Below are 55,266 nucleotides of genomic sequence, written 5' to 3' on the forward strand. Positions count from 1 at the left end.
CCCCTTTAAATGATATACTGCCTGTCGTTCGTTCAAAAATAGTTGATAATTACAACATTCCCTTGAATTGAAACGCTTTCCTTCGATATTCGCAACTGGAACACGCACGCTATGAGTAAACCCATTGTGATGGAACGCGGTGTTAAATACCGCGATGCCGATAAAATGGCCCTTATCCCGGTTAAAAACGTGGCTACAGAGCGCGAGGCGCTGTTAAGAAAACCGGAATGGATGAAAATTAAACTTCCGGCTGACTCTTCGCGTATTCAGGGGATCAAAGCGGCGATGCGCAAAAATGGCCTCCACTCTGTCTGTGAAGAGGCCTCCTGCCCTAACCTTGCTGAATGTTTCAATCACGGTACCGCGACGTTTATGATTCTGGGTGCCATCTGCACCCGCCGCTGTCCGTTCTGTGACGTTGCTCATGGCCGTCCTGTTGCGCCTGACGCTAACGAACCGCAAAAACTGGCGCAGACCATTGCCGATATGGCGCTGCGTTATGTTGTTATCACCTCCGTTGACCGTGACGATCTGCGCGATGGCGGTGCTCAGCATTTCGCTGACTGCATTACCGCCATCCGCGAAAAAAGCCCGAACATTAAGATTGAGACGCTGGTGCCGGACTTCCGTGGCCGTATGGACCGCGCGCTCGATATCCTGACCGCGACGCCACCAGACGTGTTCAACCACAACCTGGAGAACGTACCGCGTATCTACCGTCAGGTGCGTCCAGGTGCAGATTACAACTGGTCGCTGAAGCTGCTGGAGCGCTTTAAAGAAGCCCATCCGCATATTCCTACCAAGTCTGGCCTGATGGTGGGACTGGGTGAAACCAACGCTGAGATCATTGAAGTGATGCGCGATCTGCGCCGCCACGGCGTCACCATGCTGACGCTGGGGCAGTATCTACAGCCAAGCCGTCACCACCTGCCTGTACAGCGTTACGTGAGTCCGGATGAGTTCGATGAAATGAAAGCCGAAGCGATGGCGATGGGCTTTACCCACGCTGCGTGCGGTCCGTTTGTTCGCTCCTCTTATCACGCCGATATGCAGGCGAAGGGCGAAGAAGTGAAATAAAGCTGTAAAACTTATTTACAGTAAAACAAAAAACCGGCCTCGTGAGCCGGTTTTTTTATGCAAGCCTTGCAGCATTGCCATTACTCTTTGTGTGAAAGCTTCTGTGCTGCGATGTCATCTTCGGCACTTTTCTTCGCTGCCGCGTCGTCATCGTTCATTGCTTTCTTAAAGCCCTTAATGGCAGCACCCAGGTCTCCACCCAGCGTGCGTAACTTCTTGGTACCGAACAGCAGGACGACCAGTGCGGCAACCACCAGCAGTTTGGTAATACTAATCTCACCCATAAATACCTTCTTTACATGAAACAGGCTGCATTCAGCGCCAAAGAAACCTGAACGTATTAACGGTCATCAGGCGCGCGCACACAATAGCAATCTGTAACAAGGTGAATCAAGCATTGTTGAAAAAAACATCATATTAATTGCGGTGGCGCAAACCTGCGGTTGCGCAGAACAGGTAATTGCTGACGCGCAAGCGTTATTCGTGCTGACGTTATCTCTGTCAGCAGTAAAGCAGGCGCTTCCGCCGCCGCGGCTACGGTCACTCCCAGCGGATCGACAACCCTGCTCTGCCCGATATTTTTATTGCCACATTCACCCGCAGCCACTACATAGCAGGTGGTGTCCAGCGCGCGTGCGGCCAGTAGCGTTACCCAGTGATGCTCCTTAAGCGGTCCTCTGACCCACGCGGCGGGCAGAACCAGCACCTCGGCCCCCTGTAGTGCCAGGTTCAGCGCCAGCTCCGGAAAACGGATATCGTAGCAGGTCATCAGGCCAACCTTAAAACCCTCCACCTCAATCAGCGGCGGAATTACACTCCCCGGATCGACCAGTCGCGACTCCTGGACGCTGAACGCATCATACAGATGAAGTTTGGCGTAGCTTGCGACAATAGCGCCTTCACGTATCGCCACCAGCGTGTTCACCGCCCGCCCCGGCGTGGAGGGAACATGGATAGTCAAAATGGTGGTGAGCGCGTTACCGACGCTTTCGGCCAGCAGTCGTTTCAGAAACGCCCCTTCCAGCATTTGCGCAGACTTTACCGACAGGTCCGGATCGCCATCATCGCGCGCCAGTAACGCTTCAGGAAGCACCAGCAGCGCCGCCCCTTTTTGCTTCGCCTGGTTCATCAGGGAGATGCACTTGTCCGCGTTTTCATTCCAGTCCGGCGTCACCGCAAACTGCCCTACTGCAACATACATAATTGTCTCCCGGTTAAAAACAGCGTTACACTCGACGCACTTACACAGCAAATAGCAGGTATTGACAGTGTTACAACTACTTATAGCCGTTTTTATTGGTGGGGGCACGGGTAGCGTTGCGCGCTGGCTCTTAAGCATGCGGTTTAACCCGCTGCATCAGGCCATTCCGATGGGGACACTGGCGGCAAACCTGATCGGGGCATTTATCATCGGGATGGGGCTGGCGTGGTTTAATCGCATGACCAACATCGACCCTATGTGGAAGGTATTGATTACGACCGGTTTCTGCGGCGGTTTAACGACGTTTTCTACCTTCTCTGCGGAGGTGGTGTTTCTGTTTCAGGAAGGCCGGATGGGCTGGGCGCTGACGAACATTGCCGTTAACATGCTTGGCTCGTTTGCGATGACTGCGATCGCATTCTGGTTATTTTCCTCCGCCAGCGGACATTAAGCGCGACAACCTTAATGTTGGCTTAATTTTTCTCTGTCATTCTTGGCTCAATATTGAACGAGGGTGATAGCATGAGAGAGAATCTGTCAGGCGTGGGTATGGTATTGCTAAGCGTCGCGATCGTCGCCAGCTTTCTGAAGATCTATCTTTTTGGTTGATTCATAACGAAAAAAACCCGCTCATTGAGCGGGTTTTGAAATTCTTGCTGACGCGTCTGAATTACAGAGCGATTACGTTAGCAGCAGAAGGGCCTTTGGCACCGTTAGTGATTTCGAACTCTACGCGCTGACCTTCAGCCAGAGTTTTGAAACCATTAGACTGGATTGCAGAGAAGTGTACGAACACGTCTTTGCTGCCATCTTCAGGAGTAATGAAACCGAATCCTTTGGACTCATTAAACCACTTAACGTTACCTTTAATCTTAGACATCAAAATTACCTTTACATTAAAAAACGACACAAATGCTGTGTCGGGTATCAGTACAACAATTGTGAGGCGTTTTGTCCAGCGGATCTTTGATAAAAAGTGACAAAAGTCGCGTTAATTTTCGCTGTCCGATTTTTATCCTTTACATTTCAATGTCTGTGCGTTTTTTGGCCGATTTACCAGACAAATTCAGTTAAAACTGAAACCGCATCCAGGCAAAGTAAACGTTACCGTTGTTATACGTACCCGGTATGTAGGTCATCTGAAACGTTGCCGGACCATAGCCGATGGAGGCAAGCGGCAACAGTACCGGAACAGGAATGTATTTCCAGTTATCACGCGCCGTGAACCCTGCCGTATAGCCCAGCCCAAGACGGAAGTTGTCGTCTGATAACGGACGCCAGGTTTTTTCCCAGCCGTAGCCACCAATAGGCTCCCATTTATTGTAGGAGTCCTTAAACGCCATCAGGTACAGGCCATGCCAGTTACCTTTTTCATCCCAGCGAGACTGACCGAAACCAGCCCCCCACGGACGCTCGTTATAACGGTCTGTTTTTTCTTTATCGTAGGCAAAACGTGCATGCCACGTAATGGCCGGAATATAGAGATCGTAATGTTCAGGTTCGTTCCATGTTTGCGCAACGTTATCCGTGAAGGTGGTGAACCAGCTTTTATCCGCTGTATTGCTCTGTGCATTAACAGCAGACGCAAATGATAACTGCGCAATAATAAACAATAAAATCAGGGGGAATTTAATTCGTACAATCACAATGCCATTACCATATTTAGTATTCGGTGCAGACCTTAGCACAGATTACTTGAATGAACGCTTAACAGCATGGGTGTTATTCCTAATTACCATCCCGTTCCTGAGAATAGTCTGACGATACATAAACTGCATGCCTGAATAAGCACATGCAGTTGACATTTTTAACGTTGATGTAACAATTTGTAGAGTGCGGGAATAACTAACATCGACAATAACGGTGCAGTAACCATGCCACCAATCATCGGTGCAGCAATACGTTGCATCACCTCCGAGCCACTCCCATTGCCCCACATGATTGGCAGCAGTCCCGCCATAATCGTGGCGACCGTCATCACCTTCGGACGCACGCGCAGCACGGCACCTTCGTGAATCGCCCGCAATAGCACCGTATTTCCCCCTTCTGGCTCAAGCCTGTGATATTTATCAAGCGCATGATTCAAATATAGAACCATAATTACGCCGAATTCTGCTGCCACCCCGGAAAGGGCGATAAAGCCAACGGCCCCCGCCACAGACAAATTATATTCAAGCAGCCATAATAACCACACCCCACCAATAAGCGCGAAAGGCAATGTCCCCATTATTATCAGGACATTTGATATCCGCCTGAAGGTTAACCATAAAAGGACGAATATAATCATCAGCGTGACAGGTAAGACTATTTTAAGCGTCGCGGTCGCCCGTTCCAGATATTCAAACTGCCCGGACCAGGAGAGAGATACGCCCTGCGGCAATAGCACCTTCTCCTCCACCCGTTTTTGCATTTCATCTACGGCGGACTTCAGATCGCGCCCGCGTAAGTCCACGTAGATCCAGCTGGAAAGGCGCGCGTTTTCACTTTTTAGCATCGGTGGGCCTTCCGTCACGACGATATCGGCCAGTTCCCCCAGCGCCACCTGGCTACCGCTGGCGGTTACTACCGGCAACACCCGCAACGTGTCGACGTTATCACGCAAATCGCGGGGATAACGCAGGTTGATGGGGTACCGCTCGCGTCCCTGGATCACCTCACCAATGTTATCGCCCCCGACCAGCGTGGAGACCAGGCTTTGCAGTTCATCGACGGAAACGCCGTAGCGCGCGGCTTTTTGCCGGTCGATACGAATATCCACGTAGCGCCCGCCCTCCAGTCGCTCCGCCAGCGCCGAGGAGACGCCAGGAACGTCCTTCACCACCTGCTCAATCTGCCGGGCCACGCGCTCAATGTCGGCAATATTATTGCCGTTCACCTTAATGCCGACCGGGCTTTTGATCCCGGTTGCCAGCATGTCCAGACGGTTACGGACAGGGGGCACCCACACATTGGCAATGCCCGGCAGCGACACGGTTTTATCGAGCTCCTCCACCAGCTTTTGCGGCGTCATTCCAGGCCGCCACTGCTCGCGGGGCTTAAAGTGGATAGTTGTTTCCAGCATGGTTAATGGCGCGGGATCGGTTGCCGACTCCGCCCGACCAGCTTTGCCAAACACGCTCGCCACCTCCGGTACGCTTTTGATCAAGCGGTCCGTCTGCTGAAGCAGCCGCGATGCCTCGCGAGCAGAGATCCCCGGCAGCGTGGAGGGCATATAGAGTAAATCCCCTTCATCCAGCGGCGGCATAAACTCACTCCCCAGGCGGCTCAGCGGCCAGAGCGTGGCGATCAGCAGCAGACATGCCAGTGCCAGGGTCGTTTTCGGGAAGGTCAGTACCTTATCAAGCAGCGGCTCATACAGGCGGATCAGGAGGCGGTTTATCGGGTTTGCCTTCTCATCCGGGATTTTCCCGCGAATAAAGAAGCCCATTAGCACCGGCACCAGAGTGATCCCAAGCCCGGCGGCCACGGCCATCGACCAGGTTTTGGTGAACGCCAGCGGCGAGAACATTCGCCCCTCCTGCGCTTCCAGCGAAAATACCGGTATAAATGACAGCGTGATGATTAACAGGCTGCAAAACAGCGCCGGTCCCACTTCAACCGCCGCCTTTTCCGCCAGACGCCAGTACTCTCCCGACGCAGGCTCCTTGCCCGGATTATCATGCCGCCACTGCTCCAGCACCTTGTGCATGTTTTCAATCATGACAATTGCCGCATCCACCATCGCTCCGATGGCAATGGCGATCCCGCCGAGCGACATCATATTCGCGTTAATGCCCTGATAGTGCATCACCACAAAAGCCCCGAGGATCCCCAGCGGCAGAGAAACCATCGCCACCAGCGCGGAACGCAGGTGGAACAGGAACAGCGCGCACACCAGTACCACCACGGCAAACTCTTCGAGCAGCTTGTGCGTCAGCGTTTTGACCGACTCCTCAATCAGCGTGGAGCGATCGTAGACCGGAACAATCTCGACGCCCTGCGGCAGCGTTTTTTGCAGCTCGCTCAGTTTCGCTTTTACCGCGCGAAGGGTTTCCAGCGCGTTCTGCCCGTAGCGCATCACGATTACGCCGCCAGCAACCTCCCCTTCACCGTTAAGCTCCGCCACGCCCCGGCGGATCTCCGGGCCAATGCCAATGGTGGCGACATCTTTCAGCAGGACAGGTACGCCATCGCGGGTGGCGATCACCACATTGCGAAAATCCTCCAGCGAGCGCAAATAGCCCGTTGTCCGCACCATATACTCCGCTTCGCCCATCTCCAGCAGGGCGCCGCCGCTCTCTTTATTGGCGGCCTGCACCGCGCCGGATAGCTGGCTGTGGGTAATATTCAGCGCGCGCATTTTCGCCGGGTCCGCCACGATCTGATACTGACGCACCATTCCGCCAATGCTTGCCACTTCAGATACATTCGGTACCGTCTTAAGCTCGAACTTAAGCGTCCAGTCCTGAAGGGCCCGCAGATCTGCCAGGCTGTGTTTTCCACTACGGTCGATCAGCGCATATTCGTAGATCCAGCCCACGCCCGTCGCATCCGGCCCCAGCGACACCTTCACGCCCGGCGGAAACTGCGCCTGTACCTGGCTTAAATATTCCAGCACCCGGGATCGCGCCCAGTAGAGATCGGTGCCATCCTCAAACAGCACATACACATAAGCGTCACCAAACATTGAAAAACCGCGCACGGTTTTGGCGCCCGGCACAGACAACATGGAAGTTGTCAGCGGCCAGGTCACCTGATCTTCAATCACCTGCGGCGCTTTCCCGGGGTAACTCGCTTTGATAATGACCTGCACATCAGACAGATCGGGCAACGCGTCCAGCGGCGCGCGCTGCACCGCCCACCAGCCCCAGCTGGCCATCATCAGCGCGGCCAGGATCACCAGCAGGCGGTTACGCAACGAGGCGCGAATCACAGCGGCAATCATGGCGTCACCTCCGGCATCACGCTACGCAGGCTGGCTTCGGAATCAATCAGGAATTGCCCGGACGTCACCACCTTATCACCCTCTTTGACCCCGGACAGGATCGCCGTCCAGCCCTGCGCCGTCAGGCCGGTTTTCACCGTCACAGGCTGAAAATAACCGTCCCCGGTAGCCAGCAGCAGACGCGCAGACTCTCCGCTGTTAATCACCGCTTCTTCCGGCACCGCCAGCACCTGCGGGCCTTTCAGCTCTTCCGCACGGCTGACGGAGAGGTACATGCCCGGCTTCAGCTTATGTGCGGAATTTTCCAGCACGATACGGGCTTTCAGGGTTCGCGTGGCCGCCTCCATCTGCGGCAGCAATTCGCTGACCGTGCCGTGGAACTGCTCCCCCGGCCAGCTTTCTGAGGTTGCTACCACCTTGCTGCCCACCGCCAGAGACTGCGCCTGCGTTTGCGGGTAGTCGACCACCAGCCAGACCGGATCGAGGCTGGCGATCTCAAACAGCGGCGCCGTTGCGGTGATTTGCGCCCCTTCCCGCACGTCCAGCTTCACCACATAGCCCGCCCGGTCGGTGCGCAGAATGAGCGTGGTCTGCGGCTTACCGCTACGCTCCAGCAAACGAATGACCTCTTCTGGCATAAACTGCAACGCCAGCCGCTCGCGAGCGGCGCGGGTCAATGCGGCATCGCCAAGCTGACGAACCGCGAGATACTCCTGCTGGGCGGCGGTCCACTGCGGGATCCACAGTTGCGCCAGCGCCTCTCCGGCTTTTACCTGCTGCTGCGGCGCATTAACAAACAATTTTGACACCACGCCATTGGCCGGGGCTGACAACACCGAGACGTTACGTTCATCCGTTGCAACCGTGGCAAAGGCCGAGAACGGCGAAACCAGCTGGCGCATCTCAACGTTGGCGGTTTTCATCCCCAGGTTTTGCTGCTGTTGAGTGCTGATGGCCACGCCTGACGCCGCCTGCGCTTCATCGGCGTAGCGTGGGACCAGATCCATATCCATAAAGGGGGATTTACCCGGCTTATCGAAGCGCTGACCGGGCACCATGGGGTCGTACCAGTAAAGCACCTTGCGTTCTGATGGTTGTGAAGCCGCATCCGGCTGATGCGTCTGCTTCTGTCCGACAAAATAGCCGCCAACGGCAGCTATCGCGATGGCAATCGCCATTAACGTTGTTTTTTTCATTGCGCCAGCTCCTGCGGGATCAGCCAGTTCACGGCAGCCCAGGTTCGCGCCATTTCGCGCTCCGCCTGGTTCACCGCCAGTTCCGTATCCAGTACGCCACGACGCGCCTCCAGCAGGGCCGGAAGCGCCGACTGTCCAGAACGATATTGCGCCGTCAGCACCGCCAGCCGTTGTCGCTGCAACGGTAGTACCTCATCCCGCTGACGCTGCCACACCGTTTGCGCAGCCTGATACTGCGCCACCAGCGTTTGCACCTGGGCAATGTGTTCGCGTTTGAGCAGCGTCAGTTGATCCACCGCCTGCATTGAGCGGGAAACATCGGCGGCGTAATCCTTGTCCTGACGTTTTGACTGGAACAAAGGCAGATCCACGCTGAACATCACGCCAGCCATATCGTCATAGCCTTCGGCGCGGTGGGCGTAATAGACCTCCACATCCACATCGGGTAGCGCTGCCACGGCAGATTGCGCTGAACGCGCTTTCGCGGTCTCTGCTTCACGTCGCGCGGCCTCCACTTCCGGGTGTCTGGCAATCCCCTCCTGCAACGTTTTTTCATCGGCAAGAAGGCGCTGATAGCGCGGCAGCGGACCGCGAACCGCCGTAATAGCGTGCCCTGTTAGCTCCAGCAGACGGCTTTGCGCCAGCTGCACATCCCGCTGCGCCAGCGTCTCTTTGTCGCGCATGGCGCTGAGGATCATTTGCAGGGCCAGTACGCTGTCCGGCGTTGCGCCTCCCGCCCCGACGCTCGCCTTCTGCACGCCCCGCTGGCGTTCCGTTTCACGGACCAGCGTTCTGGCCGTTTTCAGCGCCTGCTGTGCCAGCGCCAGATCCAGCCAGGCCTGGGCGGTATCACGCTGAAGCGCGGCACGTACGGCCTCGGATTTTGCCAGCACGCTTCGCGCCTGCGCCTGAAAAGTCTGTGCTTTACGTTCCCGCTTCTCTGAGCTGACGTAGCTTTGCATGATGCCAACCTTCTGCATGGTCATCCCTTCGCGCGTAAGCCGCCGATCGTTGCTGCCCTGTACCGGCACGTTTTCAATACCGAATTTCAGTTTTGGATCAGGTAATTGCGTGGCGGAATCCGCCATCGCATCCAGCGCCTGCGCTTCGTTACGGCTGGCGGAGAGTTCTGCCGAGTAGCGCTGGGCTTCGGTCAGGGTGTGTTCGAGCGTCCACGGCTCCGCCTGCGCGGCGGAGGTTAACAGGCCGAACAACACCCCACCGAGCCACAGGCTCAGTGTGTGTTGTTTCATGGTGACCTCGCTTAGCGCGCTGGCGTCAGCGAGATAATCTGGAAACCGTCACCCGCACGCTCAAGCGTGAAGGTCACCTCATCCCCCGGTTTGGCGCCATTCAGCGTGGCGCCGGCAGATAAAGTAAACGGCATGGTCATCGCTGGCCATTTTAGTTCCGGTATGGCCTCGTGACGGAGCATGACGGCATTGTCAGAGATCGACTGAACCACGCCGCGGCCCTGCCAGGTCTGGTTTGCCTGAACGGTATAAGAAGCGAAAGAGATGGACGCGCCAACCAGCGCGGAAAGGAATAGGGTACGCATGATAAAACTCCTGTTAAACGTTAAGTAAATAAAATCAACGAATTAACAGGTTTTTACTCCCGAAACCGGCAATAGCGGATCGTTGCCGGCGGCCCCACAGCAGGAGGGGTAACAGACCACGCAGAATGGCTTGCAGATGAACACTCTGGCGTCGTTAAGGTCAGCGTCATGGCGGCAGGCAGCGCCACCAGATGCGGCTGGGCAGGTTCTTTTTGTACCTGATCCGGCACACAATGTTTTTCACACAGCGGTGAAGCACCGGCAGCATAATGCGGCCCCGGTCCCGCCATCATATCCATATGCTGGATGGTGGCCACCTCACCGCGCAAATCCATTGAACATTGATGGGAGGCGACGGCCACCTGACTCTGGATTAACAGCCAGCCAAACGCCAGCAAAAACATCAGCAGATGTTTTTTGATAAAGCGCAGGCGATACGTCCAGCTGGCGTGCATATTCAGATCGTCGGATAGGGTAAAAGTGAACCGAGTATAAGCAGGCAAAAGAATGAAAGAGAAGTAGTTTTAAAGAGATTTACGTTTTTAAATCGATTGTCGGCAAGTAATACTCAAAACCTTAACACTTCACCATCAATTTAATGACATATAATATCTATTCATCAGGTCAATAACGTCTTAATATAAATGACGCAGGGTTAGCAAAAATATCGTCATCATTGCCTTTAGTAGTCTCTTTCTTGATTTTAATCAGCAAGGACTGGCCATTTATTCGGCACATTTCAGGCTTCTTTTTTATTGATTATTTGTCTCTCGGGCAGCAAGGATACAGGGGAAATCATGCTTACTTTTCTCGAACTCCTCATTGGAGTCGTGGTCATTGTCGGTGTAGCACGCTACATCATTAAAGGTTACTCAGCCACCGGTGTGCTATTTGTCGGCGGCCTGACGCTGCTGATCATTAGCGCGCTAATGGGTCATCAGGTTTTACCCGCCAGCGAAGCCAGCACCGGATATACCGCTACCGATATTGTGGAATATATAAAAATTCTGCTGATGAGCCGCGGCGGCGACCTGGGCATGATGATCATGATGCTCTGCGGATTTGCTGCCTATATGACCCATATCGGTGCGAATGATATGGTGGTGAAGCTGGCTTCTAAGCCGCTGCAATATATTAACTCCCCCTATCTGCTGATGGTCGCGGCTTATTTCCTGGCCTGTCTGATGTCATTAGCCGTTTCCTCAGCAACAGGCCTTGGCGTGCTGTTAATGGCGACGTTATTCCCGGTAATGGTTAACGTCGGGATCAGCCGTGGCGCAGCGGCGGCTATTTGCGCCTCTCCGGCGGCGATTATTCTCTCCCCTACTTCCGGTGACGTGGTGCTGGCAGCGAAAGCCGCGGAAATGTCGCTGATTGACTTCGCCTTCAAAACCACACTGCCAATCTCCATCACCGCTATTCTCGGCATGGGCGTGGCGCATTTCTTCTGGCAACGCTACCTCGATAAGAAAGAGAACGTCAGCCATGAGATGATGGACGTCAGTGAAATCACCACTACCGCCCCGGCGTTTTATTCCATCCTGCCCTTCACGCCGATTATTGGCGTGCTTATTTTTGACGGCAAATGGGGCCCTCAGCTGCACATCATCACTATCCTGGTGATCTGTATGCTGCTGGCGGCCACCCTGGAATTTGTTCGAGGCTTTAATACCCAGAAGGTGTTCACGGGTCTTGAAGTCGCCTTCCGCGGCATGGCGGATGCCTTCGCGGGCGTGGTGATGCTGCTGGTTGCCGCAGGGGTGTTTGCTCAGGGGCTGAGCACAATCGGCTTTATCCAGAGCCTGATCTCTATCGCCACCTCGTTCGGCTCGGCCAGCATTATCCTGATGCTGGTGCTGGTGGTACTGACCATGCTGGCGGCGATGACTACCGGCTCCGGTAACGCGCCGTTCTATGCGTTTGTTGAGATGATCCCTAAGCTGGCACACTCCTCCGGCATCAACCCGGCTTACCTGTCCATTCCGATGCTCCAGGCCTCCAACCTGGGTCGTACCATTTCTCCGGTATCGGGCGTGGTGGTTGCGGTTGCAGGGATGGCAAAAATCTCTCCGTTTGAAGTGGTAAAACGCACGTCAGTGCCGGTGCTAGTTGGCCTGATTATCGTTATTATCGCCACCGAAGTGCTGGTTCCCGGCGCTGCCTAAGCGAAATTCCTGCTTTCCAAAAAGCGCCTGCGGGCGCTTTTTGTGCTTTAATAACCTCCAGAAATTAATCGCGCCCAACCAATCAGGAAAGCAAATGTTCAGGAAGGATATCGTTATCCCGTCTGGCGCAGTAGCGCTTGCACTCTGTGTCTTCTCAATTCAGGCAGATCCGCTTAAGCCAACCCAGTACGGCGATTTCGATCGCTACGTTCTGGCTCTTTCCTGGCAAACGGGATTTTGCCAGAGTATGGTCGAACGCAACCGTGACGAACCGGAAGAGTGTCGCCTGCAAAAAGAGAGCAGCAACAAAACCGATTTTCTGACCGTCCACGGCTTATGGCCAGCACTGCCGAAATCTATTGCCGCTCGCGGAGTGGATGAACGCCGCTGGATGCGCTTCGGCTGTGCCACTCGTCCGGTTCCGAATATGCCAGAAGCAAAAGCCAGCCGCAAATGTGACGCCGCAGAGACCGGACTATCGCTAACGGGCGCGGCGAAGCTTAACAGCGTGATGCCCGGCGCGGGCGGCAACTCCTGCCTTGAACGTTATGAATACGCGAAACACGGCGTCTGCTTTGGTTTTGATCCCGACGCTTACTTCGGCACCATGGTGCGCATGAACCAGGAAGTGAAAAATAGTGCGGTTGGGGAATTTCTGGCGGAAAACTATGGCAAGACCGTCCGCCGTAGCGATTTTGATGCAGCCGTGGCCAAAAGCTGGGGGAAACAGAACGTAAAAGCGTTCAAGCTTACCTGCCATGGCAATCCGGCTTATCTGACCGAGATGCAGATCTCGCTAAAATCCAGCACCATTAACAACTCGCTCTCAGCCAGCACCTTTGCGCCACAGCCGCATCCGGGCAACTGCGGCAAACAGTTTGTTATCGATAAAGCCGGTTACTGATTGTTCCTGCGCGCATCCGGGCGTACCAGATCGAAGCGATGGCTGTCGCTGATGCCGTAGTAGGCTGACGGTCCACCCGCACGCAGAATGGGCTGCGCTTTCGCGGTCTGGTAAATCCCCTCTTCCAGCAAACTCTCAGCGATATGGACGCCCACCACTTCGCCGAGCACCAGCCAGGTATCAATCGGTGTCCCATCCGCGCCGGTCAACTGAATGCACTGTGACAATCGACACTCGAAATTCACCGGGCTTTCCGCCACGCGCGGCGAGCGCACAAGCTGGCTGGCTACGGGCGTCAGGCCGGCAAAGGTAAATTCATCCTCGCCATGAGGGAGTGTGGCGGAGGTTTCATTCATCGCCTCAGCCAGATCGCGCGTTGCGAGGTTCCAGACAAACTCTCCCGTTTCGGTAATATTCCGTACGCTATCCTTCCAGCCGTTGCTGGAAAAACCAATGATCGGTGGGCGATAGTTAAAGCAGTTAAAGAAGCTGTACGGGGCAAGGTTCAGTTGACCGGCCTTATCACAGGATGAAATCCAGCCAATCGGACGCGGACCGATAATGGCGTTCAGCGGGTCGTGGGGCAGACCGTGCCCCTGAGACGGTTGGTAAAAGTACATATCGCTCTCTCTACGCTGGGGCTGCAACGCGCATTGCCCGGTTTAAGTTTTACCAGCGTAACGAAATTTCCGTTCAGCGTGAATCGGGATGCCGGGTTTATTGCCAAAAATTCATATGGCGCACGAATGTGACCTTCATCACTTCAAACTTAGGGTTTCAGACAGTATCATCAGATAAGTTAAACCCTCGCTGCCAGACGGCGAGGGTTTTCTTTTGGATTGGTTTCTGCGTTACACGCAGCATTAACGACATGGAGTAAAAATGTCCAGACCTACGATTATCATCAATGAACTCGACGCAGAACGTATTGACCGACTGTTGGAGAAACCAGAATTCGCCTCGCTGCCGGTTGCCGATGCGCTGAACGAAGAGCTAGACCGGGCGCAGATGTGTACGCCTGAGACCATGCCGCATGATGTGGTCACCATGAACAGCCAGGTGAAGTTCCGCAACCTGACCACCGGGGAGGAACTCACCCGTACGCTGGTCTATCCGGCGCAGATGACCGACAGCAGCATGCAGCTTTCGGTGCTGGCACCCGTGGGCGCGGCGCTGCTTGGACTGCGCACGGGCGATACTATCCACTGGGAACTCCCGGGCGGCGCCTCAGCCCATCTGGAAGTGCTTGAGCTGCTCTACCAGCCCGAAGCCGCTGGCGATTACCTGCGTTAATCCCTTCTGAACAAGCGACCCCGCTTTGCACAGAGGATGCACCTGCATCCTCTTTCCGCAAATTCACCCGATTGTGTTATATCGGACAAAAACCGCTTAATCCATGTTTACTCTGTCGTAGTGCCGTGGGGACGAAACCTCACACAACGCCGCCGGGGAAGGCATTCACCAGTCCCTTCACTTTCTGCTGCGCTGCCTCCGGGGTGTCTGCGCCAGGCACCAGGATCACCTTGCGGCACTCCTCCTCCCGTTTTTCGAAGATCTTATAGGCGCGCTCCGCATCAGCCAGCGGAAGATAGTGGGTCACAATATCTTCCGGTGTAAGCAACCCTTTTTCGATAAGCGGCAGCAGCTCTCCCAGCCAGGCGTGGACGTGCGTCTGCCCCATCTTAAAGCTCAGCCCTTTATCGAAGGCATCGCCAAACAGGAAGCCATGGATGAAACCGGCGTACACGCCCGGCACGCTGACCACGCCGCCGCGTCGCACCGCAGCAATGCACTGGCGCAGGGCTTTGCCGCTGCTGCCTTCAATTTTCAGGTTACTGAGGATCGTTTCCGTCGTGCTGCCTTTGGCCTCAAACCCGACGGCATCAATCACCGCATCCACCCCGCGCTGCCCGGCCGTTTGCTCAATGATTTTCTCCGCCGCGTCGTTATCATCATCAAAGTTAATCGGGATCGCGCCGTAGCGCTCCTGGGCAAACCGCAGTCGATAGGGATGATGGTCAACCACAAAAATCTGCTCTGCGCCGAGAAGCCGCGCGCAGGCAATGGTCAGTAACCCCACCGGCCCGGCCCCGAATACGGCGACGCTGGAGCCTTTCTGGATCTGCGCATTTTTCGCCGCCTGCCAGGCGGTAGGCAGAATATCTGACAGGAAAAGCGCTTTGTCGTCTGACAGCAGCTGCGGCACTTTAAACGGCCCCACGTTGCCTTTCGGCACGCGCACAAACTCCGCCTGTCCGCCCGGCACGCCGCCGTAAAGATGGCTGTAGCCAAACAGCGCGGCAGGGGCGGGAATTTGCTTTTTGTTCAGCGCCGCGCCCTGCCCGCGGTTCGTGTTTTCGCAGGCCGCGTACTGTTGCATCTGGCAAAAGAAACAGTCACCGCAGGCAATCACAAACGGGATCACCACCCGGTCACCTTTCTGCACGTTCTTCACTTCGCTCCCGCACTCCACCACCTCGCCCATAAATTCATGACCAAAGATATCGCCGTGCTGGACCTTGGGAATTTTTCCGCGATAAAGATGCAAATCGGAACCACAGATCGCCGTGGCTGTTACGCGCAGGATGATATCGTCAGGCTGTTCGATGCCCGGATCGGGGACATTATCGACCCGAACATGATGTGGACCGTGATAGGTGAGAGCTTTCATGCAACCTCCGAAAGGGTGTGGGTAAGCTTATAAAAGGGTAGCTACCTCTCGGGATCTGCCCCGGAATCCGGCTGTTTTGAGATTTATCCTGGCGAGATAAAAGTGCTGTCGGGATTACAGAAACCATTTATATTTTGTGGTTGAATGATTGCAGCGTTTATAAACAAGGAGAAACGGGTATGTATCAAACAATCATTATGCCGGTTGATGTTTTCGAAATGGAACTGAGTGATAAGGCTGTACGTCATGCGGAATTTCTCGCGCAGCAGGACGGAGTTATTCATCTTCTGCATGTTTTACCGGGCTCTGCCAGCCTGAGCCTGCATCGTTTCGCTGCTGATGTGCGTCGTTTTGAAGAGCATTTACAGCATGAAGCCGAGACGCGCCTGCAAACCATGGTCGGGCACTTCAGCATCGATCCTTCCCGCATAAAAACCCACGTCCGGTTCGGTAGCGTGCGTGACGCCGTTAATGAACTGGCCGCGGAGCTGAACGCAGACGTGGTGGTGATTGGTTCGCGCAACCCGTCTATTACCACGCACCTGCTGGGGTCGAACGCCTCCAGCGTGATCCGCCACACCCACATTCCGGTGATGGTCGTCAGATAAAAAAAGAGGCCACCTTTTGGTGGCCTCTTGTATTGCAGGTGTCGTCTTGCTTTCTTTTATTATGCAGTTTTGGTGCGGATCAGGTAATCAAACGAGCTCAGCGACGCTTTCGCCCCTTCGCCAGTGGCGATGATGATCTGTTTGTACGGCACGGTGGTGCAGTCGCCCGCCGCAAATACGCCCTTCACGCTGGTTTCGCATTTCGCATCGATGATGATCTCGCCCATGCGGTTGCGCTCAATTGCGCCTTCCAGCCAGGTGGTGTTTGGCAGCAGGCCAATCTGAACGAAGATCCCCGCCAGCGCTACGCTGTGGATATCGCCACTCACGCGGTCACGGTATTCCAGACCGGTCACTTTGCTGCCGTCGCCTTTCACTTCTGTCGTCTGGGCATTGAGCACAATGTCGACGTTATTCAGGCTACGTACTTTATCCTGTAACACCTGGTCCGCTTTCATCTCAGGGGCGAACTCCAGCAGGGTAACGTGTTCAACAATCCCCGCCAGGTCGATAGCCGCTTCCACGCCGGAGTTACCGCCGCCGATCACCGCTACGCGTTTACCTTTGAACAGCGGGCCGTCACAGTGCGGGCAATAGGTCACGCCTTTGGTGCGATACTGATCTTCGCCCGGCACGTTCATGTTGCGCCATTTCGCGCCAGTGGCAATGATCACGCTGCGCGCCTTCAGCACCGCGCCGGACGCCGTTTCAATCTGGTGCAAACCACCCTCGACCGCTGCCGGAACCAGTTTGCTGGCGCTCTGGCTGTCAATGACATCCACGTCGTAGTCGCTGACGTGCGCTTTCAACGCCCCGGCCAGCTTCTGGCCTTCGGTTTTCGGCACGGAAATGTAGTTTTCAATGTCTACGGTATCCAGAACCTGACCACCGAAACGCTCGCCCATCAGACCGGTACGGATCCCTTTACGTGCGGAGTAAACCGCTGCCGCCGCGCCCGCCGGGCCGGAGCCAACAATCAGCACGTCGTACGCATCACGTTGGTTCAACTCTTCCGCCGCACGTTTTTCTGCGCCGGTATCCACTTTGGCGACGATTTCGGTCAGCGTCATACGCCCTTGGCCGAACTCCTGACCATTCAGGTAAACCGCCGGAACGCCCATCACGTTGCGCTCGGTGATTTCGTTCTGGAACGTACCGCCGTCAATCGCCGTGTGCTTAATGCGTGGGTTGAGCACTGACATCAGGTTCAGCGCCTGCACCACGTCCGGGCAGTTGTGGCAGGAGAGCGAGTAATAGGTTTCAAACTCAAAATCACCGTCGATATCGCGGATCTGCTCCAGCAGCGCCTGCGCTTCTTTTGACGGATGACCACCGGTCCACAGCAGCGCCAGCACCAGGGACGTAAATTCGTGCCCCAACGGAGAACCCGCGAAACGCGGCCCCTGGTCAGACCCTGGGTTGGCGATCAGGAAAGAAGGCTTACGGACTGCCAGCGCGTTGTCTTCTTTGAAGGTCACTTTCGGCGACAGCTCAGCAATCTCTGTCAGCAGCGCTTTGATTTCTGCCGATTTCGCGCTGTCGTCCAGCGTGGCAATCAGCTCAACAGGTTTGGTCAGTTTCTCAAGGTAGGCCTTGAGCTGGGTTTTCATGTTAGTGTCGAGCATTATTCTTCCCTCTCTTAAAACGTCATCATGCAAGCCGCCTTATACGGGCTGCCTGAATGCAACTTGCATCATGGTGCTGGAATGAAATGGGCGCGGGGAGCGCCCATTGATTGCCGGGTGGCACTTCGTTTACCCGGCCTACGGTACTGTAGGCCTGTGCAAGCGTAGCGCCGCCAGGCTTTACAGACTTAGATCTTGCCGACCAGGTCCAGAGATGGCGCCAGCGTCGCTTCGCCTTCTTTCCATTTCGCCGGGCACACTTCGCCTGGGTGAGAAGCAACGTACTGAGCCGCCTTCACTTTGCGCAGCAGGTCAGATGCATCACGGCCGATACCTTCAGCGGTAACTTCGATAGCCTGGATAATGCCCTGCGGGTCAACAACGAAGGTCGCACGGTCAGCCAGGCCTTCATCTTCACGCATGTTGTCGAAGTTACGGGTCAGGGCGCCAGTCGGGTCGCCGATCATCGCGTATTTGATTTTCGCGATAGTTTCAGAGCTGCTGTGCCACGCTTTGTGGGTGAAGTGGGTATCGGTAGAAACAGAGTAAACGTCTACGCCCAGCTTTTGCAGTTCTTCGTAGTGGTCTGCAACGTCGCCCAGTTCGGTCGGGCAAACGAAGGTGAAGTCAGCCGGATAGAAGAAGAACACGCTCCAGCGGCCTTCGGTATCTTTCTCAGTAACTTCGATGAACTCACCGTTTTTGAACGCCTGGTTTTTGAAAGGTTTAATTTTGGTGTTAATCAAGGACATCTGTACTTCCTCCGTGTTTTCGTTGAGGTGTAAGGTAACCAACTTTGTTCATCGGGGCTAATGCGTATGCTTTATCAAATCAATCAGCCAAACCTTACAACAGCAACAAGACAGCAAGGTGAACCTTTTACAGGAAAGCCTGAAAGTAAAAAGGCCGCCTCAACGGGCGGCCCTGATACCTGAATTCCCCGCAGGTACATTCAGTGCCAGCCGAAGCTGGCGTTGCGTTGCGCTCTACATACCTTGTATCAAGGCCGTAACAGCGGTTTGATTACAGCACCCCTGCGCGCAATGAGCAATGCATAAGAGGGATAGTCCTGCCTATGGCTGTGATAGGCAGATTCGAACAGGTCATTGAAACATTATAAATTTAATTTCATTATGGGTTTCACGCTATATATAAACGCCATTTGTCATTCAAATAATTCAATCACACTTTAAAGATAAAATTATCTTAATAACTCTTGAAGATATGTTTCAATAATCCAAAGCCGTGATATATTAAGATCACTTAAATTTTAAATTAAGCGAGTTATTCACACGGATTGTAAAGGGTAACTACACTCTGTCGTACTCCATGGTGTGATAACGACAGCAAACTCAACTCACTCAGGACGAAACATGGCAAACCTCTACGACCTAAAAAAATTCGATCTCAATCTGTTAGTTATCTTCGAATGCATTTACCAACATCTCAGTATCAGTAGGGCTGCCGAGACGCTTTATATCACACCATCCGCCGTCAGCCAGTCGCTGCAACGCCTGCGCGGTCAGCTTGATGACCCCCTGTTTATCCGTTCAGGGAAGGGAATTACGCCCACCACGGTAGGTACTAACTTGCATCATCATCTGGAAAAAAATCTCAATCAGCTTGAGCAGACGATCAACATGATGCATCACTCGGACATCAAGAAAAAGTTCGTTATCTATTGCACTCAAATGGTGTCTCCTGGTTCGATGCTGGAACCGTTGAAGCTTTTAATATCTGAGGAGAATTATGAGATAGAACAAAGAGATATGCTTATTTCCTCCGAATCAGCGGAAGATTTGTTGGCCTATCGTAAAGCCGATCTCATCTTCTCTATCGCACCTATCCACAATCGCTCTGTGGTCTGCACCCACTTCACTACGGTGCCGATAGCCTTAATCTGTAGAGCAGACCACCCAAGGCTCGCTGACACAGCTACGGTGGACGCGCTATACCAGGAGAAATTCACTTTTTACCAGAGTGCTCATCCGGGTGTAAAAGAGTTCCAGAGTCGGGCCAATGACGCTTTTCCGGAAAGAAATATTGCTTTTCGCACCGACTCCCTTAGCTCTCTCATCTCTATGGTCAGTTCATCTGATTTGTTAGGCTATATCCCCGTGTCGATCTATGAAACATTTAAAGAATCTTTGAAATTAAAAAGGCTTGAGCCACCGTTTGCGCTGCCTGAATTAAAGATCTATATGCTCTACGGCCGTTCATCACTGAATAGCTCTGTTTTTTCAACATTCATTGAAAAAATGCATAAGCTCTGCGTTTCTCCGCCGTCTGCGTAAAATACATTTGCATGGTGAATATAATTAAAGCGAACCGAAAAAAATGACTCCGTGAAATTAAGGATAAATAATTCCATAATATCGTTTTGATTTTCCCCAGACATTTAACACGCAGGACGCGATTAATCATGTCGAACTATAAAATCCCTTTACAGGAAAATGTTTTAGACGCTTCTGCGGAACGCATACACTGGACGCTTAACAATTTCCCCAGGGTATGCGTTTCCTTTTCCGGTGGAAAAGATTCTACCGTGATGCTGCATCTTGTTGCCCAGAAAGCACGGCAATTAAAGCGAAAAATAGACGTCATCTTTCTGGACTGGGAAGCGCAATTCTCGTCGACCATTCAGCATGTTGACGCTATGAAAACGCTCTATCGGGATGTTATCCACCAGTTCTGGTGGGTAGCGCTTCCGCTCACGACCCAGAACGCCCTGTCACAGTTTCAACCTGAATGGCAGTGCTGGGAACCCGGAACAAACTGGGTTCGCCAGCCACCAGAAGATGCCATTACCGATTATCACTATTTCGATTTTTATCAGCAGGGAATGACGTTTGAAGCCTTCGTGCGCGAGTTTGCCGAATGGTATGCGCAAAGACGTCCTTCCGCAGTCATGGTGGGGATCCGCGCCGATGAATCTTACAACCGCTTTCTGGCTATCGCGTCGGCGCGTAAGCAGCGCTTTTCTGACGATAAACCCTGGACGACCGTCGCCCCGGGTGGGCACGCCTGGTATATCTACCCACTGTACGACTGGAAAACCGCCGACATCTGGACGTGGTTCGCGAAATCAAAATGTTGCTATAACCCGTTATACGACCTGATGTACAAGGCGGGGGTGCCGCCGCGTTATATGCGCATCTGCGAACCGTTTGGTCCGGAACAGCGTCAGGGCTTATGGCTCTATCATGTCATTGAACCCGAACGCTGGGCGGCTATGTGTGAACGCGCCTGCGGCGTGCGAAGTGGAGGTATTTATGCCGGGCACGATAACCATTTTTATGGCCACCGGAAGATCCTGAAACCTGACCATCTCGGCTGGCGCGAATACGCCATGCTGCTACTCGACAGCATGCCGCAAAATACGGCGGAACATTACCGAAATAAAATTGCAATTTATCTCCACTGGTATCAAAAGCGAGGCCTGGAGGATATTCCCGATACGCAGGAGGGTGACATTGGCGCAAAAGATATCCCTTCCTGGCGACGCATTTGCAAGGTTTTACTCAACAATGACTACTGGTGCCGGGCTCTCTCATTTAGTCCAAACAAACTCAAACACTATCAACGCTACAGCGAAAGAGTGAAAGCCAAACGCAAGGAATGGGGGATTTTATGCAGCAGCAAATAATCAGAGAAATGCAGACGTACCTGCAGGCCCTTTCTGAAGAAGAGAAAATCGGCGCTATTAATGCCTTTCGCCAGGCATTACACGAAATCAGCCCTTTTAATAATCAACCCGTCGACTGCGTATTGTGGATAAAACAGACTGACATCACCGCCAATGACTACAACCCAAATAATGTCGCTCCGGCGGAGAAGCGGTTGCTCAGCAAATCACTGGAGCTGGATGGATTCACACAACCTATCGTTGTGACGGAAAATGCGCCTGAGAGCTATGAAATTGTCGATGGATTCCATCGCCATGAGCTTGGCAGTCATCGGGCTATTCTGAAGCGTCAACTTAAAGGTTACCTCCCTGTTACCTGCCTGCGTAAAGCACGTCAGGAAAAGTTCGATCGCATGGCTGCAACCATTCGTCACAACCGCGCGCGTGGACGCCACCAGATCAATGCCATGTCAGAAATCGTGCGAGAACTGGTGCTTATGGGCTGGAGTGAGCAGAAAATTGGCCTGGAGTTGGGTATGGACAGCGATGAAGTGCTGCGACTGAAGCAAATCAACGGTCTGCTGGAACTCTTCGCGGACCGTCGTTTTTCAGAAGCCTGGACGGTTGAATAGTCAGAGCGAATTTAAGCGCGCAGCCGCTGCCAGCAGCGTCGACTCCTGCTTCGCAAAGCAAAGACGAATCAGTTTATGCGGGAAGGGATCGGCGCAGAACACCGACAGCGGAATGGCCGCCACGCCCACCTCTTTCGTCAGCCACTGGCAAAAACTGACATCATCCAGATCGGAAATCGCGCTGTAGTCCGCCAGCAGGAAGTAGGTGCCTTCGCATGGCAGGATCTCCAGCCGACTCTCGCTCAAGGCAGTCACAAACCGATCCCGCCGCGCACAGTAAAAAGCTGGCAGGTCCCGGTAATGTTCAGGTTCAGCGCGCAGCATATCCGCCAGCGCCAGCTGGGCGGGTGTGTTTACGGCAAACGTCAAATACTGGTGCACTTTACGCAGCTCAGCGCTGATGGCGGCGGGCGCCACGCAGTACCCTACCTTCCAGCCGGTCATATGGTAGGTTTTCCCAAATGATGATACCGCGATTGCGCGCTCGCGAAGCTGCGGATGCGCCAGCACGCTGGCATGACCCTCCTCGGCAAAGCAGATGTGCTCATACACCTCGTCGCTCAGAACATAGATTTCACGTTCGGCGATGGCCTGCCACAGGGCGGCAAAATCGCTTTTCTGCCACACCGTCGCCGATGGGTTGTGTGGCGTATTCAGGATCACCAGCCGGGTTTTATCGCTCAGCAGCGCGGCAAACGCCTGCCAGTCCGGACGAAAATGCGGCGGCTGGAGCGCCACGCGTTTCACCACGCCACCGGCCAGTTCAATCGCCGGGGCGTAGCTATCGTAGCTTGGGTCAAAACAAATCACCTCATCGCCCGTACGCACCAGGGCGGTTATCGCCGCATACAGCGCTTCGGTCGCCCCTGCGGTTACCGTGATATCGCTGTTCGTGTCAGGCTTATGGCCGTATAACTCCGCCGTTTTATCCGCAATGGCTTCACGCAACGCCTGCACGCCGGTCATCGGCGCATACTGGTTGGCTCCCTGCGCAACGTGGTACGCCAGACGCTCCTGCAAATATTTCGGCCCGTCAAAATCCGGGAAACCTTGTGAGAGGTTAATGGCGTTGTGCTGCTGCGCCAGGGCGCTCATCTGCGTAAAAATCGTCGTGCCGAGATTCGGAAGTTTACTCTGCGGGATCAACGGGTTATTGCTCATTGTAGTGTGACTGCCTGTAATACTTATGTTGCTGACACTATAACACGATGTTAGTCTTTGGCAATCAAGACGCTTAGACGTCTAAATGATATAAATATTCCTGACCGAGAGGGTAAAAGGAAATGACAGACAACCTGCAACTCACACACCTGGTCGAGGCCTGCCGCTGGATTGGCGCTAAAGGCTGGGCGCCCGCTACCGGCGGCAATATGTCCGTGCGTCAGGATGAACATCTGTGCTGGCTGAGCGAATCCGGAAAAGACAAAGGCAGCCTGACCACCGCCGATTTTCTACAGGTTGAAATCGCCACCAACCGTGCGCCTTCTGGCCGTAAACCGTCGGCAGAGACCGGGCTGCATACCCTCATCTATCGCCTGTTCCCGGAGGCTAACGCCGTCCTGCACGTTCACACCGTCAATGCCACGGTGCTGTCGCGGCTGGTCAACGAGACCGAGCTGAAGATCTCCGGCTTCGAGATGCAAAAATCCCTTACCGGACAGACCACGCATCGGGATACGGTGGCCATCCCGGTGTTTGATAATGACCAGGACATCGACGCCCTCGCCTCTCGAATCGCCCATTACGCGCATGAACGCCCGCTTAATTATGGTTTTCTTCTGCGCGGTCATGGCTTAACCTGCTGGGGACGCGACGTGGCCGAAGCCCGCCGTCATCTGGAAGGTTTAGAATTCTTATTTGAATGCGAAATGCGTTTACGACAATGGGAGAGAGTATGATTCGCGCGATTGTGACGGATATTGAAGGGACCACCAGCGATATCCGTTTTGTCCATGATGTTTTGTTCCCCTACGCGCGTGAGCGGCTGGCGGCCTTTGTGACCGCGCAGCAGTACGCCGAGCCGGTCAAATCGATTCTGGACAACCTGCGCGATGAAATCAGCACTCCGCATGCCAGCGTCAGCGATCTCATCAACGTGCTGTTTACCTTTATGGATGAAGACCGCAAATCGACGGCGCTCAAAGCCCTGCAAGGCATCATCTGGCAGGACGGTTACATCAACGGTGACTTTACCGGCCATCTCTACCCTGATGTACTGCCCGCGCTGGAAAAATGGAAGGCACAAGGGATTGATCTCTATGTTTATTCCTCTGGCTCCGTCGCCGCGCAGAAACTGTTATTTGGCTACAGCGACGAAGGTGATATTACTCATCTGTTCAGCGGCTATTTTGATACCCGCATCGGCGCCAAGCGTGAGGTGCAGTCTTATCAAAATATTGCGGCGCAAACGGGCATCGCCCCGTCGCAGATCCTGTTCCTGTCAGATATTCATCAGGAGCTGGACGCGGCTGAACAGGCGGGTTTTCGCACCCTGCAACTGATACGCGGTGAAGATGACGGCGCAAGCCATCACCATCAGATCCACCAGTTTGACGAGATTAACCCGGAGCAGATCCCTTCATGAGCGCATTGACCATTTATTCCGATAAAGACGCCAGTCATCACCTGTGGCACAGCACTGACGCCGTCGAGATCGCCCGACAGCTCAACGCCAAAGGCGTGCGGTTTGAACGCTGGGCGGCAGACCGTGATTTAGGGCAGGATCCCGCGCCTGAAGCCGTGATTGAGGCGTATCAGCATGCAATCGACAAGCTGGTGGCAGAGAAAGGTTATCAGAGCTGGGACGTGATTAGCCTTCGCGCCGACAATCCGCAGAAAGAGGCGCTGCGCGCGAAGTTTCTCAACGAGCATATCCACGGCGAAGACGAAGTGCGCTTTTTCGTGGAAGGGGCGGGACTATTCTGCCTGCACATCGGCGATGAGGTGTATCAGGTGCTGTGCGAGAAAAACGACCTGATTTCCGTACCCGCAGGCACGCCGCACTGGTTTGACATGGGTTCAGAGCCGAACTTTACCGCCATTCGTATTTTCGACAATCCGGAAGGCTGGGTTGCCCAGTTTACGGGCGATGCAATCGCGGATACGTATCCACGCCTGGCCTGATCTTTTCTCCCTACCCCGCAAATTAATGCGAGCACCGTGCTATCCCCTCGCCCCTCTGGGGAGAGGGTTAGGGTGAGGGGAACATACGGCTCAGGGGGTCAGTTCCATACTCAGGCATTAATTAAATACTGGCGATAATCCTCTGCACATCTGTGCCAACCAGCCTCGCCAGATGCACAAACTCCACCACGTCCAACCTACGCTCACCGTTTCCCACTTTAGCAATAAACGATTGTGGTTTTCCCAGTGCCTCCGCAAGCTGCGCCTGAGTCATCCCCTTCTCTTTACGCGCTTTCTTCAACGCATTGATAACACGCTGGTATTCATCCGAGTAACCTGAAGCCATTGTTCCGATTCCATACAAATATCCTGAAATCGAATATCCTCCCGTCGCCTTCTTATCCCAAAATAGGATAATTGAGCACGTAACGAACACATGTAAGGAGGACACAATGCAACATCAGAACTGGCACCCGGCCGATATTATCGCTGCACTAAAGAAACATGGAACAAGCCTGGCTGCGTTGTCCAGAAAGGCTGGCCTTTCCTCATCCACGCTGGCAAATGCGCTTACCCGACCATGGCCCAAAGGTGAACTGCTTACCGCTCAGGCGCCAGACATTCCACCCGATGTGATATGGCCGGAAAGATACTTTGATGAAAAGGGAGAGCGAGTATTTCGTCAGATGAGGAATACCAAAAAGAGAAATCTGTCTTCAACATAATCAATGAATTCTCCCCCCTCACCCCAGCCCTCTCCCTCAAGGGAGAGGGGGTCTAAGAGCACTACCGTTTTAGCCCTTTCACATACCCCACCAGTTGATCCAACACCACGCCCCACCCTTCGTGGAAGCCCATCTGTTCATGCTGCTCGCGGATTTCCTTCGTTGGGTGACGCGCTATCGCCGTGTAGCGGGTCTTGCCCTCACCCACATCTTCCAGCAGCAGGATCGCCGTCATAAACGGCTTTTCAGCCGGCTTCCAGCCCTCAGTATAGCCATCGGTAAAGACCAGCTTGTTCCCCGGATCGATTTCAAGAAATACGCCCCGGTTATCCATCCGCTGCCCGTCCACCTCAAACACGGTATTGAACCGCCCACCCACGCGCAGATCGAGGTCGCATTCAGTCACCTTATGGGGAGCAGGAATGAAGAAGTTTTTGATGTGCTCCGGTGTGGTCCAGCAGAGCCACAGCAGGTCGCGCGGTGCGTCCACCACGCGTTCCAGTTTTAAGTCTGTTTCAGGATCGAGCGTCACGATAACGTCCTCTAAAGGGAACCCCTTACAAGGATAGTCCCACTCAGGCGAATTTCCCTTTCGCTACCTCTTCAGGGGTGACCACGCCCGTATCCAGCACCCAGCCGCTAATCAGCGAGGCGGGGGTAACGTCAAACGCCGGGTTATAGACCTGCGCCTCTTGCGGCGCCCACTGCACCGCGCCAAAGCTTCCCGCCACGCCCGTCACTTCGCTGGCCGCGCGCTGCTCAATCGGGATCGCGTCACCGTTCGGGCAGTCCCGGTCGAGGGTCGTTTGCGGGGCGGCGACGTAGAACGGAATACCGTGGAACTTCGCCAGCACCGCCAGGGAATAGGTGCCGATTTTGTTCGCCACATCGCCGTTGGCGGCAATGCGGTCTGCCCCCACCCACACGGCATCCACCTGCCCTTTTGCCATCAGGCTGGCGGCCATGGAGTCAGTAATCAGCTGATACGGCACGCCCAGCTCGCCCAGCTCCCATGCGGTCAGCCTGCCGCCCTGCAACAGCGGACGGGTTTCATCCACCCAGACGTTGCTGACGTTGCCTTCCTGATGCGCGCGGGCAATCACACCCAGCGCCGTACCGACGCCCGCCGTTGCCAGCCCGCCGGTATTGCAGTGGGTCAGCAGGCGGCTGCCGGGCTTCACCAGCGCGCTACCCGCTTTCGCAATCGCGTCGCAAAGCCGTTTGTCTTCATTAATCAGGCGCAGCGCTTCAGCCACCAGCGCCGGAACGAACGCTTCCTGCCACAGCGCAATCTTCATGCGGTCGAGATTGTTCATCAGGTTCACCGCCGTCGGGCGGGAGGCACGCAGGGTCTCCAGCGCCGCCGCCAGCTCGTCGCGGCTTTTACCGCTTTCCGCTAACAGCGCCAGCAGCAGGCTTGCAGAGAGACCAATTAACGGCGCGCCACGCACCCGCAGAGCGTGGATATGCCCAACCAGCGCCTCCACCGTCGAGGCATCCAGCCAGCGTTTCTCCTGCGGAAGCGCCTGCTGGTCGAGAATAAAGAGCTGATTATTCGCCACCCGCAGGCTGGTCGTCTGTAATGTCTGCATGTCGTTAATTCCCTGTTGCGTTGTTGTAGCACATTGTGTCAGGATGAAATCCAGATGTATAGACGTCTACATGTCTTAATTAGCAAAACTGAGGAGCAGGCCATGTCGCAATACCGTACCTTTACCGCTCAGGACGCCGTGGAGTATGCCAGGCAGTTTGGCGGACTTGACGATCCGTCATCGCTGGTGGAGGCGCAGGAAATCGGCGACGGCAACCTCAACCTGGTCTTTAAAATATTCGATAGCGCGGGGGTGAGCCGCATCGTCGTTAAGCAGGCGCTGCCCTATGTGCGCTGCGTCGGCGAGTCCTGGCCGCTGACGCTGGATCGCGCTCGCCTGGAGGCGCAAACCCTGGTCGAGCATTACAAGCACAGCCCTGAGCACACGGTGAAAATCCACCACTTTGACCCGGAACTGGCGGTGATGGTGATGGAAGATCTCTCCAGCCATCGCATCTGGCGCGGCGAGCTGATTAACAACATTTACTACCCGCAGGCGGCGCGGCAGCTGGGTGAATATCTTGCTCACACCCTGTTCCACACCAGCGATTTTTATCTGCATCCGCACGAGAAAAAAGCGCAGGTGGCAAAATTCATCAACCCGGAGATGTGCGAGATCACCGAAGATCTGTTCTTCAACGATCCGTACCAGATCCACGCGCGCAATAGCTACCCGGCCGATCTGGAGAACGATGTTGCCACCCTTCGCGACGACGCCCAGCTTAAAATCGCCGTGGCCTCCCTGAAGCACCGCTTCTTTTCGCATGCCGAAGCCCTGCTGCACGGGGACATTCACAGCGGCTCAATTTTTGTGGCCGACGGCAGCCTGAAGGCCATCGACGCCGAGTTCGGCTACTTTGGCCCGATTGGCTTTGACGTTGGCACCGCCATCGGCAACCTGCTGCTGAACTTCTGCGGCCTGCCGGGGCATCTGGGCATTCGCGATGCCGCCGCCGCGCGCGAGCAGCGCCTGACCGATATTCAGGAACTGTGGAACACCTTCGCGGAGCGCTTCCAGGCGCTGGCGAACGAGAAAACGCGCGACGCCGCGCTCAGCGCGCCGGGCTATGCCTCTGCGTTCCTGAAAAAGGTCTGGCACGATGCCATCGGATTCTGCGGCACCGAGCTGATTCGCCGCAGCGTCGGGCTTTCCCATGTGGCGGATATCGACACCATTCAGGATGAAGCGATGCGTCACGAATGCCTGCGCCACGCGATATCCCTCGGCAAGGCGCTGATTGTGATTGCTGACCGCATCGACAGCGCGGAAGAGCTGGTAGCGCGAGTGCGGCAGTACAGTTGAGAACGTTTGCCCGATGGCGCTGCGCTTACCGGGCCTACGGGTGCAAAATGTAGGCCCGGTAAGGCGAAGCCGCCACCCGGCAAAAACTCACCCCAGATACTCAATCACCGACATCCCACCGTTATAATCCGTGCTGTAAATAATCCCCTGCGCATCCACAAACACGTCGCACGACTGGATCACCTGCGGGCGATTGGGCCGCGTATCCATCATCTTTTCCGGCGCCGCGGGCACCAGCGCCCCCGTTTCCACCGGGCGATACGGATTGGAAATGTCATACGCGCGCACGCCCGCGTTCTGGTACGTCGCGAAGATCAGCGTTGAGCTGACAAAGCTCCCCGGCCGGTTTTCGTGCAGGTTGTGCGGGCCGAAATGCGCCCCTTTCGCCACGTAGTCGGTTTCATCCGGCTGCGGGAAGGTAGAAATGCTCACCGGGTTCGACGGCTCGCGGATATCAAACAGCCAGATCAGCTTCTCGCCGTCCTGCTGGTTATCCAGCACCGCCTCGTCCAGCACCACCAGCAGGTCGCGATCCGGCAGCGGAAGCGCGGTGTGCGTCCCGCCGCCAAACGGCGGGCTCCAGTTACGATGGCTAATGAGCTTAGGCCGGGTGCGGTCCTTCACGTCCAGCAGCGTCAGGCCACCGTCGCGCCAGCTGCCGTACGCGGTATCGCCTGCAATAATCGCATGGTGCAGGGCGTAGCGTTTGCCTTCCGGCCAGTTCGGCTGTTCGCCTTCGGCCTGATTCATCCCCGGCAGCCACCAGCGTCCCGCCACTTCAGGCTTGCGCGGGTCCGCCAGATCGATGGTCAGAAAGATGTAGTCGGTAAAGCCGTCTATCAGCGCTGAGACATACGCCCAGCGGCCACCGACGTACCAGATGCGGTGAATGCCGATGCCGCTCAGCGATAAAAAGCCTATCTCGCGTGGCCTGTCCGGTGTGGAGATATCAAAGACGCGAAGCCCGGCGCTCCAGCCTTTATCCTGCACATCGCTGACGGTCTCCCCCACCTGGCGGGTGTAGTAGACCTTCTCGTCGGCAAAACGCGCATCGGCAAACAGATCCCGGGCGTTGATCACCAGCAGCAGGTCGTCATGCGCCTGGAGATGCACATTCCAGGTACCCGGCGGCGCAGGCACGTATCCTGCGGCTTTTGGTTTTTTCGGGTCGCGCACATCCACTATCGAAAAGCCCTGCGACACCATATGGCCGATATAGGCGAAACCGCGGTGCACCATCAGCTGCACGCCGTCCGGGCGACCGCCCTGATCGCTATGGCCAATCAGCCGCATATTGCGGCTGTATTCGGGAGGGGGTAATTGAGACACCTTATGCTCCTTACGCCCGGTGGCGCTGCGCTTACCGGGCCTACGGGTGCGAAATGTAGGCCGGGTAAGGCGCAGCCGCCACCCGGCTTGGTTTACTTGTTTTTAGCGGCAAGGGTCGCAAACCACGGCGCGATAAAATCTTCCGTCTGGCCCCAGCCCGGAATGATTTTCCCCAGAGACGCCACGTTCACCGCGCCCGGCTGGGCGGTCAGCAGCGCCTGCGGAATGGCCGCCGCCTTGAAATCGTAAGTGGCAGGCGTCGCTTCTCCGGCAATCTTATTGGCAATCAGGCGTACGTTGGTCGCGCCAATCAGCTTCGGATCCACCGCCACGCTCACTGCCCATGGGCTACCCGGCTCGCGCATCAGCTGTAAATCCTGGTTGGAGATGTCGATGCTGTAGAGTTTGATCTCGGTTCGGCCGTTCTCTTTCAGCGCCTTATACGCGCCCTGGCTGAAGGCATCCCAGGTACCCCAGATGGCATCGATTTTACCTTTCGGGTATTTCGCGAGGATCGCGCCCACCTTGTTGGCAGTGTCGCCCTGCACGTCAGAGGAGACCGCGCCGATGGACTCCAGCTCTTTAATCTCCGGGTACTGCTTTTGCAGTTCTTTGTAGGCCGCCTGACGGCGCTCCATCGGCGGGAAGCCCGCGACCCATAGCTTGACGATATTGGCCTTGCCGTTGAAATCTTTCGCCAGCTGGCCGAAAGAGAGGTTGGTCAGGGAGGCATCGTCCTGCTGGGTAACGGTTACGCCCGGGATCTCGCCGTTCACAGCGGTATCAAACACCGAAACTTTGATCCCGGCATCCACCGCCTTCTTCACCAGCGCGGTGGAGTACGGATCGCGCCCCTGAGAGAGAATAATCCCGTCGTATTTCTGGCTGATGGCCTGGTTAACGAAATCCTGGAATTTGGCGTCGTCCCCGTTACTTAAAAAGGTGCTGACCTTAAAGCCGAGCTTTTTCCCTTCCTGAATCGCCCCGGCAACAAACTGCGTGGTGTTGTCGTCCGAGCCCAGGTTGCGGATCACCGCGATGCGGATCGGGCCGTCATGGCTGGCAATGGCGGTCGGAACCGGCGTGGGGGTAGCCGCCAGGCCCGGCAGAGAAGTGAGTAACCCAAGAGCTACCAAAGAGAGCGCAATCTTTTTCATTTATTATCCCGTTGTGTTGTCAGCGTTTTTGTATGTAGGTAATCGCCAGCGCTACCGCGAGCACCAGCCCTTTTATAATGTCCATGGCGTAATACGGCACGGAGAGCATCACCAGCCCGTTCGACAGCACGCCGAGGATCACCGCCCCCACCAGCGTACCCAGCGCGTTCGGCTTGCCGGATCCGGCCAGCGAGAAGCCGATCCACGCCGCCGCCACCGCGTCCATCAGGTAGCCGCCGCCCGCATTCACCTGCGATGAACCAATACGCGAGGCCAGCAGAATGCCGCCCAGCCCCGCCAGCAGAGAGGCAATCACGTAGGCTGCCACTTTGTAGCGAGTGGTGCGAATGCCGGAGAGGCGCGCGGCTTCGGGGTTGCCGCCAATGGCGTACATCCGGCGTCCATGGGTGGTCAGCGACAGGCCCAGTTGCGCCAGCACGGTCACCACCAGCATGACGATCACAATGGTCGGCACCTGCCCCAGCAGGCCAAACGCCGCCGGAATGGTCCCTTCCGCCATGTCGCCGCTCGGCAGTACCATGTTCTCGGTAATCGACCCGCCGTAGCTGTAGGTCATCGCCACACCCTGAATGACAAACAGGCTGGCAAGGGTCGCGAGCATGTCCGGAATGCGCAGGATGACGATCAGAAAGGCGTTAAACAGGCCGACCAGCGTACAGAGCGCGAGGGTCAGCAGAATCGACTCGGTGGTGCCAAAGCCGTGCCAGACGAAAAGCGAAATCACCAGCGCGTTCGCCAGCGACGCGGTAGATCCCACGGAGAGATCGAACCCGCCGACGGTCAGCGAAATAGAGACGCCAACGGCAATCACCGTCACGATGGCAATCGAGCGCAGAATGTTGATGATGTTGTTCGGGTCGAGGAAGCTGTCCGACGCCAGGCCAAACACCGCCACCAGCGCGACGACGGTCAGCAGCATGCCCCACTTATAAAGAAAATCGAAAATCTGATGACGGCCAGACGCCGCCGTGGTCACTGAAAGGGCCTTGCTCACGACGCCGTTCCTCCGGTTGAATAATAAAGTAGTGTTTCTTCCCGGGCCTCTGCCCCGGCGATTTCCGCCACGATGCGCCCGTCCCACAGCACGCAGATGCGGTCGCACAGACCGACCAGCTCGGCAAATTCACCTGAGGCGTAAATCACCCCTTTGCCCTCGCGCGCCAGGCCGTCGATCAGCTGAAACAGATCGGTTTTGGCCTTCACGTCCACGCCTTTGGTCGGCTCGTCGAATATCAGCACGCTGGCGTCATTGCGCAGCCATTTCCCGATGGCGACCTTCTGCTGGTTACCGCCGGAAAGCCGACGCAGCACCTGCCCCGGCCCGCGCGTGCGCACGCCGACGCGGGCAATCACCTCTTCCGCCCAGCGCCACGCCTGACGATGACCAAACAGGCTCCAGCGCGAGAAACTGTTATCGGCGCACACGGCAAGGTTCATGCTCACCGGCTCGTCGATAAAAATGCCCTCTTTGCGCCGCTCCTCCGGCACCAGCGCCAGACCGCGTAGCACCGAGTCTGCCGGATCGCGCGGTTTCCAGGCCTGATGGTTCAGCTCGCCGCGCGCCACGCGGCTTTTGCTGGCGCCAAACAGCGCCTTGCAGAGTTCCGTTTTCCCCGCCCCCGCCAGCCCGGCAATGCCGAGGATTTCACCTTTGCGCAGATGCAGGGAGATATCTTTCAGCAGCGCGTCGTCGTGCAGGCCTTCCACCCGCAGCAGCATCTCTTCACCGTGCGGCGGTCGCGGGGGCGGATAGATATCGCTCAGCTCGTGGCCGAGCATCTTCTCGACGATCTCCTCTCCGCTCAGATCCGCCATCGGGCCGGACTCAATCAGCCTGCCGTCGCGCAGCACCGTCAGGGTGTCGCAGATGGCCTTCAGCTCGTGAATGCGGTGAGAAATAAACACCACGCCAATGCCCTGCTGTTGCAGACGTCTTACTACCGCAAACAGACGCTCGCTTTCGTGCGCGTCCAGCGGCGCAGTGGGCTCATCAAGAATGAGAAAACGGCAGTGGTGCGAGAGCGCCCGCGCCAGCAAAATCTGCTGCTTTTCAGCCAGCGTGCAGCTGTCGATGGAACGGCGAACGTCCAGCGAAACATCCAGCTGCGCCAGCGCCTGCCGCGCCTGCTGACGAATCGCGCGCCAGCTGTAGCGGTGTCCCGGCTGCGCCAGCTGGTCGAGCATAATGTTCTCCGCAATGCTCAGCCCGGGGATCAGCGCCACGTCCACCTCCTGCTGCACAAGGTGGATACCCAGCCGTTTAGCGTCCAGCGGCTCGCGGATGCTTACCTGCTGGTTGTTAATGCAGATTTCGCCTTCATAACGATCGTGCGTCCCACACAGCACCGCCATCAACGTCGATTTTCCCGCGCCGTTGGCGCCGGTCAGCGCATGCACCGACCCGCCATTCAGGGTGAAATCCACGCGCGACAGGGCCTGAAAGCCGGAAAAGGCCAGGCTGATACCGCGCATCTCAAGGCGACTGGAAACCATCCGCGTAAATCCTTCATTACTCTTCTGATTTAGCGAATTTTTCACAGCTCCGGTTGACTGACAACGACGGAAAAGGCATAAGATAAAGCGAAATATTATTAGCCATCCGGATGTCCAGACATAACATCGGGTTAGCGCTTGCTAAAAAAGGACAACTTCATGAGCAACACCAATATCCGCGTCGTGCCCGGCCCGGCGAACTACTTCTCTCATCCGGGAAGCCTTGCGCACCTGGATGATTTCTTTACTCCGGAACAGCTTTCCCGCGCGGTGTGGATCTACGGCGAGCGGGCTATCGAGGGCGCACGCCCTTATCTGCCGGAGAGTTTTAACGCGACGGGGGCAAAACATCTGCTGTTTAAGGGCCATTGCAGCGAGCGTGACGTCACTCATCTGGTGAACGCGTCGGGTGGTGAAGCCAGCGTGGTGATTGGCGTGGGCGGCGGTGCGGTAATGGATACCGTCAAGGCCGTGGCACGTCGTCTGGGCGTGCCGTTCGTGGGCATTCCCACCATCGCCGCCACCTGCGCGGCGTGGACCCCGCTCTCCGTGTGGTACAACGATGCCGGGCAGGCGCTACAGTTTGAGATTTTTGACGACGCCAACTATCTGGTGCTGGTGGAGCCGCAAATCATCCTTAACGCCCCGGCGGAATACCTGTTGGCAGGCATCGGCGATACGCTGGCGAAGTGGTACGAAGCGGCGGTACTCGCCCCTGAACCGGAAAACCTGCCGCTGACCGTGCGTCTTGGCCTGAACGGTGCGCTGGCGATCCGCGACGTGTTGCTGGAGCGCAGCGAAGAGGCGCTGGCCGACCAGCAGCGCGGCGACCAGACGCAGGCGTTTCGGGACGTGGTGGACGCCGTTATCGCCGGTGGCGGTATGGTCGGCGGTCTGGGCGAACGCTATACCCGCGTGGCGGCGGCACATGCGGTGCACAACGGCTTAACCGTGCTGCCGCAGACGGAAAAATACCTCCACGGCACCAAGGTGGCCTACGGCATTCTGGTGCAGAGCGCCCTGCTCGGTCAGGAGGACGTGCTGGCGCAGCTGGTGGCGGCATACCAGCGTTTTAACCTGCCGACCACGCTTCGCGCGCTGGAGGTCGATATCCATAACCGCGACGAGCTGGACAAGGTCATTGCTCACACCCTGCGCCCGGTGGAGTCGATTCACTTTTTACCGATTACGTTAAGCCCTGACGTTCTGCGCGCCGCGTTTGAGAAGGTGGAATCCTTCAGCCGTTAATCGCGCCGACGGGCTATACCTAATGATGATTCTCTCCACTCTTACAACGAGGTCATCATGCAGATCGATTTAACAGGTAAAAAGGCGCTGGTCACCGGCGCCAGTCGTGGGCTGGGTCGGGCGATTGCGCTGTCGCTGGCACGCGCCGGTGCCGATGTGGTTATCACCTACGAAAAATCCGTCGATAAAGCCCAGCAGGTCGTCGATGAAATCAACGCGCTGGGGCGACACGGCGAGGCGATTCAGGCCGACAGCGCCAGCGCGCAGGCGATTCAGGATGCGGTCACGCAGGCGGCGCGCTCCCTCGGCGGGCTGGATATTCTGGTCAATAACGCCGGGATTGCACGCGGCGGCCCGCTGGAGTCCATGACCCTGGCGGACATCGACGCTCTGATCAACGTCAATATCCGCGGCGTGGTGATCGCCATTCAGGAAGCGCTGGTGCATATGTCTGACGGCGGACGCATCATCAACATCGGCAGCTGTCTGGCGAACCGCGTGGCGCAGCCGGGGATCGCCGTCTACTCGATGACCAAATCGGCCCTAAACTCCCTTACCCGGGGTCTGGCCCGCGATTTAGGCCCGCGCGGCATTACCGTCAACCTGGTTCATCCCGGCCCGACCAACAGCGATATGAACCCGGAAGACGGCGAGCAGGCGGAAGCCCAGCGCCGGATGATCGCGCTTGGTCATTACGGCCAGCCGGAGGATATCGCAGCGGCGGTCACCTTCCTCGCCAGCCCGGCTGCGGGGCAAATTTCCGGCGCCGGTCTGGACGTGGATGGCGGTTTGAACGCCTGATCGCAATTTTCCTGCAAGCCTCTGTCGCCCAGCAGAGGCCTTTTCGAGCCGCCTCGACGGTTTGCGTTTTGCCTCTTACCTGCGCTTTTTTTCCGCTCTACAGTACCCCATAAGAAATTCGGAATTTATCTAATAGTCTTATTATTTCCTTATATTTTGTGTGGGCGTACAGTGGAGGTACGGATGAAGATCGTGTGGTCAAAAACAGCAGAGAAGCAATTTTCTAAAATCGATACGCGATATCAGAACCGCATTAAATTCAGGCTGGAGAAGATGGATGATAAAACATCACCTGTCGCGGATATCAAGAAATTATCTTCTCCCGAAAACCACTACAGGTTGCGATTAGGTGATTACAGGGTCATTTACACCTTCGGGGATCCGCCGGGTGATATCTGCTACGTAGTGGCGGTAAAACGCCGGACAACCACCACCTACCTTCATGAGGAGCATACGGAATATGACTGTTCAGTTCATCAAGGATGAAGAAGGAAAAAAACAGTATGTTGTCATTCCCTACGATGAATATTTTCGCATGCGTTTAGCCATGCTTGAGTATGATGACGATGATGAAAACGACTGGGAAGACATCCCTTACGAATCAGATATCTACGATAACGTAGGTTTACCGGGTGAAGTGTGCGACATCATGCATAGCGAGAACGTCAGCCTGCAGGCCGCGTGGCGTATCCTGCGCGGGCTATCCCAGCAGGAGGTGGCGGAAAAACTCGGCATCAGTCAGTCCGCCGTGTCACAGCTGGAGGCACTGGACTCCCGACCGCAAAAGCGCACCCGCGAAAAGCTGGCGGCAATTTACGGCTGTAAACAGGAGCAGATCAGCCTCTATTTACCAAAAGAGGGTTAACAGCACTTCGCCCCGCCCTTGCCGCCGTAGCGGGCGTCCTGGCGGTCGCGGAAAAATTCTTCGTAGGTCATTGGCGTCTGATCCGGGTGGTTGACGCGCATATGCTCGACGTAGTTGTCGTAATCCGGCACGCCAATCATCATTTTTGCGGCCTGGCCCAGGTATTTACCTGCTTTGGAAAGGGTGTCGAACATAGTCAGTTTCTCGTTTGTTTCCCTCACCCCGGCCCTCTCCCGGAGGGAGAGGGAGGATAAGAAATGTAGGCCGGGTAAGGCGAAGCCGCCACCCGGCACACGGGTTAATGCGCCCCTTTCGCCTGGGTGACAATCTCGTCCAGGTTCTCAGGCATTGGCTCATACGGCGTCTCTTTCGCCGTTGGCGTGTCGACTTTCAACGCCGCCAGCGCGGTTTTCAGAGAATACAACGCCAGCACCACAACCACCACCATAAAGAAGATGGTCAGCCCGGCGTCCAGACGGTTGTTAAACACCAGCTGGGACAGCTGAGATTCGGTGTACTGCGCCGGGATCTTGCCGCTGTCGATCATCGCCTGGAACTTGTTGGCAATGGCCAGGAAGCCCACCTTGTTGTCCGGGCTGAAGGCTTTCTGCCAGCCTGCTGTCAGGGTACAGATCAGCAGCCACGCCGTTGGCACCAGCGCCACCCATGCGTAACGCTGGCGCTTCATCTTGAACAGGACTACGGCACAAAGCATCAGCGCCATGCCCGCCAGCATCTGGTTGGCGATTCCGAACAGCGGCCACAGGGTGTTAATGCCGCCCAGCGGATCGACCACGCCCTGATGCAGGAAGTAGCCCCACGCCAGCACGCACAGTGCCGTCGCCAGCAGGTTAGCCGGGAGTGAATCGGTACGTTTCAGATTCGGGGAGATCACCCCCAGCAGATCCTGCAACATAAAGCGCGCAGCGCGCGTACCGGCATCAACCGCCGTCAGGATAAACAGCGCCTCGAACAGAATGGCGAAGTGATACCAGAACGAGACATCCATCAGCCCGCCCAGCGCACCGTGCAGGATGTAGGCCATACCCACCGCCAGCGTCGGCGCCCCGCCCGCACGGGAGATAATCGACTGCTCGCCGACCTCGTTAGCGATATGCGTCAACGTTTCAGGGGTAATCGCAAAGCCCCAGCCGCTCACCACCTGCGCGGCAGAGGCGACCACGTCAACAGTGCCGGCCGGGGCCAGTACCGCCATCGGGCTGTTCATCGCGAAGTACACGCCCGGGTCGATAATACAGGCCGAGACCAGCGCCATAATCGCCACGAAGGATTCCATCAGCATGCCGCCATAGCCAATCAGGCAGGCCTGATTTTCATTCGCCAGCATCTTCGGCGTGGTCCCGGAGGCGATAAGCGCATGGAAGCCAGACACTGCCCCACAGGCGATGGTGATAAACAGGAACGGGAACAGGTTACCGGTCCAGACCGGGCCGGTGCCGTCAATGAATTTGGTCAGGGCAGGCATGGTCAGGGTCGGGCGCATAATCAGAATGCCGATCGCCAGCCCGACGATGGTACCAATTTTCAGGAACGTAGAGAGGTAGTCACGCGGGGCCAGCAGGAGCCATACCGGCAGCACCGCCGCCACGAAGCCGTAGCCCACCAGCATCCAGGTCAGCTGCACGCCGGTGAAGTCGAAGAACGGTGCCCAGGTCGGGCTTTCCGCCACCCAGCCACCGGAGATAATAGCAAACACCAGGAACACCAGGCCAATGACTGAAACTTCACCAATGCGTCCCGGACGCAGATAGCGAATGTAGATCCCCATGAACAGCGCCAGCGGAATGGTGAAGGCGACGGTATAGGTTCCCCACGGGCTGTGGGTCAAGGCTTTCACCACAATCATCGCCAGTACCGCGAGGATGATGACCATGATCATAAAGGTCGCCACCAGCGCAATCACCCCGGCAGTTGCCCCCATCTCCTCTTTCACCAGCTCACCCAGCGAACGACCGTCGCGACGGGTGGAGACGAACAGCACCATGAAGTCCTGCACCGCGCCCGCCAGCACCACCCCCGCGAGGATCCAGATCATCCCCGGCAGGTAGCCCATCTGCGCGGCCAGTACCGGCCCCACCAGCGGGCCTGCCCCGGCAATCGCCGCGAAATGGTGACCGAACAGCACTTTTTTATCGGTCGGCACGTAGTCCAGACCATCGTTATGACGCACGGCCGGCGTCATGCGTGTGCCGTCTACGCCCAGTACCGTCTTCGCGATATAACGGCCATAAAAACGGTATGCGATCAGATAAATGCAGACGGAGGCGACCACGATCCAGAGCGCATTGATCTGCTCCCCCCGGTTGAGGGCGATGTAGCCCAGGGCAAAGGCTCCCACAACGGAGAGCCCTGCCCATATAAGGTATTTCCCTGAGTTGTTCATAATGGTTATCCGTTGTTGTGATACAGTGAGATGTTACATTTTGTTTCTAGAACAACGGATAAAATTTAACAACTTTGAAACGCAATAATGCGTGGTCAAACCAGACATTTACACCACATTGTTAAGCCGATCACTTTCGTAGCGTCACCGTTCACACTTTTACCTTTTTCGGCCAGACACCGCCTTACGGAATGATTTGTATCATTTTTTTTGGCCATAACCTCGCCAGAATGATCCTGCGCAATCGCGTGCATACAAGGAAAAGGATATGAACAGTTCAGTACCTCAGGATAGTCAGGTCGGGCCGGGCGCGTACTTCGCGCTGGCGTTTGCAGCCGTTTTCTTCTCGGGTCTGTTAGGCGGACAAGAGTGGTACGGCGTCTTTGATTTCACCACCCTCAACGGCGCATTTGGCAAAGTGGTCAGCAAAGCCAGTCTGGATGACGGTACGTTAACCACAGCCAGCAGCGCCTTTCGCGGCACCGGCGGCAGCGGCGCGATGGACGGGTTTCTCTTCGCGCTCGGTTTAATTCCCGCGGTGATGTTCGCCCTGGGGATAATCAACGTGCTGGAGCACTATGGCGCCCTGCGTGCCGCGCGAAAACTCTTAACTCCTCTGCTGCGCCCGCTATTGGGGATCCCTGGCACCACCGGGCTGGCGCTGATTGGCAGCCTGCAAAGTACCGACGTGGGCGCGTCGCTTACCCGTAATCTCTCTGATGAAGGGCAAATCAGCGAAAAAGAGAAAGACGTTTTCGCCATGTTCCAGTTCTCCGTCGGGGCGATGATCACCAACTTTTTCTCTTCCGGGGCGATCCTCTTCACGCTGCTCGCCGTTGACGGCACGGCGGCGGTGCCCACCTCCATCGGGGCCTGTATCGCGGTGATGTTTATCATGAAAATTGTCGGCGCCAATCTGCTGCGCCTGATCCTGACGTTTACCCATAAAGGAGACGCCGCATGAGTGCCCCACAGTCCAATCCCGTCATTACCGATGTGTTTATCGAAGGCGCGCGCAAAGGCTGGAGCATTGCCACCAGCAGCACGCTGCCCAACGTGGTGATGGCCTTTATCATCATCAAGGCGCTGGAAATTACCGGCGCGCTGAAAGGGCTGGGCACGATCTTCTCTCCGCTGATGGGCCTGTTTGGCCTGCCGGGCGAAGCGGCCGCCGTGCTGATTGGCGGCTGGATGTCGATGGGCGGCGGGATCGGCGTTGCCATCGGCCTGTTTGATAAAGGCATCCTCACCGGCGAGCACCTGGCGATCCTGGCGCCCGCCATCTACCTGATGGGCTCGCAGGTGCAGTACCTGGGCCGCATTCTGGGGGTGATTGGCACCCGCGCCAAACGTATTCCGCTGATGATCGCCCTCTCGGTGGTCAACGCTTTCTTAGCCATGCTGCTGATGCGCATTATTCTCTGAACAGGACGTGAACATGAACCTTGACCATTATATCGAAGAGCTGAAAACCCTGGTGAACGTAGACTGCGGCACCCAGACGATTGACGGCGTCGCCGCTGTTGCAGGCATCATCCAGCAACTGTGGCAGCGCGAAGGCTGGCATACGGAGCAGGTGAACCTGGGCGACAAGGTGGGCCCCGGCGTCTTCGTCAGTAACAAGCCGCAGGCGGAACGGTTCGACGTGCTGCTGGTCGGGCATCTGGATACCGTATTTCCCGCCGGCACCGTGGCCGCGCGTCCGCTGAGCGAGGATGAAACCCGCCTGTACGGCCCCGGCGTCTCGGATATGAAGAGCGGACTTATGAATATTTTGTGGGCAATGCGCGCGCTTGACGCCGCAGACAACGATCGTCTCGCGATTGCCGTTGCGATGAACCCGGACGAAGAGACCGGATCTGTCCATTCCCATGAGTGGATTGGCGAGCTGGCTAAGCGTTCCCGCTGCGTGCTGGTGTGCGAAGCCGCCCGCGCCGACGGTTCGCTGGTGAAAGCGCGTAAAGGGATGGCGGGCTATCACCTCACCTTTAGCGGCGTGGCGGCACACGCGGGCAATGACCCGGAAAAAGGCCGCTCGGCGATCACCGCGCTGGCAAAGAGCGTTATCGCCATCAATGCGCTGACGGACTGGGATCGCGGCACTACACTTAACGTCGGCGTAATTCAGGGCGGCAGCGCGGCGAACGTGGTCGCGGACAGCGCTGTGGCAGAACTGGACGTTCGCTTCTGGGAAAACGACGAGTATGACCGGGTGAACCAGGCGCTGGAGTTGTTATGTGAACAAGGCTTTTTAGACGGCGTGACCACCACGCTGACGCGGGTTAATCACAAACCGGCGATGGCCGCGAGCGACGCGACGCAGGCGCTGATGCAGCAGGTTGAAGCGGCGGGTAAAGCGGAAGGCATCGACATTACCTGGCAGGCAGTCGGCGGCGGCAGCGACGCCAACCACACCGCCGCGCTCGGCATCCCCACGCTTGACGGCTTCGGGCCGGTTGGCGCCGGGTTCCACAGCCCGGCGGAATGGCTGGATAAAGCGTCCATTGCGCCGCGAATTCGGCTGTTGACGCGGGTGGTATCGATGTTGTAACAACCGCCCGGTGGCGCTTTGCTTACCGGGTCTGCATGTTTCGTAGGCCGGGTAAGGCGAAGCCGCCCCCCGGCACTCCCGCCGCACAATCTAACCCAGCACCATCGTACTCAACCGACACGTACAGCACCGCCGCCCCTGCTCGTCGAACACCACAATCTCCCAGCTCTGACTGGAGCGGCCCAGATGCAGCGGCTGACATACGCCGCGCACCTTACCGTGAGAGACCGCGCGGTGGTGCGTAGCGTTCAGTTCCGTGCCCACCACATTCTGCCCGTCGCGGGTCATCAGAAAACCGGCCATCGACCCCAGCGTTTCCGCCAGCGCCGCCGACGCACCGCCGTGCAGCAGGCCAAACGGCTGGTGTGTGCGCGCATCCACCGGCATCTCCGCTTCCAGCGTATCGTCCCCGAGGCGGGTATAGACGATGCCAAGGTGTTCCACCATCGTGTTCTGGCTAGTGGAATTCAGTTCGTCGAGGGATAAATGACGTTTCCAGATCATTACGCCCCCAGCGTGGAGCCGCCGTCCACCACGATATCCTGCAAGGTGATATGGCTGGCGGCATCGGATGCCAGGAACAGCACGGTCGCGGCAATCTCCTGCGGACGGGCAATTTTACCGAGCGGAATGCCGAGTTTGAACTGCTCGCCGAAGCCGCGAATGCGCCGCTGTTCCGCATCATCGCTGGTCCACAACGTGCGCTGCATGTCGGTATCCGTAGAACCCGGCGACACCAGGTTACAGCGTACGCCGCTGCCCGCCAGCTCCAGCCCGACGGTCAGCGCCAGGCTTTTCAGCGCCGCTTTCGACGCGCCGTAGGCGCTCATGCCGATGCGCGGCGTGTGCGCCGCGTCAGAGGCCACCGTCACAATCGCCCCGCCCTGCTGACGACGGAACTGGCCCATCGTCTGCTGGAACAGGTTGAACGCGCCGCCGACGTTGACCGCAAAGGTCTGCTGCCAGTCCTCCTGCGAAAGCTGATCCGTCGCGCCCATACGCAGAATGCCCGCCGCGTTAACCAGCACGTCGAGCCGCTCAAGGCTGCTGAGCAAACGCCCGCAGACATCACTCGCCTGCGCCGCATCCGCCACGTCCAGTGTTTCGGTGGCAAACGGATATTCGCCGTGAGGGAAAGCCAGATCGAACCCGGTCACCTGCGCCCCGGCCTCCACAAATGCCAGCGCGGTCGCATAGCCAATGCCCTTACCCGCGCCCGTCACCCAGACGGTTTTACCGGTAAAATCAAAAGCCATCACTTCACCTCGCGGGAGAGCAGCGCCCACCAGGCATCGAGGGTCGGATTTTTTGCCAGCATCACGAAATCAATGTCGCCGTGCACTTTGCGCCAGCGGGCGGCCAGCGCCATCATCCGTACTGAATCCAGACCGTAGTCGATCAGGTTTTCATCATCCATCGGCTCGTCGGACTCGTCCAGCAGCGGCAGGATCAGCTCACGCAGCGCGGCTTTCGTTGCCGGAACAGACGGCAGCAGCTCGTCGGTCATCACCACGCGGCCCGAACGTCCTGCCACGTATTTCAGCGACATCAGGTGCTCGTCGCGGGTGAAATCCGCCAGCGCGTCGGCGATAAAGAACGGTTTGATGTCGCGCATAAAGGCGTCGGTGGCGGTGGTCATGCAGCCGATGTGGGCGTACACGCCGGTGATCAAAAGCTGGTTGCGGCCGGTCTCTTTCAGCATCTGCTCCAGCGGGGAGCGGTGGAACGCGCTGTAGCGCCACTTCACCAGCACGGTGTCCGCTTCGTCCGGGGTCAGCTCAGCGACGATGCGCTGCTGCTCCGGCGAGCGAGTCAGACCCGGCCCCCACATATCGTTCAGCAGGGCGCGGTCTTCATCGCTCTGATCTTTCGGCTGCGCGGTGTAGTACACCGGAATATTGTGCTCTTTGCAGTACGCGCGCAGTTTAGCGATGTTCGCCACTACCTGCTGCATCATGTCGCTATTTTCGCCCCAGAAATTCAGGAAGTACTCCTGCATATCGTGGATCAGCAGCGCGGCGCGCTCCGGCTCAAACGCCCAGCTTACTTTACTGGTCGGCAGTTCGGCGGCGGTTGGCAGCGCATATGCGGTTAATTTTGGAATAGCCATTCTCTGTTCCTCAGCCCCGGGCGCGTTCAGCAAGCCACAGGCGCAACTGTTTCTTATCAACTTTGCCGACCGGCGTGAGCGGAAGCGCATCCACGCTCTCCACGCGGTCCGGCAGCTTAAATTCGGCAACGCCCTGCTCGCGCAGGAAGCGGCGCACCTCCACCGCGCGCAGCGGCTGTTTCACCACCAGGTACGCGCAGCTTTTTTCGCCCAGCAGGCTGTCCTCCATGCTCACCAGCGCGGCGTGGATCACCGCGTCGTGGCGCAGCAGCAGGTTTTCGATCTCTTCGGCGGCGATCTTCTCGCCACCGCGGTTGATCTGATCTTTCTCGCGCCCCTGCACGGTGATGTAACCCTGCTCGTCGATGGCGATCAGATCGCCTGAGCAGTAGAAGCCGTTGGCATCGAAGGCGCTGGCGTTGTGGTCCGGGCTGTTGAAATAGCCGCGGAAGGTGTAAGGGCCGCGCGTCATCAGACGCCCGACCTCCCCGCGCGGCAGCGGGTTGCCGTCCTCGTCCGCCACCCACACTTCATCGTCCGGGCACATCGGGCGGCCCTGGGTATTGATGATGCGCTCCGGCGCATCGTCGAGGGCGGTATAGTTCACCAGCCCTTCCGCCATGCCAAACACCTGCTGAAGCTGGCAGCCAATTTCCGCCGGAATGCGCGCCGCAAGCGTGGCGGAGAGGCGCGCGCCGCCCACCTGGAGCAGCCTGAGGGATTTCAGCTGGGCGTTCCCCGCGCCGTCGGCAATCGCCTGCAACCACAGGCTGACCGCGGGCGGCACCAGCGAGGTGACGTTTATCTGATGCTGCTCAATCAGCGGGAAGCAGAGCGTGGCGCTCGGATCGTTCGCCAGCACCACGCAGCCACCCGCCGTGAAAACGCCTAACGATCCTGGCGAGCTCATGGCGTAGTTATGCGCCGCGGGAAGGGCGTTCAGATAGCGGGTGTGCGCAGTGATACCGCAGATTTCGTTGCTGCGACGGATGCTGTAGTCGTAATCGTTATGCGTGCGCGGGATCAGCTTCGGCGTGCCGGTGCTGCCGCCGGAGAGCTGGAAGAACGCCACTTCGTCGGCGGGCGTCGGGTTCGGGATGAAATTGTCCGCCGGGCGCGCAATCGCCGCCTCCAGCGCATGTTCGCCCTTATCGCCGCGCAGCAGCACAACGCGTACCGAGCGATGCGCATCCACAACGGTGTTGAGAAAATCATCGCCCGAGAACAGCGCGTGGTCGCGATCGGCAATCAGCACGGCGGGTTTGATCTGCTCCGCGTAGGCGTTGAGTTCACTGCGCTGATGGCTAAAGAGCGCGTTGACCGGCGCGACGCCGATTTGCAGTAGCGCGAAGAAGGTGATGTAGAACTCGGCCACGTTGCCAAGCTGTACCAGCGCGGTCTCCCCGCGATGCAGCCCCTGCGCCTGAAGGGAGGACGCCAGATTCGTCACCGCCTGATTAAACGCGCGGTAGGTGATGCGGCGTTCGCCGTCAATTATCGCGACCGTATCGCTGTCCGCATGGTCCGTCAGGATGTGGGTCAGCGGCAGATCCTGCCAGTAGCCTTTTTCACGGTAGCGGCGGGCAAACTCCTCAGGCCAGCGGGTAAAAGGGATGGTCATGAGTATTCCTTAGTGCAAACCAAACACGTTGAGCATGGTGGAGAGCTTCACGCCCGTCTCGCGCCACTCGCCGACCGGGGAGGAGGCAGGCACAATGCCCGCGCCGGCAAACAGGCGAACGGTATTTTGATGCAGCCGCGCGCAGCGGATAGTTACCACCCACTCGCCGTTACCTTCGCTGTCGCACCAGCCGACGATGCCGCCGAACAGCTCGCGGTCAAACGGCTCCAGCTCGGCAATCAGCTCTTTTGCCGCCTGATGCGGGAAGCCGCTCAGCGCGGGCGTCGGGTGCAGCAGGCAGGCCAGCGTCAGGGCGTTCTCGTTTTCACGAGCCTCACCTTCTACCGGCGTGGCCAGATGCCACAGCGTCGGGGTGGTGATGAGCTGCGGGGAAGCCGGCATGCTCAGATGATGGCTACGCGGTTCCAGAATGGTTTTCATCGCCTGCGTGACCAGATCGTGCTCGTGGCGGTCTTTTTCGGAGGCCAGCAGCTTAGTGCCCGCTTCGCGATCCAGCACATCGTCCGGCTGACGGCGCGCAGAGCCCGCCAGCGGCAGCGAGCTAAAGTGCGCGCCCTCTTTACGCAGCAGCAGTTCCGGGCTGGCGCCCAGCAGCACGCCGCCGTCTTCCAGCGGTACGTGGAAGTTAAAGCTCGCCGGGTTCTGGGCGATAAGACGCTCCATCAGCGCGCTGCTATCGATCTGTTTGTCGGTGGCGATATCAATCAGGCGCGACAGCACCACCTTATTCACCTGCGGCGTGGCGGTGAGCGACGCGGCGCGAGCCACCATCTCCTCGAAAACCGGCTGCGGCGGGATCTCGGTGCGTTGTTGCACGTTCAGCGTCTGCGCGCCGGAGGCGTAGCGTGCGGACTGCTGACGCGCCGGGCGGGAGAAGGTTTGCCAGCGTTGCGGAATAAACAGCGATGACGGTTTGCGGGTATCGAAGGGGATCGCCCCTACCATCACCGGATGGGCAATGCCGCTGGCTTTCGCATTCCGGAAAGCCTGTGCTAATTTCTGCTGAAAAGGACCCGCCGGATCGTCACCGCCCACAGCGGGTTCAGAAAAACGGGCAAAACAGCCGGACGTGGTAAAACTGCGATAGGGCGACATAAAGAAAAAGCTGTCTGATTGCAGCGTGGTCGCGGTGTGCTGAACTTCCTCAGCCAGGGACGTGTCCATATCATCCTCCTTAAAATGATAAAAGAAGCAATAATGATTATCATTTATATTTTAGTCGGCTAACCTAATCCCACATCGCCCCGCTGTCAACCGTCGGGCAAATAACTTGTGCGACAAACGCTTGCATCCCTTCCCTACAGCCCTGAAAATGAGAAGCATTATCTTCAATAAAATCAGGATGCCGCTCTGTGAAAATCGCTGCCGTTTGCCGCAATGCCCTTCTTTTAACAGGACTTTTTGTTTTAGGACTAACCTCAGCCCTCGCCGCCGACTGGCCGCGCCAGGTCACCGACAGCCGCGGCGTTCACACGCTTGAGAGCAAACCGACGCGCATTGTCTCCACCAGCGTGACCTTAACCGGCTCCCTGCTGGCCATTGACGCGCCGGTCATTGCCAGCGGCGCGACCACGCCAAACAACCGCGTGGCGGATGCGCAGGGCTTCCTGCGTCAGTGGGGCGATATCGCCAAACAGCGTAAGGTTGCCCGGCTGTACATCGGCGAGCCGAGCGCCGAAGCCGTCGCGGCCCAGATGCCGGACCTGATTTTGATCAGCGCCACCGGCGGGGATTCCGCGCTGGCGCTCTACGATCAGCTTTCCGCCATCGCGCCGACGCTTATCATTAACTACGACGACAAAAGCTGGCAGGAACTGCTGACCCAACTGGGGACGATCACCGGGCAGGAGACACAGGCCGCAGAGCGCATCGCTGCCTTCGACAAACAGCTCGCCAAGGTGAAACAGCAGATGAAGCTGCCGCCACAGCCGGTGAACGCCATCGTCTACACCGCCGCGGCGCACACGGCGAACCTGTGGACGACAGACTCCGCGCAGGGCAAGCTTTTGCACCAGTTGGGCTTTACGCTGGCCGACGTGCCTGCCGGGTTGCACACCTCAAAAAGTCAGGGCAAACGCCACGACATTATCCAGTTAGGGGGTGAAAACCTGGCGACGGGGCTGAACGGCGAAGGGCTGTTCGTGTTTGCCGGCGATCAGAAAGACGTGGACGCGATTTACGCCAACCCGCTGCTGGCGCATCTGCCGTCGGTGAAGAACAAGCGCGTCTGGGCATTAGGAACCGAGACGTTCCGCCTGGATTATTACAGCGCGATGTTGGTGTTGCAGCGTTTGAATACAATTTTTAAATAAGTGGCACGTTCCCCGTAGGCCCGGTAAGCGCAGCGCCACCGGGCGTTTTGTCGGGTGGCGGCTACGCCTTACCCGACCTACAGGGTCTGCCTGAACCGACGCAACTCCACCAGAACCGCCAGTAAAATCACGCCAACAACGGCTAACACAAACCCGCTGCTGCTCGCCGACGCCACCGGGGTCATTATCGCCCCCAGCCCGCCGAGGATCGCCGCGCCAATCGCATCGCCCGTGACATTCTGCGCCGTCCACAGGCCGTTAATGCGCCCGAGCATCCCTTCCGGCGTCTGGGTCTGGATCAGGGTGTACTGTAAAAGAGAGCTGACCGCGCTCAGCCAGCCGAAAATCACCAGACACATCACCCCCAGCGCCCACACCGGCATCAGGCTAAAGAAACCAATGGCGATAAACGAGGCCAGCGTCGCCACCAGCATGATCAACCCCGGTCTCGCGCTCTGCGCCAGGTTGCCGCTGGTCAGCGCCCCGAAGGCCGCACCGAGCGGAATGGCGGCGTACAGCACGCCAATCTCTGAGGCGCTCATCTGCCACTCACCCGCCAGCGCCGGATACAGCACGCGCACGGCGCTCGCCATCGTCAGCAGGCCGCCGAGCAGCGCAATGCCGCCAATCAATGGGTTGCTGAACAGGAAACGAATCGCGGCCATCAGGGACTTCAGCGGATGCTCGCGCGGCTGCGGCGGGGGTGGCAGGAGCGGCAGACGCAGTAGCGTCAGGGTGGTAATAAACGTTCCCGCCGCGGCAAGGCCGTAGTTCCACGCCACGTTGCCGGTCGCCAGCAACAGACCGCCCACCATCGGCGAAATCACCGAGCCGAGACGTACGGTGAGCATGGTGATCGCCCCCGCCTGCATCAGGTTCTCGCGCCCGACCAGCGCGGGCGTGGCCGCCAGCAGCGCCGTCACGCCTAACGAAGCAAAAAAGCCGTCCCACAATCCCAGCACGTAAATGGCCACCAGCGACGGCTCCGGCAGCATGGCGTTCAGACACAGCCCGACAAAGCCCACCCCGCAGGTGCCGCGCGCCAGCAGGATCAGTTTTTTACGCTCGTAGCGGTCCGCCAGCACGCCGCCCACCATCAGGCCGATAAACATCGCCCCGCCGGTTAAGGTGACGGATAACCCCACCAGCCAGCTGGAGTGAGTCATGGTCTGGATTTGCACCGGTACGGCCACACCAAGCAGACCGAGGGACAAAATGGAGATAAAGCGAGCGATAAAAACGGCGCGATACGCCGGGTGTGTTTTGAGCAGGCTGAGGTTAAGCAGCCAGGATTTTTGATTCATGACAAAGCCTTGAGTCTATTTCTACCCATTCCATGGGCGCACATGCTAACATAGCCAAATAAGATAGATAACGATAATCACTATCATTATCAAATCATGGATGTTGCTATGTCGTTTTCCTCTTCTGCGGTGCGCGCCCTTGCCGTGCCCGTTTTATTGCTACTGCTAATCCTTGCGATTGCACTCAGCCTGCTGGTCGGCGCAAAACCGCTGCCCGCGTCCGTTATTGTCGATGCGCTATCCGGTACCTGTCAGAGTGCCGACTGCACCATCGTGCTCGACGCTCGCCTGCCCCGCACCCTTGCCGGATTGCTGGCTGGCGGTGCGCTCGGCCTTGCCGGTGCCCTGATGCAAACCCTCACCCGCAACCCGCTGGCGGACCCCGGCATTCTCGGCGTTAACTCCGGCGCAAGCTTTGCCATCGTGCTCGGCGCAGCGCTGTTTGGATTTACGTCCCCCTCTGAACAGCTGGTGATGGCTTTTTGCGGCGCGCTGGCGGCCTCGCTGGTGGTGGCGTTTACCGGCAGCCAGGGCGGCGGCCAGCTCAGCCCGGTACGCTTAACGCTGGCGGGCGTAGCGCTCGCGGCGGTACTGGAAGGCTTGTCCAACGGCATCGCCCTGCTCAACCCGGACGTGTATGACCAGCTGCGCTTCTGGCAGGCGGGTTCGCTGGATATTCGTACCCTTGAAACCTTAAAGGTGGTGGTGATCCCGACGATCGTCGCTGCCGCCGTGGCGCTCTGTTTAAGCCGGGCGCTGAACAGCCTGAGCCTCGGCAGCGATACCGCGACCGCCCTCGGCAACCGCGTGGCGCGCACGCAGCTGACGGGGCTACTCGCCATTACCGTGCTCTGCGGCAGCGCGACCGCCGTGGTCGGGCCGATTGCCTTTATCGGCCTGATGATGCCGCACATGGCGCGCTGGCTGGTGGGGGCGGATCACCGCTGGTCGCTGCCGGTCACGCTGCTGGCGACCCCTGCCCTGCTGCTCTTTGCCGACGTACTGGGCCGCCTGCTGGTGCCGGGTGAACTGCGCGTCTCGGTGGTCAGCGCCTTTATCGGCGCGCCGGTTCTGATCTTCCTGGTTCGACGCAGACGCGGGGGTGGCGCATGATGGCCCCGTCCCGTCGTTTACTTACCAGCGTCGCCCTGCTGGTCGTCGCCAGTCTGCTGCTGGCGGTCTGGAGCCTGCAAAGCGGTGCCGTAATGCTTGATTTCGCGCAGGTCTTTCACGCTCTCAGCGGCAGCGCGCCGCGTAACATCACCATGGTGGTCACCGAATGGCGACTGCCGCGCGTGGCGATGGCGATCCTGGTGGGCGCGGCGCTTGGCGTCAGCGGCGCGATATTCCAGTCGCTGATGCGTAACCCCCTCGGGAGCCCGGACGTGATGGGCCTGAATACCGGCGCGTGGAGCGGCGTGCTGGTGGCGATGGTGCTGTTCGGGCAGCATCTTACGGCCATTACCTTTACGGCGATGGCGGGCGGCATTCTCACCTCCCTGCTTATCTGGGCCCTGGCCTGGCGCAACGGCATCGACACCTTCCGTCTGATCATCATCGGGATCGGCATCCGTGCGATGCTGATGGCGTTCAACACCTGGCTTCTGCTACAGGCATCGCTGGAAACCGCGCTCTCCGCCGGGCTGTGGTACGCCGGCTCCCTCAACGGTCTGACGTGGGGAAAAACCTGGCCCGCCGCGCCGCTGATTTTGCTGATGTTTATTGGCGCGTTGCTGCTGGTCAGGCGCATGCGGCTGCTGGAGATGGGCGACGACAGCGCCTGCGCGCTGGGCGTGAGCGTAGAGCGCTCGCGCCTGATGCTGATGCTGGTGGCGGTCTTGCTGACCGCAGCGTCTACCGCCATCGCCGGGCCGATCTCCTTTATTGCCCTCGTAGCCCCGCATATCGCGCGGCGTCTTAGCGGTACTGCGCGCTGGGGATTAACCCAGGCGGCGCTGTGCGGCGCATTGTTACTGCTGGCCGCCGATCTCTGCGCTCAGCAGCTGTTTATGCCTTATCAACTGCCGGTGGGCGTGGTGACCGTCAGCCTCGGCGGGATTTACCTCATCGTCTTGCTCGTTCAGGAGTCACGCAAGAAATGACAGATTCAACATTCCGCTTGCGCGGCGAAAACTTGTCCCTCGGCTACGGCAAAAAAATCATTGCCCGGGATTTATCCGTGTCCATTCCGGACGGCCACTTCACCGCCATTATCGGCCCGAACGGTTGCGGCAAATCGACCCTGCTGCGCACGCTGAGCCGCCTGATGTCGCCGGTTGAGGGTAGCGTGTTCCTCGACGGGGAGCAGATCCAGCGCTTCGCCAGCAAAGAGGTGGCGCGCCGAATTGGCCTGCTGGCGCAAAACGCCACCACGCCGGGGGATATTACCGTGCAGGAGCTGGTCTCCCGCGGGCGCTACCCGCACCAGCCGCTGTTTACCCGCTGGCGCAAAGAGGACGACGAGGCGGTGAAGCGCGCGATGCAGGCGACGGGCATCACCGATCTGGCCCAACAAAGCGTCGATACTCTCTCCGGCGGACAGCGCCAGCGCGCCTGGATTGCAATGGTACTGGCGCAGGAAACCTCGATTATGCTGCTGGACGAGCCGACAACCTGGCTCGATATCAGCCATCAGATTGATCTGCTGGAGCTGCTGAGCGAACTGAACCGCACGCAGGGGTACACCCTGGCGGCAGTGCTGCACGACTTAAATCAGGCGTGCCGCTACGCGACGCATCTGATTGCGCTGCGCGACGGCGAGATTGTGGCGCAGGGCGCGCCGAAGGAGATTGTGACGCCGGATCTGATCGCGCGGATCTACGGCATGCGCTGCATGATTATTGACGATCCGGTGGCGGGTACGCCGCTGGTGGTGCCGTTGGGCAAGCGTGCGGTCTGATGCCCTCACCCCGGCCCTCTCCCACAGGGAGAGGGAGCAAACCATCCCCTCTCCCACAGGGAGAGGTAGCAAACCATCCCCTCTCCCCGTGGGAGAGGGTTAGGGTGAGGGGCATTTGCACTATTCTAAAATTTCCTTCAGTACCGGCCCAATCTTCTCAAACGCCTGCGGTGAAATAATATCCACGTGGGCGCAGTCCTGGCTGTACACCTCCAGCGCACTCACCCACGGCGCCCATGCGGCCTGCGGATCCATGGTTCGCGTGCGTTCGGCGACAAACAGCGTCGCTTTGCCGTCGAACCGTGAACTATGCGCGGTGGTGAGCAGCCGCACCGCATCGGCGTAGTTGCCTTCAATAGCGTCAAACAGCTCGCTGGAACCTTGCCGCTGCTGGGCGGCGATAAACGCCTGACGCTCGCGCTCAATTTCCGCCAGCACCTCAGGATCGAGGCCATTGGCCTCTTTCTCCGCCCAGTTCTGGGTTTCCGGCGGCCAGGTATCCAGCAGGCCGAGGAACGCTACGTTTTCACCCTGCTCGCGCAGACGCGCCGCAATGCCCTGCGCCAGCGTGCCGCCGAGGGAATAGCCGAACAGATAATACGGCCCCTGCGGCTGCTGCTTACGCAACGTGTTCAGATGATGTTCGATCACCGCATCGAGATCCGCACACTGCTCCATCGGCCCCTCAGGCCGGGGAGACTGAATACCGACGATTGACCAGCGCGGGCTGAGGTAGCGCGCCAGGACGCTAAACTGCCAGGCAAAGCCGGACGCCGGATGGAAGCAGAACAGCGTGGGGCCGTTGCTTTCACGCAGCGGGAGAACAGTTTCATACCCCAGACGCTGCGCCTGCTCGTCGCTCATCTGCGAGTCCAGCAGGCCGCTAAGCTTACTCACCGTCGAGGCGACCATAATCTGGCCCGGCGTGACCTTACGGCTGAACGCACGGCTGAGCTGAGCCGCGAGGCGCATCGCCAGCAGCGAGTGGCCGCCGAGGGCAAAGAAATCGGCTTCGATATCGTTCACTGCGCAGCCCAGCAGGGCAGAAAACGCCTGCGCCACGGCGACTTCGGTTTGTGTCTCAGGCGCGCGACCAGAGGTTTTGCTGGTCAGCTCCGGCAGCGGCAACGCCTTGCGATCCAGCTTGCCGTTGGCGCTTAACGGCAGCGCGCTGATTTGCAGCAGCACCACCGGCACCATATGTGGCGGCAGCTGGGCTTTGAGTGATGCTAGCAGCGCGTCGCGATCCAGCGGTAAGCCGGATTCGGAGACAACGTACCCCACCAGCTGGCGGGCATCGCCACCCGTCGCCGCTGCCTGGTTGAACACGCAGGCGTGCGCCACGGCCTGGGCCACATCCGGCAGCGCGAGCATCGCCCGATCGATTTCGCCCAGTTCGATACGCTGTCCGCGGATTTTTAACTGGTCATCGCTGCGGCCCAGATATTCCACCGCGCCGTTGTCCAGCCAGCGGGCAACGTCCCCGGTGCGGTACATCCGCTCGCCGGGGGCAAAAGGATCGGCGATAAAGCGGCTGGCGGTAAGGTCGGGGCGTCCCAGATACCCCTGCGCCAGCTGGATGCCGGTGAGATACAGATCCCCCGCCACGCCGAACGGCACCGGGCGCATCATCGCGTCCAGAATGCGCAGCCCCGTATTCCACACCGGGAAGCCGATCGGCACGCTGTTCCCTTCCACCGCCGCCAGCTCGGGGCCGTACGCCGGATACCAGCTGACGTCCACCGCCGCTTCGGTCGGGCCATAGAGGTTGTGCAGAGGCGCATGGGTGAGTTGTTCCCACTCGCGGCACAGCGCAGTCGGCAACGCCTCGCCGCTACAGAACACCTGCTTCAGCGTCCTGCAACAGTCGACGTTTTCCGGCGTCAGCGAGGCGACGAACGCCGCCAGCATCGACGGCACGAAGTGGGTGGTGGTTACGCCATATTGTGCGAAGAAGCTCTGCATCGCCTGCGGATCGCGGTGCGCGTCCGGCTCGGCCATCACCAGCTTCGCCCCGGCGATAAACGGCCACCAGAACTCCCACACCGACACGTCAAAGCTGCACGGCGTTTTCTGCGCCACCACGTCATGCGCCGCCAGTGAATAATGATCCTTCATCCACTTCAGGCGGTTAACGATGGCGGTATGGCCGACCATCACGCCTTTTGGTCGTCCCGTCGAACCGGAGGTAAAGATGATGTACGCGGTCTGCTCCGGCTTCGCCAGGCGCAGAGGTTCAGCATCGGTGGCCGGTAATAGTGTGTTGTAACTAAAGGTGGCGATCGGCAGATCGTTAAAGCGCGGAAGCTGCTCGTCGGTGGTAATGAGCAGCGACGGCTTCGCGTCCTCCAGCATCATCCGCAGACGGTCGTCCGGGTAACCGGTATCCAGCGGCAGCCAGGCGGCGCCAGCTTCAACAATCCCGTGCAGCGCCAGGGTCAGGAACACCGAGCGCGGGAGCGCCACCGCCACGCTGTCGCCCGGCTTCACGCCGCGCGCGCGCAGCAGATTTGCCAGCGCGACCACCTGCTCGCGCATCTGGCGGTAGTTCAGCTCAGTATGGGCATCCGCCAGCGCCGGGGCGTCCGGCGTTTTGCTCGCCTGCTCCGCGACAAGGTCCGCCAGCGTGGTGGACGGCAGCGCCAGCCCGGTATCGTTGATTCGCGCCAGCCGGGCGTATTCCTGCTCTGATACGGTTTCCACGTCGCCACAGCGCAGGTCCGGGTTGGCGGCAAACTGCGTCAGCATTGCGTTCAGCCGCGCCGCGTGCCCCTTCAGCGTCGCCTCGTCGTAACGCTGCCTGTTGGCGAGGATCTCAATGCTTAGTCCGCCCTGCTCGTCCGGGAACAGCGCCAGCTCCAGATCGTTCACCGGGCCGGTCGCCAGCGTGTGGGTAATGGCCTCCACGCCGTCGATATCCAGCTGATAATCGAACACCTTGACGTTCAGCACCGGACCAAACAAGGGTTCGTCCCCTGCGGCCTGCCCGCTGTCGCGCACGATCTGCTCGGCATCGTAGCGCTGATGGCGGCGCATCTTTTTCAGCTGGTTCGCCAGGCGCAGCGCCAGCGCTGGCAAGCTCTCGTGCGGGCGAATATTCACCGCCAGCGGCAGGACGTTGAGCACCGGTCCGGTCGCGGTCAGCGCGGCGGAGCCCATACGGCGCATAAAGATAAACCCGGCGGCGTAGTCCAGCCGTCCG

The 55,266-nt window shown here is 57.9% G+C and carries 55 protein-coding genes (1 of these 55 running past the window's edge); 25 read left to right on the forward strand and 30 right to left on the reverse strand.

Translation table 11 applies throughout. The annotated features are described in order from the left end of the window. Positions 1–111: 111 nt before the first annotated feature. Entirely contained in the window at positions 112–1,077 is a 966-nt protein-coding gene (gene lipA / locus ACOTX2_RS09285) for a lipoyl synthase (protein ID WP_006809637.1), read from the forward strand. Positions 1,078–1,157: 80 nt separating this feature from the next. Here the strand turns inward: lipA and tatE are convergent, their stop codons facing one another. Together tatE and ACOTX2_RS09295 are read right to left on the reverse strand one after the other, a co-directional pair. Then, a complete protein-coding gene (tatE, locus tag ACOTX2_RS09290) occupies positions 1,158–1,361 on the reverse strand; it encodes a twin-arginine translocase subunit TatE (RefSeq protein WP_022647424.1) in 204 nt (67 codons plus the stop codon). Between the two features lie 128 nt (positions 1,362–1,489). Next, entirely contained in the window at positions 1,490–2,278 is a 789-nt protein-coding gene (locus tag ACOTX2_RS09295; protein WP_022647423.1) for a deaminated glutathione amidase, read from the reverse strand. Between the two features lie 67 nt (positions 2,279–2,345). Here ACOTX2_RS09295 and crcB point away from each other — a divergent pair, with 67 nt between their 5' ends. Continuing rightward, positions 2,346–2,729, forward strand: coding sequence for a fluoride efflux transporter CrcB (crcB, locus tag ACOTX2_RS09300; RefSeq protein WP_017382474.1), 384 nt, complete (start codon positions 2,346–2,348; stop codon positions 2,727–2,729). Positions 2,730–2,948: 219 nt separating this feature from the next. Here crcB and cspE read toward each other — a convergent pair whose 3' ends face one another. The 7 genes from cspE to ACOTX2_RS09335 all read right to left on the reverse strand — a co-directional run bounded on the left by cspE (position 2,949) and on the right by ACOTX2_RS09335 (position 10,411). Further along, positions 2,949–3,158 carry a transcription antiterminator/RNA stability regulator CspE gene (cspE, locus tag ACOTX2_RS09305; protein WP_002439184.1) on the reverse strand — a complete coding sequence of 70 codons (210 nt, stop codon included), beginning with the start codon at positions 3,156–3,158 and terminating at the stop codon, positions 2,949–2,951. 190 nt (positions 3,159–3,348) lie between these two features. Then, positions 3,349–3,924, reverse strand: coding sequence for a lipid IV(A) palmitoyltransferase PagP (gene pagP, locus ACOTX2_RS09310; RefSeq protein WP_032621658.1), 576 nt, complete (start codon positions 3,922–3,924; stop codon positions 3,349–3,351). 161 nt (positions 3,925–4,085) lie between these two features. Next, on the reverse strand, positions 4,086–7,202 hold the full coding sequence (locus ACOTX2_RS09315; protein WP_063148015.1) for an efflux RND transporter permease subunit: 3,117 nt from the start codon (positions 7,200–7,202) through the stop codon (positions 4,086–4,088). Further along, positions 7,199–8,398 carry an efflux RND transporter periplasmic adaptor subunit gene (locus tag ACOTX2_RS09320; RefSeq protein WP_063148016.1) on the reverse strand — a complete coding sequence of 400 codons (1,200 nt, stop codon included), beginning with the start codon at positions 8,396–8,398 and terminating at the stop codon, positions 7,199–7,201. Before ACOTX2_RS09320 ends, ACOTX2_RS09315 begins: the two co-directional genes overlap by 4 nt. Next, positions 8,395–9,651, reverse strand: coding sequence for a TolC family protein (locus ACOTX2_RS09325; RefSeq protein ID WP_063148017.1), 1,257 nt, complete (start codon positions 9,649–9,651; stop codon positions 8,395–8,397). The genes ACOTX2_RS09320 and ACOTX2_RS09325 overlap by 4 nt, the downstream gene beginning before the upstream one ends. A gap of 11 nt (positions 9,652–9,662) precedes the next feature. Further along, positions 9,663–9,956, reverse strand: coding sequence for a copper-binding protein (locus ACOTX2_RS09330; protein WP_023299583.1), 294 nt, complete (start codon positions 9,954–9,956; stop codon positions 9,663–9,665). A 53-nt stretch (positions 9,957–10,009) separates the two neighbouring features. Next, on the reverse strand, positions 10,010–10,411 hold the full coding sequence (locus ACOTX2_RS09335; protein ID WP_063148018.1) for a hypothetical protein: 402 nt from the start codon (positions 10,409–10,411) through the stop codon (positions 10,010–10,012). A 342-nt stretch (positions 10,412–10,753) separates the two neighbouring features. Between ACOTX2_RS09335 and dcuC the strand changes: the two genes are divergently transcribed. Both dcuC and rna read left to right on the forward strand, forming a co-directional pair. After that, positions 10,754–12,121, forward strand: coding sequence for an anaerobic C4-dicarboxylate transporter DcuC (gene dcuC / locus ACOTX2_RS09340; protein ID WP_063148019.1), 1,368 nt, complete (start codon positions 10,754–10,756; stop codon positions 12,119–12,121). Positions 12,122–12,215: 94 nt separating this feature from the next. Then, on the forward strand, positions 12,216–13,025 hold the full coding sequence (rna, locus tag ACOTX2_RS09345) for a ribonuclease I (RefSeq protein ID WP_032624674.1): 810 nt from the start codon (positions 12,216–12,218) through the stop codon (positions 13,023–13,025). On the opposite strand, the gene ACOTX2_RS09350 is transcribed toward rna, so the two are convergent. After that, complete coding sequence (locus tag ACOTX2_RS09350; RefSeq protein ID WP_063148020.1) at positions 13,019–13,645, reverse strand: flavin reductase family protein; 627 nt, start codon at positions 13,643–13,645, stop codon at positions 13,019–13,021. The two genes, rna and ACOTX2_RS09350, sit on opposite strands and share 7 nt — an antisense overlap. Before the next feature lie 262 nt (positions 13,646–13,907). Here ACOTX2_RS09350 and rnk point away from each other — a divergent pair, with 262 nt between their 5' ends. Next, the gene (rnk, locus tag ACOTX2_RS09355; protein WP_022647414.1) at positions 13,908–14,318 is read left to right on the forward strand and encodes a nucleoside diphosphate kinase regulator; all 411 of its coding nucleotides are present in this window, start codon (positions 13,908–13,910) and stop codon (positions 14,316–14,318) included. A 139-nt stretch (positions 14,319–14,457) separates the two neighbouring features. Here rnk and ACOTX2_RS09360 read toward each other — a convergent pair whose 3' ends face one another. Beyond that, on the reverse strand, positions 14,458–15,696 hold the full coding sequence (locus tag ACOTX2_RS09360) for a zinc-dependent alcohol dehydrogenase (RefSeq protein WP_063148021.1): 1,239 nt from the start codon (positions 15,694–15,696) through the stop codon (positions 14,458–14,460). A gap of 179 nt (positions 15,697–15,875) precedes the next feature. Here ACOTX2_RS09360 and uspG point away from each other — a divergent pair, with 179 nt between their 5' ends. After that, a complete protein-coding gene (uspG, locus tag ACOTX2_RS09365; RefSeq protein WP_022647413.1) occupies positions 15,876–16,304 on the forward strand; it encodes a universal stress protein UspG in 429 nt (142 codons plus the stop codon). A 59-nt stretch (positions 16,305–16,363) separates the two neighbouring features. On the opposite strand, the gene ahpF is transcribed toward uspG, so the two are convergent. Together ahpF and ahpC are read right to left on the reverse strand one after the other, a co-directional pair. Then, positions 16,364–17,929, reverse strand: coding sequence for an alkyl hydroperoxide reductase subunit F (gene ahpF, locus ACOTX2_RS09370; protein ID WP_063148022.1), 1,566 nt, complete (start codon positions 17,927–17,929; stop codon positions 16,364–16,366). 188 nt (positions 17,930–18,117) lie between these two features. Then, complete coding sequence (ahpC, locus tag ACOTX2_RS09375) at positions 18,118–18,681, reverse strand: alkyl hydroperoxide reductase subunit C (RefSeq protein WP_014882974.1); 564 nt, start codon at positions 18,679–18,681, stop codon at positions 18,118–18,120. A gap of 621 nt (positions 18,682–19,302) precedes the next feature. Between ahpC and citR the strand changes: the two genes are divergently transcribed. From citR to ACOTX2_RS09390, 3 genes are all read left to right on the forward strand, one after another. After that, positions 19,303–20,223, forward strand: coding sequence for a DNA-binding transcriptional repressor CitR (gene citR / locus ACOTX2_RS09380; protein WP_022647411.1), 921 nt, complete (start codon positions 19,303–19,305; stop codon positions 20,221–20,223). Positions 20,224–20,351: 128 nt separating this feature from the next. Then, a complete protein-coding gene (locus ACOTX2_RS09385; protein ID WP_063148023.1) occupies positions 20,352–21,575 on the forward strand; it encodes a phosphoadenosine phosphosulfate reductase in 1,224 nt (407 codons plus the stop codon). Beyond that, positions 21,560–22,186, forward strand: coding sequence for an IbrB-like domain-containing protein (locus ACOTX2_RS09390; protein ID WP_046618915.1), 627 nt, complete (start codon positions 21,560–21,562; stop codon positions 22,184–22,186). Before ACOTX2_RS09385 ends, ACOTX2_RS09390 begins: the two co-directional genes overlap by 16 nt. Here the strand turns inward: ACOTX2_RS09390 and ACOTX2_RS09395 are convergent, their stop codons facing one another. Continuing rightward, the gene (locus ACOTX2_RS09395) at positions 22,187–23,347 is read right to left on the reverse strand and encodes a pyridoxal phosphate-dependent aminotransferase (RefSeq protein ID WP_063148024.1); all 1,161 of its coding nucleotides are present in this window, start codon (positions 23,345–23,347) and stop codon (positions 22,187–22,189) included. It lies immediately after the preceding gene. Between the two features lie 122 nt (positions 23,348–23,469). On the opposite strand from ACOTX2_RS09395, the gene ACOTX2_RS09400 reads away from it, so the two are divergent. From ACOTX2_RS09400 to ACOTX2_RS09410, 3 genes are read left to right on the forward strand one after another with little or no spacing between them, the layout of a single operon-like run. Further along, entirely contained in the window at positions 23,470–24,084 is a 615-nt protein-coding gene (locus ACOTX2_RS09400; protein WP_063148025.1) for a methylthioribulose 1-phosphate dehydratase, read from the forward strand. Continuing rightward, entirely contained in the window at positions 24,081–24,770 is a 690-nt protein-coding gene (gene mtnC / locus ACOTX2_RS09405) for an acireductone synthase (protein ID WP_023305674.1), read from the forward strand. The genes ACOTX2_RS09400 and mtnC overlap by 4 nt, the downstream gene beginning before the upstream one ends. Further along, complete coding sequence (locus ACOTX2_RS09410) at positions 24,767–25,309, forward strand: 1,2-dihydroxy-3-keto-5-methylthiopentene dioxygenase (protein WP_063148026.1); 543 nt, start codon at positions 24,767–24,769, stop codon at positions 25,307–25,309. The genes mtnC and ACOTX2_RS09410 overlap by 4 nt, the downstream gene beginning before the upstream one ends. 121 nt (positions 25,310–25,430) lie before the next feature. Here ACOTX2_RS09410 and ACOTX2_RS09415 read toward each other — a convergent pair whose 3' ends face one another. Then, positions 25,431–25,655: a helix-turn-helix transcriptional regulator gene (locus tag ACOTX2_RS09415; protein ID WP_063148027.1), complete on the reverse strand. Its 225-nt coding sequence runs from the start codon at positions 25,653–25,655 to the stop codon at positions 25,431–25,433. 106 nt (positions 25,656–25,761) lie between these two features. On the opposite strand from ACOTX2_RS09415, the gene ACOTX2_RS09420 reads away from it, so the two are divergent. Further along, positions 25,762–26,034: a helix-turn-helix domain-containing protein gene (locus ACOTX2_RS09420; protein ID WP_046618920.1), complete on the forward strand. Its 273-nt coding sequence runs from the start codon at positions 25,762–25,764 to the stop codon at positions 26,032–26,034. Between the two features lie 61 nt (positions 26,035–26,095). Here ACOTX2_RS09420 and ACOTX2_RS09425 read toward each other — a convergent pair whose 3' ends face one another. Both ACOTX2_RS09425 and mtnA read right to left on the reverse strand, forming a co-directional pair. Beyond that, the gene (locus ACOTX2_RS09425; protein WP_045622238.1) at positions 26,096–26,566 is read right to left on the reverse strand and encodes an SRPBCC family protein; all 471 of its coding nucleotides are present in this window, start codon (positions 26,564–26,566) and stop codon (positions 26,096–26,098) included. Between the two features lie 43 nt (positions 26,567–26,609). Continuing rightward, positions 26,610–27,626, reverse strand: coding sequence for an S-methyl-5-thioribose-1-phosphate isomerase (gene mtnA / locus ACOTX2_RS09430; RefSeq protein ID WP_063138048.1), 1,017 nt, complete (start codon positions 27,624–27,626; stop codon positions 26,610–26,612). A 102-nt stretch (positions 27,627–27,728) separates the two neighbouring features. Between mtnA and mtnK the strand changes: the two genes are divergently transcribed. Next, a complete protein-coding gene (mtnK, locus tag ACOTX2_RS09435) occupies positions 27,729–28,928 on the forward strand; it encodes an S-methyl-5-thioribose kinase (RefSeq protein ID WP_063148028.1) in 1,200 nt (399 codons plus the stop codon). 87 nt (positions 28,929–29,015) lie between these two features. Here mtnK and ACOTX2_RS09440 read toward each other — a convergent pair whose 3' ends face one another. The 4 genes from ACOTX2_RS09440 to ACOTX2_RS09455 form a co-directional block, all read right to left on the reverse strand. Then, the gene (locus ACOTX2_RS09440; RefSeq protein ID WP_022647399.1) at positions 29,016–30,257 is read right to left on the reverse strand and encodes an LVIVD repeat-containing protein; all 1,242 of its coding nucleotides are present in this window, start codon (positions 30,255–30,257) and stop codon (positions 29,016–29,018) included. Between the two features lie 92 nt (positions 30,258–30,349). Further along, a complete protein-coding gene (locus ACOTX2_RS09445; protein WP_063148029.1) occupies positions 30,350–31,414 on the reverse strand; it encodes a sugar ABC transporter substrate-binding protein in 1,065 nt (354 codons plus the stop codon). 19 nt (positions 31,415–31,433) lie between these two features. Further along, positions 31,434–32,429, reverse strand: a complete 996-nt coding sequence (locus tag ACOTX2_RS09450; RefSeq protein WP_063148030.1) for an ABC transporter permease — start codon at positions 32,427–32,429, stop codon at positions 31,434–31,436. Next, positions 32,426–33,928 carry a sugar ABC transporter ATP-binding protein gene (locus ACOTX2_RS09455; RefSeq protein WP_038415646.1) on the reverse strand — a complete coding sequence of 501 codons (1,503 nt, stop codon included), beginning with the start codon at positions 33,926–33,928 and terminating at the stop codon, positions 32,426–32,428. The genes ACOTX2_RS09450 and ACOTX2_RS09455 overlap by 4 nt, the downstream gene beginning before the upstream one ends. Before the next feature lie 159 nt (positions 33,929–34,087). On the opposite strand from ACOTX2_RS09455, the gene ACOTX2_RS09460 reads away from it, so the two are divergent. The 4 genes from ACOTX2_RS09460 to ACOTX2_RS09475 all read left to right on the forward strand — a co-directional run bounded on the left by ACOTX2_RS09460 (position 34,088) and on the right by ACOTX2_RS09475 (position 36,842). Further along, on the forward strand, positions 34,088–35,176 hold the full coding sequence (locus tag ACOTX2_RS09460; RefSeq protein WP_038415644.1) for an oxidoreductase: 1,089 nt from the start codon (positions 34,088–34,090) through the stop codon (positions 35,174–35,176). A gap of 57 nt (positions 35,177–35,233) precedes the next feature. Further along, positions 35,234–35,977 (forward strand): SDR family NAD(P)-dependent oxidoreductase, encoded by a 744-nt coding sequence (locus ACOTX2_RS09465; RefSeq protein ID WP_038415642.1) that lies wholly within the window; start codon positions 35,234–35,236, stop codon positions 35,975–35,977. Between the two features lie 183 nt (positions 35,978–36,160). Continuing rightward, entirely contained in the window at positions 36,161–36,463 is a 303-nt protein-coding gene (locus ACOTX2_RS09470; RefSeq protein WP_032624689.1) for a type II toxin-antitoxin system RelE family toxin, read from the forward strand. After that, entirely contained in the window at positions 36,438–36,842 is a 405-nt protein-coding gene (locus tag ACOTX2_RS09475; protein ID WP_038415640.1) for a helix-turn-helix domain-containing protein, read from the forward strand. Before ACOTX2_RS09470 ends, ACOTX2_RS09475 begins: the two co-directional genes overlap by 26 nt. Here the strand turns inward: ACOTX2_RS09475 and ACOTX2_RS09480 are convergent. Continuing rightward, complete coding sequence (locus ACOTX2_RS09480) at positions 36,839–37,036, reverse strand: YbdD/YjiX family protein (protein WP_006809671.1); 198 nt, start codon at positions 37,034–37,036, stop codon at positions 36,839–36,841. The genes ACOTX2_RS09475 and ACOTX2_RS09480 overlap by 4 nt on opposite strands. Before the next feature lie 104 nt (positions 37,037–37,140). Continuing rightward, positions 37,141–39,246, reverse strand: a complete 2,106-nt coding sequence (cstA, locus tag ACOTX2_RS09485) for a pyruvate/proton symporter CstA (protein WP_038415638.1) — start codon at positions 39,244–39,246, stop codon at positions 37,141–37,143. Between the two features lie 268 nt (positions 39,247–39,514). On the opposite strand from cstA, the gene ACOTX2_RS09490 reads away from it, so the two are divergent. From ACOTX2_RS09490 to ACOTX2_RS09500, 3 genes are read left to right on the forward strand one after another with little or no spacing between them, the layout of a single operon-like run. After that, positions 39,515–40,210 (forward strand): nucleoside recognition domain-containing protein, encoded by a 696-nt coding sequence (locus tag ACOTX2_RS09490; protein ID WP_063148034.1) that lies wholly within the window; start codon positions 39,515–39,517, stop codon positions 40,208–40,210. Further along, positions 40,207–40,671, forward strand: coding sequence for a YjiG family protein (locus ACOTX2_RS09495; RefSeq protein ID WP_023305665.1), 465 nt, complete (start codon positions 40,207–40,209; stop codon positions 40,669–40,671). The genes ACOTX2_RS09490 and ACOTX2_RS09495 overlap by 4 nt, the downstream gene beginning before the upstream one ends. A gap of 13 nt (positions 40,672–40,684) precedes the next feature. Beyond that, a complete protein-coding gene (locus ACOTX2_RS09500; RefSeq protein WP_063148035.1) occupies positions 40,685–41,797 on the forward strand; it encodes a M20 family metallopeptidase in 1,113 nt (370 codons plus the stop codon). A gap of 90 nt (positions 41,798–41,887) precedes the next feature. Here the strand turns inward: ACOTX2_RS09500 and entH are convergent, their stop codons facing one another. The 5 genes from entH to entC are packed head-to-tail and all read right to left on the reverse strand — an operon-like array spanning position 41,888 to position 46,713. Next, on the reverse strand, positions 41,888–42,301 hold the full coding sequence (gene entH / locus ACOTX2_RS09505; protein WP_063148036.1) for a proofreading thioesterase EntH: 414 nt from the start codon (positions 42,299–42,301) through the stop codon (positions 41,888–41,890). Continuing rightward, a complete protein-coding gene (gene entA / locus ACOTX2_RS09510; protein WP_023305663.1) occupies positions 42,301–43,053 on the reverse strand; it encodes a 2,3-dihydro-2,3-dihydroxybenzoate dehydrogenase EntA in 753 nt (250 codons plus the stop codon). Before entA ends, entH begins: the two co-directional genes overlap by 1 nt. Then, positions 43,053–43,907, reverse strand: a complete 855-nt coding sequence (locus ACOTX2_RS09515; RefSeq protein WP_022647383.1) for an isochorismatase — start codon at positions 43,905–43,907, stop codon at positions 43,053–43,055. Before ACOTX2_RS09515 ends, entA begins: the two co-directional genes overlap by 1 nt. 10 nt (positions 43,908–43,917) lie before the next feature. Next, positions 43,918–45,528 (reverse strand): (2,3-dihydroxybenzoyl)adenylate synthase EntE, encoded by a 1,611-nt coding sequence (gene entE / locus ACOTX2_RS09520; protein WP_063148037.1) that lies wholly within the window; start codon positions 45,526–45,528, stop codon positions 43,918–43,920. A 9-nt stretch (positions 45,529–45,537) separates the two neighbouring features. Next, positions 45,538–46,713, reverse strand: coding sequence for an isochorismate synthase EntC (gene entC, locus ACOTX2_RS09525; RefSeq protein WP_063148038.1), 1,176 nt, complete (start codon positions 46,711–46,713; stop codon positions 45,538–45,540). Positions 46,714–46,901: 188 nt separating this feature from the next. Between entC and fepB the strand changes: the two genes are divergently transcribed. Continuing rightward, positions 46,902–47,861 carry a Fe2+-enterobactin ABC transporter substrate-binding protein gene (gene fepB, locus ACOTX2_RS09530; RefSeq protein ID WP_063148039.1) on the forward strand — a complete coding sequence of 320 codons (960 nt, stop codon included), beginning with the start codon at positions 46,902–46,904 and terminating at the stop codon, positions 47,859–47,861. Between the two features lie 77 nt (positions 47,862–47,938). Here the strand turns inward: fepB and entS are convergent, their stop codons facing one another. After that, positions 47,939–49,165 carry an enterobactin transporter EntS gene (entS, locus tag ACOTX2_RS09535; RefSeq protein WP_023299557.1) on the reverse strand — a complete coding sequence of 409 codons (1,227 nt, stop codon included), beginning with the start codon at positions 49,163–49,165 and terminating at the stop codon, positions 47,939–47,941. A 108-nt stretch (positions 49,166–49,273) separates the two neighbouring features. Here entS and fepD point away from each other — a divergent pair, with 108 nt between their 5' ends. The 3 genes from fepD to fepC are packed head-to-tail and all read left to right on the forward strand — an operon-like array spanning position 49,274 to position 52,064. Next, positions 49,274–50,278, forward strand: coding sequence for a Fe(3+)-siderophore ABC transporter permease (gene fepD, locus ACOTX2_RS09540; protein WP_032624697.1), 1,005 nt, complete (start codon positions 49,274–49,276; stop codon positions 50,276–50,278). Continuing rightward, on the forward strand, positions 50,278–51,267 hold the full coding sequence (gene fepG, locus ACOTX2_RS09545) for an iron-enterobactin ABC transporter permease (RefSeq protein WP_074136373.1): 990 nt from the start codon (positions 50,278–50,280) through the stop codon (positions 51,265–51,267). The genes fepD and fepG overlap by 1 nt, the downstream gene beginning before the upstream one ends. Then, positions 51,264–52,064, forward strand: a complete 801-nt coding sequence (gene fepC, locus ACOTX2_RS09550) for an iron-enterobactin ABC transporter ATP-binding protein (protein ID WP_063148041.1) — start codon at positions 51,264–51,266, stop codon at positions 52,062–52,064. The genes fepG and fepC overlap by 4 nt, the downstream gene beginning before the upstream one ends. A 120-nt stretch (positions 52,065–52,184) precedes the next feature. Here the strand turns inward: fepC and entF are convergent, their stop codons facing one another. Further along, positions 52,185–55,266, reverse strand: the 3' portion of a protein-coding gene (entF, locus tag ACOTX2_RS09555; RefSeq protein WP_063148042.1) for an enterobactin non-ribosomal peptide synthetase EntF. The gene runs 776 nt beyond the window's last position; only the last 3,082 of its 3,858 coding nucleotides appear in the window; its start codon lies beyond the right edge, outside the window — the gene reads right to left on this strand; it ends in the stop codon at positions 52,185–52,187.

The organism is Enterobacter cloacae complex sp. IR5412 (genome assembly GCF_049237385.1).
GTDB classification, from domain to species: Bacteria; Pseudomonadota; Gammaproteobacteria; order Enterobacterales; family Enterobacteriaceae; genus Enterobacter; species Enterobacter intestinihominis.

Excerpts from the sequence above, each read along its gene's own strand:
- entC (WP_063148038.1), bottom strand. The coding sequence starts at position 46,713 with ATGGACACGTCCCTGGCTGAGGAAGTTCAGCACACCGCGACCACGCTG.
- cstA (WP_038415638.1), bottom strand. The coding sequence starts at position 39,246 with ATGAACAACTCAGGGAAATACCTTATATGGGCAGGGCTCTCCGTTGTG.
- ACOTX2_RS09395 (WP_063148024.1), bottom strand. The coding sequence starts at position 23,347 with ATGAGCAATAACCCGTTGATCCCGCAGAGTAAACTTCCGAATCTCGGC.
- fepD (WP_032624697.1), top strand. The coding sequence starts at position 49,274 with ATGTCGTTTTCCTCTTCTGCGGTGCGCGCCCTTGCCGTGCCCGTTTTA.
- ACOTX2_RS09455 (WP_038415646.1), bottom strand. The coding sequence starts at position 33,928 with ATGGTTTCCAGTCGCCTTGAGATGCGCGGTATCAGCCTGGCCTTTTCC.
- ACOTX2_RS09490 (WP_063148034.1), top strand. The coding sequence starts at position 39,515 with ATGAACAGTTCAGTACCTCAGGATAGTCAGGTCGGGCCGGGCGCGTAC.
- ACOTX2_RS09500 (WP_063148035.1), top strand. The coding sequence starts at position 40,685 with ATGAACCTTGACCATTATATCGAAGAGCTGAAAACCCTGGTGAACGTA.
- ACOTX2_RS09295 (WP_022647423.1), bottom strand. The coding sequence starts at position 2,278 with ATGTATGTTGCAGTAGGGCAGTTTGCGGTGACGCCGGACTGGAATGAA.
- ACOTX2_RS09330 (WP_023299583.1), bottom strand. The coding sequence starts at position 9,956 with ATGCGTACCCTATTCCTTTCCGCGCTGGTTGGCGCGTCCATCTCTTTC.
- ACOTX2_RS09475 (WP_038415640.1), top strand. The coding sequence starts at position 36,438 with ATGACTGTTCAGTTCATCAAGGATGAAGAAGGAAAAAAACAGTATGTT.
- cspE (WP_002439184.1), bottom strand. The coding sequence starts at position 3,158 with ATGTCTAAGATTAAAGGTAACGTTAAGTGGTTTAATGAGTCCAAAGGA.
- ACOTX2_RS09325 (WP_063148017.1), bottom strand. The coding sequence starts at position 9,651 with ATGAAACAACACACACTGAGCCTGTGGCTCGGTGGGGTGTTGTTCGGC.
- ACOTX2_RS09470 (WP_032624689.1), top strand. The coding sequence starts at position 36,161 with ATGAAGATCGTGTGGTCAAAAACAGCAGAGAAGCAATTTTCTAAAATC.
- entA (WP_023305663.1), bottom strand. The coding sequence starts at position 43,053 with ATGGCTTTTGATTTTACCGGTAAAACCGTCTGGGTGACGGGCGCGGGT.
- tatE (WP_022647424.1), bottom strand. The coding sequence starts at position 1,361 with ATGGGTGAGATTAGTATTACCAAACTGCTGGTGGTTGCCGCACTGGTC.
- ACOTX2_RS09495 (WP_023305665.1), top strand. The coding sequence starts at position 40,207 with ATGAGTGCCCCACAGTCCAATCCCGTCATTACCGATGTGTTTATCGAA.
- entS (WP_023299557.1), bottom strand. The coding sequence starts at position 49,165 with ATGAATCAAAAATCCTGGCTGCTTAACCTCAGCCTGCTCAAAACACAC.
- ACOTX2_RS09315 (WP_063148015.1), bottom strand. The coding sequence starts at position 7,202 with ATGATTGCCGCTGTGATTCGCGCCTCGTTGCGTAACCGCCTGCTGGTG.
- ACOTX2_RS09480 (WP_006809671.1), bottom strand. The coding sequence starts at position 37,036 with ATGTTCGACACCCTTTCCAAAGCAGGTAAATACCTGGGCCAGGCCGCA.
- citR (WP_022647411.1), top strand. The coding sequence starts at position 19,303 with ATGGCAAACCTCTACGACCTAAAAAAATTCGATCTCAATCTGTTAGTT.
- mtnK (WP_063148028.1), top strand. The coding sequence starts at position 27,729 with ATGTCGCAATACCGTACCTTTACCGCTCAGGACGCCGTGGAGTATGCC.
- dcuC (WP_063148019.1), top strand. The coding sequence starts at position 10,754 with ATGCTTACTTTTCTCGAACTCCTCATTGGAGTCGTGGTCATTGTCGGT.
- ACOTX2_RS09335 (WP_063148018.1), bottom strand. The coding sequence starts at position 10,411 with ATGCACGCCAGCTGGACGTATCGCCTGCGCTTTATCAAAAAACATCTG.
- ahpF (WP_063148022.1), bottom strand. The coding sequence starts at position 17,929 with ATGCTCGACACTAACATGAAAACCCAGCTCAAGGCCTACCTTGAGAAA.
- entE (WP_063148037.1), bottom strand. The coding sequence starts at position 45,528 with ATGACCATCCCTTTTACCCGCTGGCCTGAGGAGTTTGCCCGCCGCTAC.
- ACOTX2_RS09385 (WP_063148023.1), top strand. The coding sequence starts at position 20,352 with ATGTCGAACTATAAAATCCCTTTACAGGAAAATGTTTTAGACGCTTCT.
- ACOTX2_RS09320 (WP_063148016.1), bottom strand. The coding sequence starts at position 8,398 with ATGAAAAAAACAACGTTAATGGCGATTGCCATCGCGATAGCTGCCGTT.
- mtnA (WP_063138048.1), bottom strand. The coding sequence starts at position 27,626 with ATGCAGACATTACAGACGACCAGCCTGCGGGTGGCGAATAATCAGCTC.
- lipA (WP_006809637.1), top strand. The coding sequence starts at position 112 with ATGAGTAAACCCATTGTGATGGAACGCGGTGTTAAATACCGCGATGCC.
- rna (WP_032624674.1), top strand. The coding sequence starts at position 12,216 with ATGTTCAGGAAGGATATCGTTATCCCGTCTGGCGCAGTAGCGCTTGCA.
- fepG (WP_074136373.1), top strand. The coding sequence starts at position 50,278 with ATGGCCCCGTCCCGTCGTTTACTTACCAGCGTCGCCCTGCTGGTCGTC.
- ACOTX2_RS09400 (WP_063148025.1), top strand. The coding sequence starts at position 23,470 with ATGACAGACAACCTGCAACTCACACACCTGGTCGAGGCCTGCCGCTGG.
- ahpC (WP_014882974.1), bottom strand. The coding sequence starts at position 18,681 with ATGTCCTTGATTAACACCAAAATTAAACCTTTCAAAAACCAGGCGTTC.
- mtnC (WP_023305674.1), top strand. The coding sequence starts at position 24,081 with ATGATTCGCGCGATTGTGACGGATATTGAAGGGACCACCAGCGATATC.
- ACOTX2_RS09445 (WP_063148029.1), bottom strand. The coding sequence starts at position 31,414 with ATGAAAAAGATTGCGCTCTCTTTGGTAGCTCTTGGGTTACTCACTTCT.
- ACOTX2_RS09390 (WP_046618915.1), top strand. The coding sequence starts at position 21,560 with ATGCAGCAGCAAATAATCAGAGAAATGCAGACGTACCTGCAGGCCCTT.
- entH (WP_063148036.1), bottom strand. The coding sequence starts at position 42,301 with ATGATCTGGAAACGTCATTTATCCCTCGACGAACTGAATTCCACTAGC.
- fepC (WP_063148041.1), top strand. The coding sequence starts at position 51,264 with ATGACAGATTCAACATTCCGCTTGCGCGGCGAAAACTTGTCCCTCGGC.
- ACOTX2_RS09360 (WP_063148021.1), bottom strand. The coding sequence starts at position 15,696 with ATGAAAGCTCTCACCTATCACGGTCCACATCATGTTCGGGTCGATAAT.
- ACOTX2_RS09415 (WP_063148027.1), bottom strand. The coding sequence starts at position 25,655 with ATGGCTTCAGGTTACTCGGATGAATACCAGCGTGTTATCAATGCGTTG.
- ACOTX2_RS09465 (WP_038415642.1), top strand. The coding sequence starts at position 35,234 with ATGCAGATCGATTTAACAGGTAAAAAGGCGCTGGTCACCGGCGCCAGT.
- ACOTX2_RS09350 (WP_063148020.1), bottom strand. The coding sequence starts at position 13,645 with ATGTACTTTTACCAACCGTCTCAGGGGCACGGTCTGCCCCACGACCCG.
- ACOTX2_RS09460 (WP_038415644.1), top strand. The coding sequence starts at position 34,088 with ATGAGCAACACCAATATCCGCGTCGTGCCCGGCCCGGCGAACTACTTC.
- ACOTX2_RS09410 (WP_063148026.1), top strand. The coding sequence starts at position 24,767 with ATGAGCGCATTGACCATTTATTCCGATAAAGACGCCAGTCATCACCTG.
- ACOTX2_RS09515 (WP_022647383.1), bottom strand. The coding sequence starts at position 43,907 with ATGGCTATTCCAAAATTAACCGCATATGCGCTGCCAACCGCCGCCGAA.
- rnk (WP_022647414.1), top strand. The coding sequence starts at position 13,908 with ATGTCCAGACCTACGATTATCATCAATGAACTCGACGCAGAACGTATT.
- ACOTX2_RS09420 (WP_046618920.1), top strand. The coding sequence starts at position 25,762 with ATGCAACATCAGAACTGGCACCCGGCCGATATTATCGCTGCACTAAAG.
- uspG (WP_022647413.1), top strand. The coding sequence starts at position 15,876 with ATGTATCAAACAATCATTATGCCGGTTGATGTTTTCGAAATGGAACTG.